This is a genomic window from Mesorhizobium sanjuanii (assembly GCF_002529485.1).
Classification (GTDB): domain Bacteria; phylum Pseudomonadota; class Alphaproteobacteria; order Rhizobiales; family Rhizobiaceae; genus Mesorhizobium; species Mesorhizobium sanjuanii.
The window spans coordinates 1-49,558 of record NZ_NWQG01000114.1 but is presented as its reverse complement, the minus strand read 5'-3'; the positions used below and the strand labels follow the sequence as shown (position 1 = coordinate 49,558).

The following is a 49,558-nucleotide window of genomic DNA, read 5'->3' as shown; positions in this document are numbered from 1 at the left end:
CCTTCGAGATATCGAATTCCGGTCCGCCTGCCGAAAGCTGTCGGGCAGCTGCACGCGCCCGATCTATCCAGGTGTCGGGAGCCTCGCCCTCGGCAACGATGCGATCCTCGACGATCGAAAGCCGAACCGATTTCGGCGGAGCCAGCGACGCCGTCAGCCGCTTCAACACGAACTCTGGCTCAAGGCTCTGATAGAATTGCCACTGTGAATGAACGCGGGCAGGATCGACCTGCGTTCCGGACAACAGCGACTGCGGGTCGGCGGCAAGCGGATCTCTTAGGCCGGAAATGTAGAAATCTCCGCCCCTAGCCGTTTGTTGGCCGACGATGATTCCCGGTTGGGCCTCAAGTCGCGACACATAGGCCTGCCAGCGCTGCCCGGATTGCCAGGAAAGAACGAACCAACTGCCTGCCGGAATCAAAACCAGCAGGACTGCAGCCACCGCCAGCCACGGAAATCCCTGGTTTGATTCCTCCTGCTTCAGTTCAACACAGGTCTGCAACTGCGTCTCTACGCTGGCCAACTGCGAACTGTCGCCGTCAAACTGCTCTAAAGCCTGTGAGGATTCATCATGGATGCGAAGCAATACATCGCGAATTATTTCATGTAATTCCTCTGGCGGATTTCCCCGGATCACGGCAACCAAGGTCGCAAACGGTCCAACTTCCGACCAGAGACGAAGCTCCCCAAAACGAATAGTGTCCAGGCCGCTCTGTTCTTTCTCGTTAAACGAATCCTTTACAAAATCTTGAATTGCACTAAGCATCGAAGAAATTAGTTGAGGGTCTTCGCTTGTTGCATTTTCGGCGGTTACATGGGCAATCAAAAGCCCGGAATTACGATTAATGAGAAAGACGTGCTCTACTCTATAGACGAGAGAATGCTTGAGAACAACTTCTGAAAAGCTTGCGCCGGTTCTCCAGGCTTCAAGTCTCCACTTAAGTCCACGCCAGGTAAATATATGCCTTAAAGATTCATTCAGCGACTGAAAGGTCTGGTCGATCTTTTCGCCGATCGACTTGCGAATAGCCGGCAGAAACACCGGGTACAATATATCCGTCAGCGTGCGGGGGCTCTTCTGAATGGACCGTTGCACGGCCCTCTCGACAGCTGGCGCAAGAGCCTCGCCGAGTTGCGCATGAGGCGCACGTGCGGCTGCACTGGGGAGAACGTCCCCCACCGCGGCCGCAAGCTGCTCAGGTTCGTCGAGCAGGTGCGCAACTCGTGAAAGCTCAGAAATTTCGCGGCCGACCAGCAACTGGCGCAGCGTTTCCATGCGAGGATCGGCGCTTGGAACTCCGTCGAAACGCACCCGATGGTCCGGATCAACGTTCCGGGCAATTTCGACCAAAAGACTAGCCAGAGCCTCGCGATCAATCCCGGTATCGTTCGAAGCTGCTCTTTTAGGAAGGCTGATTGGGTCGACGCTCGACGTCAAGTTCCGATCAACTCACTTTCCAGCTACGTTCCGAGTTGCTCTTGCTGCCGACGGGATCCTGATTTAGACATTTTGCAACCTCGACAAACAGGCCAGCCAAAAGATTCCGGTCGGTCTTGACGTTGCTGAGATCGGAAAACATCTTCTCGATCAGCATCTGAACGCTTTCATTCTTCTGCTTGATTTCCTCACGCAGCAAATGATCGTTTCGATTTATCCGGTCCGCGACTTCGCGCTCAAGCTCGCTCAATTGATCCGACAACGCGCGCACCTGCTTTTCAAGTGCCTGGTTTTGCTCCCGAAGATTCCGGTCAATCTCCTTGTCTGCGTCGGCGCGTGCATCCTTTTCGTTCCGCAATTGCCCCGCAAGCGAATCGACCTGCTTCTTTGCATTTGACTCGTACATTTCAAGATTGCGCTTGGCCTCGGATTCGACATCCTTGAAGCGCTGCAGGACCCGTTCTTCAAGCTTGGAAAAGCGGCGGTCATAGTCCTGCATCTGGTTGCCGAACAGCAGATCACGTATCTTGTCGACACCTACAGCGTCGCCGGAACCCCCGCTCTCGCGAGCCTGGCCCGCCATGAAGTTCAGCCCGTTTCCCTCTGCATTACTTATCAGATTTGCGTCCGCTTTATTTGCTGAAGAAGCGGTACTCGCAGATTCCTTGGCCATCTCTACGCCCCAATTATCATAACCAGAAACATATCAGAATGTCAGCAAATTACCCGGTCCGCAAGCCGGAATCTTATTGAGTTAAGCCGATTCATTCGCTCCTTTTACATCTCTTAGACTAGTAACAAAAGCACGCGTTCCGATCGGCCCAGCTATAGTACCTCTTTGTGATAGCAGCCATGGCGGGATAATCTAATTGACAATTTGACGAAATCTACTATCGGAATGAGTAATACAATGTACGGCTATAGCCATTGGAGGGCAATTAAGTATCGCATATTAATTAGAAACATCTAAATTATCCTGATATGGCGGTGCGCATACTGCCTCGCACCCGGCTGTATACTGCGACGATCAGCTTCCGATGCTGGCCCAACGGTAGAAGTACGGTCTTCTTCCGCACGAAGAATGGCTGTCTGATAATGCCCTCGGAATCGAGGGGTTTCGGTCGATAGGAGGGGAGCAATCGTCCCAAAAACTGCGGTCTTTGCCAAAGCTTCGGTGGACTTGCATTTATTGCGCCCCCGATTGCAAAAGACGTCAGTTTGCCATAGCCATTGCACTCATACAGGGCCAGGGACCGAAGCTTGTGGTCATGGCGCGATTCCGGGGATCAACATGAGTATGCGGCATGCTTGGCTTTAACGTGCATCTGCGACAGCTGGCGCCCAAGCTCGGCGGCACGGATGCGAATGCTGCGCCGGGCTTCCAACATCGATAGCACGACAGGAGCAAGCTCGCTCTACAGCCAAATGGTGGCGTCGCGACGGCTCGGAAGAATTCTGTTTGGACGCAGCGTTCCTGAGGACCGTTTCCTTTGGCGGGAAATCGCCGGCTAAGTTTCGGGACTTTTATTCTACCTTCGAACCAGGCGCGGGTAAGACGGCGTGGTGCATAATCCCTTGGTTTCAATCGTGGTTCCTGCGCACAACGCGGAGGTAACACTGGCGCGCGCACTCGATTGCCTTCTCGCTCAGGAAATAGCGGATTGGGAGGCGATCATCGTCGACGACGCCTCCACGGACCGCACCCCCACGATCATCGCCGGCTACGTGGAGCACGATACCCGGTTTCGGACCATGAGCTCTTGCGCGCATGGCGCCGCCGGCGCGCGCAATAGCGGGATTTCGACAGCGCGCGGCCACTGGCTCATGTTTCTGGATGCGGACGATTGGGTGGATGCCAGTTTCCTTGCGAAAATGCTGGCCGCACTGAAAACCGCTCCCGATGCAGTGGCCGCCTATTGCGGTTCTCGGCGCGTGATGCCCGGTGGCGAACTCACCCCGTCGAGCATTTCAACGGAGGTTGCGATCCAGCCCTTCGAAACGTTCGCCCGCCAGTGTGCCATTCGCACTCACACGCTGCTCGTCGACCGGGAGACAATTGTAGAGTTGGGCGGTTTCGATGTGTCGCTGCGCACCTGCGAAGACTGGGATCTGTGGCAGCGCCTCGCACGTCTAGGCAAAAATTGGGTGATGGTCGACGAGCCGCTCGCTTTCTATCGGATCAGCCCCAACGCGCTCTCCCGCAATTCGACGCAGATGCTGGCAGATGCGGAAATCGTGATCGCCCGCGGCTTTTCTCCTGATCCAAGGCTCAAACACCCGGCTTCGGCTCATGCCAATGGAGCGATCGAGGCGAACGGCGGCACCGCCTCCGAGGCATTGGCGTGGTTCGCGTTGTGGAACGCCGCGTCGGATTGCGGCAGCGGTTCGCGCTCGATCGACCCGCGCTCCCTGCGCGCGCTCCCGGCAGGACGTAAATGGGCGCGTGAGATCGCCAAGGTGGTCTTCGATGGGCTAATGGTCGGAAGCCTGTCGGTCCCAGCGCAATTGGCCGCCAGTTGGGACCGGTTCGGCGGCTCCGTCACTGAGTTGATCCTCGAACTCGGCAAGGTCTGGGACAATCCCGCAACGGGTCGCCGCGTCCAGTATCAGCTTGAGCAAATGCTTCTCGACGTCGATGACCTTACCGCGCCGCGCAGATTGGCGAGGACACTTGGAGTTCGCGTCGACTCTCGAAATCCGACCACGCTCGAACTTCCGCAAGGAATCGATCAAATCTACGCCTACCTGATGACGGACGGCCAGATCGAGTCTGTCGTGCAATTCGGCGTACTCGGGACAGTGACAAGGGATTATTGGATCGAATTGATCCGGAAAGCCGTGCCACCTGAGCGGATTGAACGCCGGTCCGATCCGGATAGTCACCTTGGCAAACTCGCCCAATTGGCAGAGGAAGCGCGGGAACTGGTTCGGTCGAGCGCCGAACCTGCAGCGCCTCCCGCGGCGCCGCGCCGCGCGCGGGCCAGGCACGGCAAGGATCGCACATCGTTCTGGAATGGCTATTTCGCGACCGAGGATCCCTGGAATTACGGCTCGTCCTATGAGCAGGAGAAATATGAGCGGCAGCTCGAAATTCTGCCTGCCGGTCCCATCGGACGGGCGCTTGAGCTGGCCTGTGCGGAAGGCCACTTCACGCGGCAGTTGGCGCCGCGAGTGAGCCATTTGACCGCAACTGACATCTCCGCCATAGCCGTCGAACGGGCCCGCGCGCGATGCGGCGATCAGCCGAATATTGAGTTCGGCGTACTGGATTTTATGGCCGATACGCTGCCGGGTGAGATGGATCTGATCTTCTGTTCGGAAGTGCTCTACTACCTGGATGATCTCGCCGAGTTGCAACGCTTCGCCAAGAAAGTCGTTGAGGCGTTGGCGCCTGGCGGCAGCTTGATCAGCGCGCACGCATTTGTGCTACGTGACAATCCTGAAAGGACGGGCTTCGACTGGAATACATTCGGTGCACAAGCGATCTCGCAGACGCTGGCAGCGACCGAAGGTCTCGTCCTCGAGCAATCGATCCAAACCGAGCTCTATCGCATAGACCGATTCCGCCGCCTGTCACCGGACGACGTGGTGACGGAACCGATGATACAACATATGCCAATCCGCGCGCCCGTCGGAATCGGGGTCGCGCGAAATATCGTCTGGGGCGGGGCGAGGGCCTTGCGCCGCGACGTCGCACGTAGCGAGCGGCGGCAGCGTATCCCTGTCCTCATGTATCACAGCGTCGCCGATGATGGTCCGGCCGCGCTCGCCCGCTTTCGGTGCACGCCCGCCTTATTCGGCAGCCAGATGGCATGGCTGCGGGCCAATGGTTTTCACGCGATTGCGTCCGAGCAGCTGGAAGGATCTATCGCCGACCATCAGCCTTTCGTGGGCCGCCCAGTGCTCATCACCTTCGATGACGGCTTCCAGAACTTTGCCGACCATGCCTGGCCGATCTTGCGCGCGAACGACCTGACCGCGGAAGTGTTCCTGGTAACGGATTTGGTGGGTAAGAGTGCACAGTGGGACGCCCACAGCGGTCCGCCGACGCCGCTTATGGACGCCGGGACGGTGCGGCGCCTGGCCGGCGAAGGTGCGTTCTTCGGAAGCCATCTGGCGACGCATCGCGCAATCGATGGTCTGTCGAGCTCTGAGTTGGCCGCCGAGCTCCTGCGCTCTCGTATGTTCATCGAACGGTGGACCGGTCGGCCAACCACGGCGTTCGCGGCACCGTTCTCTGTCACCGACCGACGGCTTGGCCGGCTGGCCAAGGAGTGCGGCTATCGGATCGGCTTCGGCGGCAGACACGGGCCGGCGACCCTCGATTGCGATCCCATCGACCTTCCGCGCATCGAGATACGCGGGGATCGCTCGCTCGATGACTTTGTTGCCAAAGTCGAGGCCGTGCTCGAAGGGCGGTGAACTTGTCAGCCGCACCTCCCGAAGAACCCTGCTTCAGCAAGGACCATCGGCGTCATTCGCATCCGTCTTGTCGCCGCCATATCGAGAGCGGCTTTGGCATAGCGCGCATCGATGCGGATGGCTGGCCATCCCTCGGCGCGCAGCGCATGATAGAACCACACCGATAGCGGGCCGGTTTCGAATACGACGCGCTTTGCTTGCTGACAGCTCGGCAATGGTCCTGGGATCAGATGTGCACCTCCCGCGCCAGATCCGTTCGCAAGTCTATTGGGCGACTTGGGATACGGCTGACATCAGCTCCTGCGGGTTTGGTGCCCCAAACATGTATCGCCCACCTTCTGGAACCTCCGTGAAGCTCCAGCGGACGATCCCCTGCCGGTCCAGCAGGAACTGACCGACCAGTTGTCCGTGTCCCGTTGCCATCATCTGCTCGTCGGCTGCGGTCAGTTCGTAATGGTCCCTCTTGTTGAGGATTTCGCCGGCCGCAATAGGATCCATAGGACCGGGCAACTCGTTTGGTATGTCGACCCGCATATTAATTGTCGCTGCCATCGAGACCTTGTACGGCCAGTTCGTCTCGTTTTGGGTGAATTCGAGATTGGGCAGTCCAAAAGCACGATGTGAAGCGCGTTCAGGGTCGGAGGCCGCAAGCAGATTCGGCATCGGGTGGTAGCGGAAATAGAGACGCGCCCGTTCGATCGGCGTGTTGACCACCGTCAGGCTCTCCACGCCCTTTTCGCGCAGCTCCGGATCAAGCCGCGCCTGGGCGGCGATATGACGCCGGCAAAACGCACAATGCAGACCTCGAAACAGGCCGACCAGCACCGGTTTTTGTCCGCGAAAGTCGTCAAGCGCGATCTTGCCTTCCTGGGTAATGGCGTCGAGTACCAGGTTGGGCGCACGGTCGCCCGGTTGAAGCGGTACCAAGTCACTAGGCGCGGACATTTCCAACCCCCAATCCCGGCTAGTCGAGAAAAGGCAGCACCACAAGCGCTTCCGGGTCGAGCCCGTGCTGGGCGCATATACCCTGCGCCAGGGAAAAGTAGCGTTCGGCCTCGGCCAGATTGTCGAGGTCGAGATTAAGCGTTGCGAGACCATCATAGCACGGAAACAGCAGTTGGGGCTCGCCCGTTTCGCGGGCTACGTCCAGTGCTTCGTGGAACAAGCCAACCGCCAGTTCCGGACGGCCGTTGCACTGGTGGATCTGCCCAAGCACGATCAATGGCACCGGCAGGTGCTCGCGCTGGTCGAGCGCCCGGTCGATCTCGATGGCCTTCTCGGCAGCAGGCACGCCCTCCGTTGGACAGCGATCCGTGAAAGTACAACAAGCCACCGCCAGATTGGCGAGGAGGCGCGCCTGGAAACCCAGATCACCAATGTGGCGCGCCACTTCAAGACCGCGCCGACAGACCTCCATCGCCTTTGCCGGATCGATGGTCGTGTAAAGCACGCCGAGATTGGTGTAACCGCGGCAGGCCGCGCCTAGTAGACCGGCGGCTTCGGCCAATTCAATGCTGCGCTCAACCTGACCCACGGCTTCACGGTTTCGCCCAAGGCGAGCCAGCGCAACAGCCTTGGTATTGAGTGCCTCGGCGGTCACGAGGGTGGCATCCTCGGAGCCATGTTCCGTTGTCAGAGTGTGTACGCAATCCAGCGCCGCGTCTGCCCATTTTGCCGCGAGAGCGTGATCTCCGCTGCGGAACGCCTGTCGGCCACGTTCTTGCCAGAGATGCGCCTGCTCGATCGGGGCATCCGCTCCATCGAGGAGCGCTGCCGCTTCAGCATAGCGAGATTCTGCGCTGTCCCGCTTGCCGACGTCCCAGAGCAGCCGACCGACCTTACGCAGAACTCGCGCCGAAGCGACACGATCGGCTGACTCGCGATAGGCTTGCAACACCGCCTCGTAGTGGCGGTGCGCGATCTCGCGGCGGCCTGCCGAGCCGCTCAAATCGGCAATGCGCTCTGCAATTGCCAGTTTGAGCGGTGTTTGCCCGATCGCGGCCAACGCAGTCAGTGCTCGCTCGTAGAAACGAAGGGCGTCGTCGTTGGCGTATATCGTGCGAGCGCGATCTCCCGCCGCCTGCAGGTAATGCGCGCCCCTCTCTCGCTCGGCGCTCTGTGCGAAATGATGACCGAGCACGGTCAAATCCTCGAGCCGTTCCGGCTTGTCGCCGCACAGTTGCTCCAAGGCAGCACCGACCCGTCCGTGAATGTCGGTCCGGCGTTGCAGGAGCAGATTCTGGTAGATCACGTCCTGCAGCAATGTTTGCGTAAAGCGGTAGCTTTGCGACGAGACCGAGCCTGATCCGGCAACTTCCTCGATGATTTCCGCATCGCAAAGCAGTTCGCAGCCGGCTTCCAGCCGGCCGGGGTCTGCTGTCACGGTTTTCAGAAGTGTGGCATCGAAGCGCGGGCCGATTACCGCGGCTTCCTGGGCCAACCGGCGCACCTCTTGGGGCAGCCGGTCGACGCGAGCAAGCAACATTGCCTGGATGGTCGCGGGGATGCCGGTTGCGACTTCGCCTGCCGCAGTCCGCCATTGCTGGCCCTCGCGCATCAATACACCGCGATCGATAAGGCCGCGAACGATCTCCTCTACAAAAAGGGGGTTGCCGCCCGCGCGCTCGAGGATCTGGTCGAGAAGCCCGCCTGCGGAGTTTACCCAGCTCTCGCCGAAAAGCGCCGCCAGCAGGCTGCGTCCGTCATCACTGTTGAGCGGAGAAAGCCTGAGCGCAGTATGACTGACCCGACTTGAGTCGAGCTGGCCGCTGTCCGGCGCCGGACGATGCGTGACCAGCACCATCAACCGCGTGCGTTCCAACCTGTCCATTACGAAACGTAGTGCCTCGAGCGACACGGCGTCGGCCCAGTGCAGGTCTTCGACGACAATCAACAGCGGCGACAACGCAAGCCGCCGTTCGATGATTGTGCGGACTGCGTAGAAAATTTGCCGCCGCAGCTGCTCGGGCTCGATATGCTGCAAGGTGGCATCGGGGTCGCCAAGGCCAAGCACATGGTAGAGCAAGGGCATCAGCCGCTTCGCCTCCTCGCCCTGCAGGCCGAGATCGGTAAGCAAGCCTGCGAGCTTCCCCCGCATTTCGTCCCCATTGTCGTTTTGCATCATCCCGGCAGCGCTGCGCACCACTGCGCCCAGGGCGCCAAATGATTGTTCGCCCAGCGGTGAACACGTGGCCTGTCGCACGGCGACGTTGCGAAAACGATCCTCGTCGCCGACGCGGGCGACGAACTCCTTCACCAGCCGAGATTTCCCGATACCGGCTTCTCCGACGAGGCGGACAAGTTGGGCCGAGCCGCCGCACGCCTGGTCAAGGCTCGCCAGCATTCTATGGAGCTCCGCACCACGACCTATCATCGGCGCGCTGAGGCCGATCGCCTCGAGCCCACGCGCTGCACGCGGCGCCGCAAGCGGTGCATCCAGTCGATGGACGAGCACACTGCCAGCCTTGCCGCGAAGCACGACATCACCCAGCGACTCGTAAGAGAAGGCATGCCGGGTCAGCCTGTGAGTGAGTTCGCCTACCAGCACCTCACCCGGTGCGGCCAGCGATTGCAGGCGTTGCGCCGTATTCACTGTGTCGCCGGTCACCGAATAGGATTTGGCGGTGCCGATGCCCAATCCGCCAGTAACGACCGGACCAGTGTTTATGCCGATGTGGAGTAACAGAGGCGAGCCGGAGTGGGGGGTGCTTTCGCCGAGCCGCGCCGTCCGGGCGATCATGTCGAGTGCGGCGCGAAGCGCACGTTCCGGATCGTCCTCATGCGCGACCGGCGCACCGAACAAAGCGAGGAGGGCATCGCCGATGAATTTGTCGACGAAACCACCAAAGTTTCGCACGGCCGCCGTCAATTCCTTGAACAGTTCGTTCTGCAGCGCTTGCATGACCTCGGGGTCGAGCTGCTCGCTGAGTGTCGTGAAGCCGCAAAGGTCGGCGAACAGGACCGTTACCGTCCGGCGATCGGCGTCGGAGACAGGATGCAGCCCATCTTCGCTTTCGATGTTCGCAAGCAGCGACGGCGTTCGAGAAGAGGGCACAATGGTCCGGCTTGGTGTCGGAGCAGGCCGTTCGACGGCGTGTGCGGGCGCACCGACGCTTGCCCCGCATTTCGGACAGAACTCGAAATCAGGTGCGCAGGGGTAGCCGCAACTGGCGCATGGCACGGGCTGGCGCCTGCCACACCTCGGACAGAAAGCGTAACCGCCCTCGACCTCGAAACCGCAGCCCGAGCAGTCCATAGGACCAGACCTCACTAGAGCATGATGCCGAAAAGTGTGTAGCGGTTTTCGGACGACATCATGCTCTATCTCTTTAGAGGCGAATTCAGATTTCAGGTCGAATCGACCTGAAATCATCCGGCTCTAGGGGCCGTGACGCGTGATCTCGCCACGCACTTCACGGCCAGGGTGATAAGCATGAACCGATAGCCGTCGACCGGCAAGCGGCAGTGCAAATGGGCATCGAGCGATCAGTGTGGGTCCGGTGGCAGAGCGCTGCCGATCGAGGCGGAAACCGTCGTCGAAACCCCGAAAGGTATCAGCATCAAGGAAGCGGCCGGATCAGACGCCAGAGGCTCACCGATAGATCGCTGTCGCTTGCCGTTGCTCACTAAAAAATCAACCTGAAACAAGGCCTGAGGCTAGGCTCAGGTCGCCTTGATCTCCGCCTGGCCGATCTTGCGCCATCGGGCGTTTTCGCGAACCAGTTTCAGGTCGTCGGTCGTCTCTGCAAGTGTCCGCAAACGGTATTGCCGGAGCAGGTCCGGGAAGAGCGCCCCTTCCGGCAGGCCGGCAAGCTGCTCACGGACCGGGATCTTTTCATCGATGACCCGCATACCCCAGGCATTTTCCCGAACCTGCAGCTCCGCAGCAAGATCGCGCTCTTCCGGCACGTTTTCGTCTAGCACAGCCAGCAGGATCGAGTGGAAAAGCGCCACATAGCCAATCTGTCTCAGGCCTCCCACAACCCGCACCCGCGGCAATATGGCAAGGACGAGGAACATCAGGAACAAGTTCGGCAGCAGCACGCCGTCCAGCAGCGCCTGCCTGAGATGCGGTCGCTCGAACGGGATGGAAAGACCATGCGGCCTGTCAGGCTCGATCAGGTACCCGTTCTCAAGGACGAGCTTGCGCACGCGCTGCTCGCGGATGCCCCAGAAATAGGCGGTGGCATCGGGCAGGAATCTGCCAAATGGGCCCGATGCGGCCTCCTGCAAGGCACGTTCGAGACGCTGGCGCCTTGCGGGCTCAATGAGCAGCCTGGACAGAAGGCTGCCGTCATATTCCAGATGCCGGGCCATGGCAGCCGCGGCGAGCCGATCATCGATGAAAACCGGCAGGGCCATGCCGGAACAATCCCAATTGGCGACCAGATCCTCGTTGAGGGCTGTCAGCGCATCGGCGGCGGTTCCAAACACCTTGTCCTGGCTGGCAAGCAGTGTGTCCAGCCAGCGGCTGGCATCCGTTTCATCGCCCACCGCCTCGAGCGCGCGCTTGTTGAGGGAGACGGGACCGGCCGCGCAGGCGCTTTTGCGGCACAGTTTGTGACGCCCCATGCCAAACAGGTTGACCTTGTCGTCACCGACATCGAGCCATCCCGGCCCCTCCCGGCCAATTGTCTCCATGGTCATCGTCGTTCCCATGAAGCCGAAGAAGGCCGACAGCCCGTTTTCGACCGCGCCGAGCCAGGCAAGCAGCAGGGCATCGAAGGTGATCCGGTCCATCAGAAGCAGGCAGTGCAGGCCGGACTGAATCACCGGTCTGTGCTCGAACTCATCGAGGGCCTTGCCGATCTCTTCAGGCTGCATGATCGCACCGAGGCGCTGATGCAGGACTTCGCGCAGGATCGAGCGGGCAGCGATCGCCGGGCCGGATGCAGGCCTTGCCACCGGCCGCCACAGATGGCGGGCGTAGTCGGATACCGGTGCATTCCAGCTCTGCTCGATGTCACGCACGACTTCCGGGCAGAGCAGCGACAGCACAGCCACAATTTCCACCGGAGGCGTAGGGGTTGGGTCAAAGACGGCTGTCATCGGTCCCGTCTAGCCGCTTGCGGTGCAAACGCCAAGGGAGACCAGACTTGCTGGATACGGCCGGCCCAGATCGTCAACTGATCAAAGAAATGGTGAAGCGCTCTAACGCCAAACAGCGGATCTTAGAACCGCAGCCGCGCCATGCTCAGGAGGTCGTGGTACTGCCCGTCAGTAAAACCGGCCTTCACATGCCGGCCTTCGACCTCGAAGCCGTGGCTTGTGTAGAGACGGATGGCCGGTTCGTTGTCGGCATAGACGGTCAATTCGACCCGCTTCAGGGCTCGCCAGTTGTCGGCCACGTCAAGCAGCGCGCCAAGTATGGCAGAGCCGATGCCCTTGCCAACAAAGGCATCGTCAAGGCCGATATTGATCTCGCCGATATGCGAACGGCGCGGCGAACCCTGCACGACCAGGCTGCCATGGCCGACGACCTTGCCGTCCAACTCCGCAACGATCCAGGTGGTTTCCTGGCCGGACTTGGCGATGCGCCGCTCCACCTGCTCCACCATCTCGAAGGGCATCCTGAGCGTGCCCCAGCGAAAGCCCGGCATGTTGAAGATAGCGCAAAGCGCCTCCGCATCGCTTGCCCGAACGGCCCGGAGCTGCGGTTGGATTTTCTCGGAGGATAACGAGGTCATGGCTTTCCCGGCAAGGCATCGGTCCGGCACGATGCACCGGACGTCACCTGAAAATCCAGCTGTCTGTGCAACTTATGATGCCGATTGCGGGCTGAAAACCCCGGAGGCGGCGTAGAGTTTGAAGGCGCCGCTGATGCCGATCCAACCGAAAAGGGCGAGCCAGCATAATGTCCCTGTCGCCGTCCAGTCGATCCGGTGCACCACAGCGTCGGTGATGACGAGGCCAAGGATGGCAAGCAGGCCAACCAGAAACTGCGCCAGGCCGAGCACCAGCAGTTCCTCGCGCGGCGCGCTTTTCCAGACGAGATATGTGCCGCCCGCACCGGCGAGGAAGATGGCGCTGTAGATCTGAGCGTGAAAGGCATCGATCGGCCATGGCCAGAAGCTGCTAAATGTCAGGGGCAACAGCAACAGGCCGACGCCGTAGAGCCCGAGGATCGCCGCTTCCACCGGCATATAGCCGCGCCATGCGAGGTTTAAGGTGGCGCCTTTTGCAGAAGGATAGGCCCTGGTCCGCCACAGGAACAGCCCGGATACCGCGACTGAAGCAAGATAGACCAAAAACCAGAGCCAGGGCGCTCTGCGCCCGAAGTTGAAATAGCCGAGGTTGATGAACGAAGCCACCGACACGATGACGGTGAAGATGAAAGCCATGACGAGCACGAGCCTGCCGGGCGACCAGCGATTCCAGACCAGCATCGCCGCCATCACGGCCATTTCGGCGGTGTAGAAACCGCCGAGGAAGCGGGCATTGAACGGCGTGACGGCCCAAGGCCAGCGCGGCTTGACCAGCACCGGCGCGAAAAACAGGCCGGCGCCCACGATCAGCACGATGATGACGACCACCGAGAAAAGGCGCAGGGCCGCGGGAAATGGCGGGTTGTTGGGTGTCGGCATGGGAGAAAGTCCCAAAGATGAATGGCCCATGGACCCATCATAGTGCCGCTTGCGGCCGGTGAAAATCCGCCGAATGGAAATTGACTGTCACCAGGCTTATCTATTCGAATGGCCGTACGATCCGTTTCGAAGTAAGATGGAGCATCTCGGACCAACGACGCCTCCGGGGCGCATTTTTCCGGAGCCTGCACGATGAACGAAGCTCAGGATCTGTTCTCGCTTCTGCGGCAATCGACCGATGTCGATCCGCAGGCAATCGATGCGATCAAGCGAACCATCGCGGAGGGCAAGGACCGCGAACTTTGCCGCATCAATGTGCCAGCCTTCGCCAGCAAGCATGGCCTCGACGAGGAACGCGCCATAAGCGCCTTTCTCCATGCGGCACGGGTGGGGATGTTCGACATTTCCTGGAATGTTCTGTGCCCCGGTTGTGGCGGCGTGCTCGACACCAATGCCACTCTGAAAACCGTGCAGAAGGACGAATACACCTGCGCGCTATGCTCCGAGGGCTATTCGCCGACCCTCGACGAGATGGTCGAGGTGACATTCACCGTCGGTCCCCGCGTGCGCAGGATTGCCGCCCACAATCCACACGAATTGCCGTTGATGGAATATTTCCGGCAGATCTACTGGGCGTCCGGTGTCGATCTGCCGGAAGAGGATTTCGCGAAAGAGATAGAAGCGTTCTCGCTGGAGGATATCGAGCTTGCCCCCGGTGAAAAGGCGGTTCTGCCCATACAGCTTCCGTCCGAATTCGTCATCGTCTTCGAGCCGGTCACCCATTCAGTGCAGTTCATCGACGGGAAGGGCGAACCAACAAAAGAGCGCCGAAGCCTCTCTTTGGTCTTCGACCGCGACCATGTCCAGAACCAGACGCTGGAGATGCAACCCGGCCCGCTGCGCATTTCGCTGGAAAACCGGACCGAGGCCCGCGTGCTGCCGACGGTCTTCATCGCCGGCCAGCTATTGCATGATTTCCTGGGCAGACGCCGGCCCTTCCTGACCGCCAAGCGCCTGCTCACCAACCAGACGTTCCGCGATCTCTATCGCACGGATACGCTCGACATCAACCAGCGCCTGAAGATCACCAGCCTGACCTTCCTGTTCACCGATCTGCGCGGATCGACCGAGCTTTACGAGCGGGTGGGCGATCTTTCAGCCTTCGATCTCGTGCGCGAGCATTTCCAGGTTCTGCATGAGATCGTCGCGGCGGAGGCAGGCGCGGTGGTGAAGACGATCGGCGATGCGGTGATGGCGACCTTCGCGACGCCTGATCGAGCAATTGCCGCGGCGCTCAGGATGCGCGATGCCATGCGTGCGCTCAATGACAAAAGCGGGCGCGAGGATCTGCTGCTCAAGATCGGTGTCCATGCCGGCCCCTGCATCGCCGTGTCGATGAACGAGCGGCAGGACTATTTCGGCCAGACGGTCAACATTGCGTCGCGGGTGCAGAACCTTGCCAAGGCACAGGCGATCTTCGCCACGCGTGCGGTGGTCGAAGACAATCTCACCGCCGATCTGTTGCACAGGAACGCGCTGACGCCGGTGCCTCATGAGGTCTCGCTGCGCGGCATTGAGCGGGAGATAGCAGTCTATACGATCCCCTGAAGACTCGGCCCCGAAGAGAAGGCTTGGGCCCCTGAAGATTTGGGCCGTCTCCGCCCCTTACACGCGCCTGCAGAGGAAATAACGATCGGCGGGCTCCGAAGTCGGCGGCGGGAGGCGTTGCAGCAGCGGGTGATCGAGCGGCGTGCCACTGACCGCGAAGCCGCCGACGCGAAGCAGGCGCGCAATCAGATCAGGCAGCCAGGTAGCGGTCACTGCATCGCGATCGTCATAGCCGGTGCCGATGTCGGCATGAACAAGAGCGGCGTCGATGCCAATGAACTTGCGGGCCGTCTCGCGTATCTCGCCGAGCACGAGGTTCTCAGCGTCGGGAATCGAGCTGGCGTGTGCGCCAACTTCGCGGTCGAACACCACGATACGGCGCCCGGGCAGGCGCTCGCGCAGATGGTGGAACGTCCGGCCATTGCCGAGCCCGAGCTCGAGCACAAGCCCCTCCATCTTCGCCACCTCGGGGCAGATTTGGTTGAGAATGTCGCGCTGTGCGGTCATCCTGCTGATGAAATTATCGAGGCGACTCATATGCGATTGTATGTCCTGAACCAGCAGCCACGATCGAGGCTTGCCGCATATAGAGGCGAACGACGAACCTTGCAACAACGCAACCGGCCGCCGACAAGCATCATACGAGTCGTCGGCAGGCCGCGCGGCGGAATAGCGATCTCATTTGTAGGGGTCCGCGGCGTCCCGCAAGCCGTCGCCGAGAAAGTTGAACGCCAAGATGACGAGAATGACGGGGAGCATCGGCAAAAGCAGCCATGGATAGAACGCGATGACGCTGACGCTGCGCGCCTCGGTGAGCAGGATGCCCCAACTGGTTATCGGCGCCCTCAGCCCGAGCCCGAGGAAGCTCAGCGCCGTCTCGCCCAGGATCATGCCGGGTATGGAGATCGTCGCCGTCGCGATCAGATGCGACATGAAGCCGGGAATGAGATGCCGCCCGATAATGCGGCTGCCTTTTGCGCCCATCAGTTGCGCGGCCAGAACGTAATCCTCCTCGCGCAAGGCTAGAAGCTTTGAACGCACGGCCCGCGCCAGTCCGGTCCAGTCGAGCAGCCCGAGGATGACGGTGATGCCGAAATAGATCAGGATCGGACTCCAGGTTATCGGCATGATCGCCGCCAGAGCCAGCCATAGCGGAATGCTGGGAATCGATTGCAGAACTTCGATTATCCGTTGAACGATCAGGTCGAAGATACCGCCGTGGTAGCCGGCCAGTCCGCCGATGACAATGCCGAGCAGGAAGCTGAAACTGATACCGACGAGGCCGATTGTCAGTGAAATGCGTGCGCCATAGATGATGCGCGAGAGCACATCGCGCCCCAGCCTGTCAGTGCCGGCCAGAAAGAGCTGGCCGTTTTCGGCAGGGCAGACGAAATGCCTGTCGCCTTCGATCAAGCCCCAGAACTGGTAACTGTCGCCCTTGCAGAAGAAACGAATCCGCTGAACATCATCCTGTTGTTCGATGTAGTTCCGCTTGAGCGTGTCCATATCCAGCGTCATCTTGCGGCCATAGACGAACGGACCGACGAGCTGGCCGTTGTGGAACAGGTGCACCCGCTGCGGCGGCGAATAGATGTAGTCCATGTTGCGCGTGTGCAGATTGTACGGCGCCAGGAACTCGCAGATCGCTATTCCGAAATAGAGTGCTGCCAGGAATATGCCGGACACAACGGCAAGCCGGTGATTCCGGAATTTCCACCACATCAGCCGCAACTGCGACGCCTGAAAGACCTTCGACTGCTCCGGCGTCATCGCCTCGACCGACTGCAGGTCAAAGGGCGCGGTGGAAACGTAGTGCTGCAGTGGAGCACCCGGAGCGGGCAGGGGCGAATGCGTGTTCATTTGGTGCTGCCGCCCTGCAAACGAATTCGTGGATCAAGCAGCGCCAGCGCCAGGTCGGAAATCAGGACGCCGATGACTGTCAGGAAGGCTAGGAACATCAGGAACGACCCTGCCAGATACATGTCCTGGCTTTGCAGCGCCTTGATCAGCATCGGCCCGGTCGTTTCCAAGGACAGCACGATCGCCGTGATTTCGGCGCCGGAGATGATGGCCGGCAGGATAGAGCCGATATCGGAAATGAAGAAATTGAGCGCCATGCGCAGCGGATATTTGACCAGCGCCTTGAACGGATGAAGTCCTTTGGCGCGCGCGGTCACGACATATTGCTTGTGTAGCTCGTCGAGAAGATTGGCGCGCAGCCGCCGGATCATGCTTGCCGTGCCTCCGGTGCCGATGATCAAGACCGGAATCCAGAGATGGGCGAGGATCGACTTCGCCTTGGCCCAGCTCATCGGCTCGCCGAGATATTGCTGGTCCATGAGATGGCCGATGGATGTGCCGAACCAGATGTTGGCGAAATACATCAGGATCAGTGCCAGCATGAAATTCGGAATGGCAAGGCCGAGAAGGCCGAAGAAAGTCAGGCCGTAGTCGCCCCAGCTGTATTGATGCGTGGCGGAGTACATGCCGATCGGAAAGGCGATGAGCCAGGTGAAGATGATCGTGACGAAGGAAACCAGCACCGTGAGCCACATTCGGTCCCCGACGACGTCGCGAACCGGCAGCTCATATTCGAAGGAATAGCCGAAATCGCCATGTAGCATCCCGCCGACCCAGTAGAAGTAGCGAATGACCGGTGGCTGGTCGAAACCATATTCCTTGCGCATCATCTCGATGCGATCGGAATCCACCGCTTCGCCCTGGGCCCGAAGCTCGGCGACATAGCTGTCGAAATAGTCGCCCGGTGGAAGTTCGATGATGGTGAACACCAGCGCCGATATGACCGCCAGGGTTGGAACCATCACGGCGATGCGCCAGACAAGATATCGAAGCACGCTCAGCTGTCTCCAAGCCAGAATGTATCCGGCATGTAGACACCGAAATAAGAGGTCGGGTCGTAGCCGTAGAGCGCCTTGTCAGGCAGGTTGCGCAGCCGCGAGGACACCAGAATCGGCTGCAACGTGCCGTTCACCGTGCCGATCGAAAACACCTGATCGGTGTAGATCGACAGCATCGAATTCCAGATTTCGGCGCGCTCGGTGGTTTCGGTCGATGCGTTCCAGCGCTTGAGCAAGGCCATCAACTCGACCACTTCAGGAAGATCGGGCGCCTCACCCATCGTGCCATGAGACAGATAGTGCGCACCCCAGAGCGGCCATTGCAATTGGTCGTCGATGGTGGGGGCCAGCTGGTACGGGTTCATGTCGGCGGTCGCCACGCCATTGTCGATGCCCGACCACATCGACATCATGATCTGGCCGCCAAGCGCGCGGCTGCGGAAGATGTCGCGCTGCGAAGTCCGGATGAACAAAGCGATGCCGATCTTGCGCCAGTGATCGGTGATGAGTTCGAGCGCGTCGGTTTCCAGCGTGCTTTCGCCGGCCGTTTCCACGATGATCTGCGCAGAGCGTCCGTCGGGAAGTATCCGCAGGCCGTCATCGTCACGTGCCTGAAGCCCGACCTCGTCGAGCAGGGCATTGGCCTTGTCGGGATCATGGACGATCCAGGCTTTCGCGAATTCCGGCCGGTAGAGCGGGCTCTCCGGCAAAACCGTATCGGCACTTTCCTGCGCCAATCCGTAGAACACAGCCATGTTGATCTCGCGCCTGTCCACCGCGAGCGATAGGGCGCGGCGCACGCGCACGTCACGAAGAAGGCCACGCCACACCTGGTCGGAACAATTCAGATTGGGCAGCAGCGCCAGCCGCGAACCCTGTGTGCGTTTCCACAGATGCATCTTCACCGGGTAGCGCTTCTCCGCGTCCTTCAGGAAGGAGTAATCGTTGAAGTCGATTCCCATGCATTGCAGGTCGCTCTCGCCCGCACCGGCCTTGGCGGAGATGATCGCCGACGAGCTGACATTCATGACGATCCGGTCAACATAGGGCAGTTGCCTGCCATTCTCGTCTATTCGATGAAAGAACGGGTTTCGCTCGAAGACGAATTGCTCAGCCGGCGGTTTGGTCCGGTTCTGCCAGGGATCGAGTGTCGGCAGTTCCGGATTCTCCGGGCGATACTGCCGCGACATGCGGATATGGAGGAGCGTCCATTTCTTGGCCCGGTTCTCCTTCATCAGGCCGGCGAGCCGGAATGGATCCTGGTATTTCTTGTGGAACTGCTTGAGATAGGTGGCCGGCAGGACAAGCGATAGCGGCGAAGCGGCAGCGAGCTTGGGCAGGAAGTCGGGATTGGGCGCATCCCAGCTATAGCGGACCGTCAACGGATCGATGATCTCGAAGCGTGGCGGCCTGCCGTCCGCCAGCAGGCTCGGGGCAAGCGCGCCCTGAGAAAGCTCATCGTTCAGCCAGACATCTTCCCAGCAATAGCGAAAATCCTCCGGCGTCAGCAGGCTTCCGTCAGACCATTTATGCCCTTCCCGAATCTTGAAAGTGAAGACGCGGTCATCCACTACGTCGAAACTTTCGAGAATGTCGGGCTGCAAGTGAAGCTTTTCGTCATAGCCGACCAGGCGGGCATACCCGTAGATCGTCATCAGCCGGATATCTTTCGGGCTGCCGATGATCGTGCGCAGCGTGCCGCCATACTGGCCGGGCTGCCGGCCCATCGCGGCGAGGTTCAACGCGCGCGGGCGCTTGGGCAGGCGTTCGGCGAGTGCCGGCAGCGCCCTGGCCGTCAGCTGCGGCTGGAGAAATTCCGGCTCCAGGTCGCCGGCGCGCGACGTGCCCGGCAGAAATGCCGAAGCCATGAGTCCAAGGACGGTGCGCCGGCTGATCAATGGCGTAGCTCGCTGACATCGGCCGAACGTCGGGCCAGCACGAGGTGACCGCCGCCAAGGTCAAGCGGCGACAGCATATCCTCGTCGCCTTCGTCGCGGAATTGCGGTCCCCATGCGCTGGTGTCGGAAGCGCCGCCGAGCTTCAGCGTCTTGAAATCCATCGGCCGGTCGAGGTCGGGGAAAGGGACGGCGGCCAGCAGTGAGCGCGTGTAGGGGTGGATCGGTTTCCTGAGCAGAATTTCGCGCGGCGCAAGTTCGACGATACGCCCGCCGCACATCACCGCGATGCGGTCCGCCATGTAGTTCACCACCGCCAGATTGTGGGATATGAACAGGTAGGTCAGACCCAGTTCCTTCTGCAGGTCCTTCAGGAGGTTCAGGATCTGCGCCTGGACAGAGACATCGAGCGCCGAAACCGGCTCGTCGCAGATCAGCAGTTCAGGCCCCAGCGCCAACGCGCGCGCGATGCCGATACGCTGACGCTGCCCGCCGGAGAAACTGTGGGGATAGCGCTTGATGAAGCGCGGATCGAGCCCGATTGCCAGCATCAGGCTCTTGACCGTGGCGAGTCGGGACGCGTCATTGCCACGCTGATGGATTTCCAGCGGCTCGCTCAGGATGTTCTCCACCGTCATGCGAGGTGAGAGCGACGAAACCGGATCCTGGAACACCATCTGGATTTTCGCGCGCAGCAATCGCAGGGCATCTCCCTCGGCTTCCAGCACGTCAATCGGTCCTTCGCGGCCGTTGAAGACCACGGAGCCGCCGCTAGGGGTAACAGCCCGCATGAGGATCTTGCTGACGGTGGTTTTGCCGCAGCCGCTTTCGCCGACCAGACCCAGGCACTCACCCCGCCTGATGTCGAAGCTCACGCCGTCCACGGCGCGAACGGAGGTTTGATGGCTCCCGCCGAACCATCCGGACTTGCGGGTGGTGTAGACTTTTTTCAGATCCCTGACCGACAGCAGGATGTCGTCCGCCCCCTTCGATGCAGGCGCCGTCTGTTTGCCCAGCAGGTTCTCGACATTCACCGGCACCTCGCGAAGCGCCTTTAGCCGTTCGCCAGGCTTCAGGTCGAAATGCGGAACGGCTTCCATCAGGCCCTTCAGGTAGGGGTGGCCTGGCCGGCGGAATATCGCCTCCACAGGTCCCGCTTCCATGATCTCGCCATGGTACATGACCACCACCTCGTCGGCGACATTGGCGACCACGCCAAGGTCGTGCGTGATCAGCAGCATCGCCATGTTCAGCTTGGTCTGAAGCCCGCGCAGCAATTGCAGGATTTGCGCCTGGATGGTGACGTCCAACGCCGTCGTCGGCTCGTCGGCGATCAACAAAGCGGGCCGACAGATGAGCGCCATGGCGATCATGGCGCGTTGACGCAATCCTCCCGAAAGTTCAAAGGGATACATGTCATAGGCGCGCTTGGGGTTGGGAAAGCCGACAAGGCCGAGCATTTCCTCGGTCCGTGCCTTGCGCTCCACCCGAGCCATGGGCGTATGAATCTGCAGGGATTCGCTGACCTGGTTGCCGATCGTGTGCAGCGGCGACAGCGATGTCATCGGCTCCTGAAAGATCTTGCCGATGCGGCTGCCTCTCAACGCCCGGATTTCGGGTCCATCAAGCGGCATCTGCAGGATGTCCTGCGTCGTGCCGGGCTTTTTAGGATCGGAAAACAGGATGCGGCCGCGAACATGGGCTGTGTTCGGCAAAATGCCCATCACTGCCTGGCTGAGAACCGATTTTCCGGAACCTGACTCGCCCACAAGCGCGGTTACTTTGCCAGGCAGGACGCGAAGATTTGCGCGCCTGACGGCATGCAACGGTCCCCCGATAATGGCAAAAGAGATGCCAACATCTTCGATCCGCAGCAGATCAACACTCGAATTCATTCACCAGCCCCACTCTGGCAGGTCCAGAAGGCGAGACTAGCGTATTGCGCGCCTAGAGCAACTTGGATTCGAATCAGTCGCCAGTTCCCTTGGCGGAACCGGCAACCGGATTGCATATCAAAGGCGTTCGGATCGGATCGTGGCGGTTACTGGAGCTTCCTGGGGTCGCCCGCCGCCACCCGCGCGGCATCGCGGTGAAGCAGAATGACCTGCTCGGCGTCCGATCTTCGGCCGTGAATCGGCTCCAGCGCACCCTCGTCATCGAGTGCGAGAGCACCCGACAGATCGGGCGAAAGCACCGTCAGCTTCTGCTTGATGCCCGCCAGTTCCTCGTTGCCGAGCGTCAGCCAGCTGTTGGCGCCGCAATAGCCGGCGAAGTCTTTGCTGGCGAGAACGCTGTGCGGATATTTCTTGGTCAGGGTCTGGAGGCGCTGGACCTCGTTGACAGCCGAGCCGAAGACAGAGAATGTGAGCCGGTCGGTAAGCCCGACATTGCCGAACATCACATTGCCGACATGCAGGCCGATACCGAATTTTATGTCGTTCAGCCCCTGCTCCTTTCTGCGCAGATTGAGCTCCATCATGCGCGCGCTGGCCTTGTGCGCTGCCGCAAGAGCAGCCTGGCAGGCGATCTCGGACTGCGCGCGGTGCCTTTCGCAGGGGTAGACGGCAATGAAGCCATCCCCCAGGAAACTCATGATCTGCCCGCCTTTGCGATTGAAAGGTGCAGCAATGGCATCGAAAAACTGGTTCAGCGTATCGATATAGATTTCGCGGCCGGAGGTTTCGGCAAGCCTCGTCGACCCGCGCATATCGGCCATGACCAGTGCGGCCCGGATTGTGTCGCCCTCGCCGCGCTTGATCTGGCCGTCCAGCACGCGCCTGCCGGCGTCGCCGCCGAGATAAGTGGTCATCATGTTGTCGGCGAGCTTGGTAAGCACCGCCATCTTGGTTGCGATAGCGAGATGGTTCTGGATGCGCAGCAGCGCCGAAATCATGCTGTCGCTGAAGCCTGAAGCACTGTCAGTGGACCAGGACCCTATCATGCCCTGACTGGTGTTGCCGCTGAAGGGATGGACGAAAGCCATGTAGTCGGTGACGCCCATAAGCCTGAGTTCATCGAAAATAGGAAATTCCGACGACCCCGACGGGTCGATCCGGCGCCGCAGATGGTCGAGCTTGTTGCTGAGCAGATGGTAGTATGGGCTGGTCAGGAATCTGTCAGAATGCACGCCGTCCTTTTTGCGGAAGCCTTCCACTTCTATGCCTTGGCCGCGAATCCAGGTGAAGCCAAGCGCGTCATAGAGCGGATGAAGCATCGAAAAGCTCAAATGCACACGCTTCAGCGGCAGGCCGGCGGCAGCCAGCCGTTCACAAAAGCCTTTTACCAATGTTTCCAGGTCGTTGCCCGCCAGCGCCGATTGGTTCAGCCAATCGGCGACCTTATCCATGAGAATGGTGGAAATTTCTGCTTGCGCTGTGCTCATGCTCTCTCCGAAGTCCTGGGGCATTATGTGGCTAGGCTGACGGCGGAGTGCAATCACGATCCTGACAGCGGGTGAAAATTCGCCGGCTCCGACGCCGTCAGGCCTTTACCACCGTCTCTCGGGTCAGCCCGAGGCGGCCAAAAACATTGCGTGTGTCGACGATCAGAAGAGCGTGATCAGCGATCGCCTGATAGTCGATCGCGTCGTGGTCCGTTGCAACGACGACAGCATCGAAATCCTTCAAGGCCGCCTCGGTCAATTCGATCGAGCGGCGCCCCTTGATCGCCATATGCTCCCGTGTGACGGGGACCTCGGTAACATGCGGATCGTGGAATTCCGCCTTGCCGCCCCATTCCTCGATGAGTTCAATGAGCCGCAATGAGGGGCTTTCGCGGATGTCGGGCACATTCTTCTTATAGGCGAGCCCGATGATGAGAATGCGCGAGCGGCTGAGCGCCTTGCCGCAGCGCCGATCCAGCGCCTTCGCCAGTTCATCGACCACATGACGCGGCATGGCCGTGTTGATCTCCGCCGCTAGCTCGATGAAGCGTGTCGGCAGTTCGTACTCGCGCGCCTTCCACGCCAGGTAGAAGGGGTCGATCGGAACGCAGTGTCCGCCAAGTCCAGGGCCGGGATAGAAAGGCATGTAGCCGAAGGGCTTGCTCTTTGCCGCCTCGATCACCTCCCAGATGTCGATGCCCATCGCACCGAGCACGATCTTCAACTCGTTGACGAGGGCTATGTTGACCGAACGGAAGATGTTTTCCGTTAGCTTGACGGCCTCGGCGGTCGCCGTTGTGGAAACTGGAACGACGGTCTTGACCACGCCCTGGTAGAAAGCCTGCACCAGTGTCGCCGCTTCAACGCCGTCGCCCGCCACGACCTTGGGGATCGTCGCGACTTCAAAGCTGCGGTTGCCGGGATCCTCGCGTTCGGGCGAGAAGCCGAGGAAGAAGTCTATCTTCGACCGCAAACCGGTTTCTTCCATTATGGGTTTGATCACGTCGTCGGTGGTACCGGGATACGTGGTCGATTCCAGCACGATCAGCTGGCCGAGACGCAGATGCTTTGCGATGGTGCCAGCGGTGTTCCTGATAAAGGAGAGGTCCGGCTCACGGTGTTTCGTCAGCGGTGTCGGAACGCAGATGATGATGACATCGCAGACTGCCAGTTCGGCAAAATCCGCGGTGGCGTGGAATCGTCCGCTGGCCACCTGGCTGGCAAGGGCTGTCGACGTCACCGCCTCGATGTAGGATTGGCCGTTGTTCAGGCTCTCGACCTTCCGGGCTTCGATGTCGAAGCCGCGGACCGGGAAGCCGGCGCGCGCGACCGCAACCGCCAGTGGCAACCCGACATAGCCCAGTCCGATCACGCCGACTTGTGCGGCGCGCGTCGAAATCCGGTTCAGCAGACGGTCATATGTCGATCGTGAGGCGTCCAAAAATCTGCTTTCCCGTCAATTCGGACAGGCTGTCCGTTCCCATGGCGAGGCTCACTTGGCCCCAAGAAGCATGGCCGAGGCATATTGCGGAAGATCGATTTCCGCAAGCCGTCATCAAACCGGCGCCTTCGCCTTCAGGCTTGCGGCAGCCATCGCATAGCCGCCGGCGGCGCCATCGATGAAATGAATGTGATCGCGCTGCAGCGGCGAGGCGACGAGGCATGTCATCAAGGCCGATTTCTGACGGTGCAGGCCATAGTTGCAGATGCCCGCCTTTTCCGCCTGTTTCAGCCGGTTGTCGATCCGTTGCAGCACATCCGCGTCAACGTCGATGGTCATCTTCAGGCCGTCGTCGAACTTCCGGAAATCCGAATTGCTGGCCACGTCGCGCTTGTAGACCTTCGGATCGAAACTGCCGATCGTCCAGCCAAATCGATCGGTGACAGCCGTAAGCGTCATCAGGAATATGACCCACAGCTTCGTAAGCCACCGCCGGCCTGCAGGCGCGGTGGCCCGCGCCTCGACATCGAGGCCGGCGGGCAGCAAACTGTAGCCCGGCCCGTCCACCGGCACCGGGTGGCCATCGCGTTCCTGCCTGCCGGCAAGGGCGATGATGTCGGAAGCCAGAAACTGAAAACCGCGCAAATCGCGCGACGCCCCCGGTAAGGCTATGATCGAGACGATTTCGCCATGCCGGGTCTCGATCGGGTTCCAGCGGCAGGAGAGGCCGGTCAGATCCGGCCGCACGCCGGCCGGCGCAGGATCGATGCGGTAGCGTCCGGCTTTCATCTCGGCTTCCGCCCAACTGCCGCCACCGCCGGCGAACATGGCATAGAAGACCGCTTCGGAGGCCTGGAACCTCGCCACGCAGACGTCGAGGCCTTGCGCTCTTATATCCTTTATCGGCACGATTGCGGCACGCAAGGTCAGACCCAGTTCGTCCGCCACCCATCTCTGGACAGCTGCCAGCGCGTTGCGGGTGGTCTCCAGCGCCGGGCCGGGAAACGCCACGAGCGCGCCGTCGCCGCCGAAGACGAAGGGAAGATCTTGCCGACCCAGCGCATTGAGCAGCGCCGAAATGACGCTGGCGCCTGCCATATTGACGGTTTTATAGTGCCCAGCCTCGATCGCCTTGGTCGAGCCGACGATGTCGGCGGTGGCCAGCGCCCAACCATCGGGGAGAGGCCGATAGTTATCGATATCGGCAACGCTTTCGAACTTCGCGAAGACCGGCAGAGAAGTGACAAACGGGTCGGGCACGGCAGCTGTTTCCATGAGCATCAGATAGCACATTCCACGGTTTGAAGGTGAAGTCGATCGTGCTTCGAAATTGACTTGCGCCGGCTTTCCGATGATAGGGTCGGCGATGCGAATTGCCTTCTACGCGCCGCTGAAGTCACCCAATCATCCCGTCGCCTCCGGCGACCGCCAGATGGCACGGATGCTGGTCAAGGCGCTGGAGTATGGAGGGCATAGCGTCGAACTGGCATCCGAATTACGCTTCTATCTACGCGAACCGGAGTCGAAAAGTTTCGATGCGCTCAAGATCGGGGCCCGAGAGGAAGCCGCGCGGCTGACAAAGCTTTGGGATCGTGACGGCAAGCCAGATCTCTGGTTCTCGTATCATCTCTATTACAAGGCGCCCGACTTGATCGGGCCTGAGCTGGCGTCGGCCTTTGCTGTCCCCTATGTCACAGCGGAAGCCTCCTATTCGAGGCGGCGCAACGCTGGTTTGTGGGCCGATACCCAGGCTCTGGTGGCGCGAGCCGTCGAACTGGCGGCGCTGAACATCTGCCTCACCCAAAGGGATCGCCAGGGACTGGCAGATGCAATACCCGACGCCGTTCTCGGCATGCTTTCGCCCTTCATCGACACATCGGTATTCCGGAAAACGCCGGCACGGGGCTGTCCGACGCGTCTCGTTACCGTCGCCATGATGCGCCCGGGTGACAAAGCCGACAGCTATCGCATGCTGGCGCAAGCGCTCGGTTCGATCGGCCACCTGCCCTGGACCATGTCGGTCGTCGGGGACGGGCCTGCCCGTGACGAGGTCAAAGCGCAATTCGCCGGCTTGCCCGCCGACCGTATCGAATGGCTTGGCGCGATTGAGCCAGCCGCCGTGTCGGATGTCCTCTACAGAGGGGGAGTTTACGTCTGGCCGGGTTACGGCGAGGCCTATGGTGTTGCCTATCTTGAAGCACAGGCCGCTGGCCTTCCGGTTGTGGCTCAGGACATCGCCGGCGTGCCGGAGGTCGTGCGGGATGGCCAGACCGGGTTTCTCACCCCGCCGGGCGATGTGGCGGCGTTCGCTTCTGCCATTGAAAGGCTTATGACCCGTAACGACGAAAGAACCAGCATGGCCGCAGAAGCCAGACGTTTCATCCTCGAAGAACGTTCCCTCGGTGGTGCAGCGGCGCGTCTGGCCGAACTTCTTGCGAAGATCCCGGTATCATGACATCCGATCAGGTCTGGCAACCCTTGGTCGAAGAACTGGCACGCTGGCAAGGGGCGGACCGTAAGGCAGAGTTCTGGCTGCGCGACGATGACGCCGTGGATCCGACGCCTGCGCTTGATCGGCTGCTCGACCTCACCGGTGAATTCGCGGTTCCGGTCACTCTGGCCGTCATTCCGGCCCTGACTGATGAGAAGCTTGTCGTCCGGCTTGACGAGGCGCCGCATGCCACGGTCGCCATCCATGGCTGGGCGCACCGAAATCATGCGCCCGAGGACCAGAAAAAGCAGGAGCTCGGCCCGCACCGGCCACGCGAGGCGGTGCTCGATGATCTGGCTAGCGGGCTGTCGCACGTAACCGGCTTGCACGGCACACGCGCCGTTCCGATGCTGGTGCCACCCTGGAACCGGATCGACGCCGGCTTGGTATCCGACCTTGGATCGATAGGATTTGCGGCATTGTCGGTCTATGGGCCGCCGAAGCCGGCTTCACTGGCGGTCATCAACAGCAATGTCGACATCATGGATTGGCATGGCACGCGCGGCTGCCGCGATCACCGCCTGTTGGTTCAGGCTATCATCGCGCAACTGCAGCATGCATTCGGCGGCGGCGAACCGGTCGGCCTGCTTACCCACCATCTCGTACATGATGAATCGGCCTGGCTTTTCCTCGAACGGCTGTTCACAGTCACCGCACAGACTGAAGCCTGTGCATGGCTTCCGATCAGGACATTGGTCGCGCGCTATGCCGGCTGGGGAAAATAGCTCAGCGCTCTTTGTGCAATGAGACTGGAAATTTAAGCGTCTGGCCATCCCGCGCGGCAAATGCGCCGGCAAACCTGTCTTTGGCCAGTTTCTCGGTCTCGTCCAGTTCGTCGTCGGTGCGTGTCGGATCGTGGTGAAACAGCGCAAGCCCCCGCGCACCGGCGGCCTCACAGAGCTTGACGCCCTGCTGCCATGTCGAGTGCCCGTCACCGCGGTGGCGTTCCATTTCCTCCTCTGTGTAAGTGCAGTCGTAAATGACGAGGTCAGCATCTGCGATCAGGCCGAGCACCGCCTGATCGAGTTTGTCCGGCTCGTGCTCAGTGTCTGTGATTACTGCCACGACACGGCCGCCCCATTCCACCCGGTAGCCTATGCAGCCGCCTGGGTGGACAAGACTGCCTGTTCGGACCACTACCCCTTCGCGCGGCCGAAGTACGTCTCCGGATACAAAATCGCGGCAGTCGAGGCTGGCCTTGCAGACGTCCAGTTTCACCGGAAACCACGGCGGCCGCATGAACTCGTCGACCATCTGCCGGGTCGTCTTGCGTCCTGCAAGATGCCCGGACCAAAGGGTAATCTTGACGCTCCGATCATAGATCGGCACAAAAAACGGCAGCCCGATGATGTGATCGTAATGGCAATGGGTGAAAAGCAGGTCGAAATCGGTCACGCCCGACGCCCGAAACGCCCGGCCGGCGGACCGTAGGCCAGAGCCCGCATCGAACAGAAGCGTATGCTTACCACATCGCATCTCAATGCAGATTGTGTTGCCGCCATAGCGAACGGATTCTGGCCCCGATACCGGAATACTGCCGCGCACGCCCCAAAACCTGACCAGGAAAACGTCGTCGTCCATGCTACCCCTTCGCAGTCCCTGTCGCCCATCGTAGCCAAACAACTGCTGCTAGGCGAGACAGGTTTTTCTCCAGGTGATGTTGTCAGTAAGAGGCCAGTGCCGTCACGACGGCGAGGATCGAGCGCAAATCATTCGTTATTTGGCGCTTCGTGCGTCGATCAGATCCGCGGTCGTATGATTTAGGCGATCGGCAAGAACCCGCACCATCTCGATGGTCATTTCCGGGAACTCCTTCATAAGCCTCAGGAAATGATCCTTGCGGATCCTCAAGGCTTCCAGCGGAGATGCAGCTCTGACGGTGGCTGTGCGGGAGCTGTTGCACAATATGGCAATCTCGCCAACAATCGAATTTGGCATCAGTTCGGCAACTTTTATCGGCCCGCTGTCGGAATCGACCAGAATATCCGCCCTGCCTGAAAGGATGACGTAGGCGGCGTCTCCCTCGTCGCCCTGCCGGAAAAGGATCTGGCCGGCGCTGTAGCTCACGCGATCGGATGTGAACGCAAGCAGCTTGAGTTTTGTCGGCTCTATGCCAGAGAACAAGGGAACGCGTTGCAGCATTCCAACCTCATCCTTGAGCAGCATTGTCGCAAACCTTCCCAAAATTTCACGTCTGCGAGACTAGAACAACCGACACCCCGATGGAATCAATTCTGTTTCCGAATGGCGAGACGAACCACGCGAAAGGTGGCGAGCCCGATCAGCCGGAAACCTCATCCCTTGACCTTGCAACAAGGTCCCACCGGCAGAATGATCCCATCTGAATGTCCAATGCTCTATGATAGCAGTTCCTTAAAGATACCGCTTCCTGCCAAAAGTGTCTCGTGTGTTCCGTCTTCCACCAATTGACCCGAGTCGAAGACGATAACGCGATCGAACATCATCGCCATTGCCGGATTCGTCACGGCCCATATAATTGCTGGTGAATGGCCGTCGCGTCTGGCTTCCTCGAGAACGTTTCGCAGCACCTTGTCCTGCATGCGCTGGTCGAGCGCCGACAGCGGCCGGTTGAGAATGAGAAAATCGGGACGCTTGAGCAGGGCCCGGGCAACATCGAGCTTCTGTCGCTGTCCGCCCGTCAGCCGCCTGCCGCCTGAGCCAACGTTGAAGTCCAGGCCGACATCCAGAAGTTCGGCATAAAGCCCCAGTTCGTCAAGAATGTCATAGACGATGGAGCGTATGCGGTCCGGCGCGTCGGGATGGTTGTTGCCCACACGCCCGAACAGGACGTTGTCCATGACGGTGGCCGCGGCGATGTATTTGGCAGGATCATACCGTTCGACCGCATTTTTCAGCTCGGGCGGCAGGTTTTCATAGAATCGGTTGCGTGCAGCGACGATCTTGCTCATGAGCTCGTCGCTCAGCAGGCCGAAGCGGTGCCGGGGCTCGATATAGGCAAAGCTCAAGGTGACGATCTTGGCGCGGTCGCTCTCCGAAACCGCCTCGTAGGGACGGTTCTTGAGCCGCTGCAGCAAGCTCTCGTAGGCGGGTATCTCCTCGGGGCTCATGAAGGCCAGCTGCTGGAAGAACTGATGGTCGGGCGGCAGGTCGGCGAACAGCTCGATCGCCTGTTGGGCGATCTCCATGCCCATTTCGTAGAGCGTGCGGTCGAGGCCGGCTTGCTTCAGCACAGAAGCAAAATAGGGATTGGCGGCCAGAGCCCTGTCGGCCAGTTCGGGGCCGGCGGCAGCGCCGAAGAGCAGGTTTTGACCGATAGTTGCTTCCTTGTTGTAGGCACCCGGTTCGAAAGGAGCCACCAGTCCGCTCAGCCCTTCGTGTTCCAGCCGGGTTCGTAGCGCTGCACGCAGTTCGACGATCCGCCTGGCAAGCTCCGTGTGACGCGTGAGGTCGGCCGAAGAGCGCAAGCCAAGATCCAGAATGTCGCGCGACAGAACAACCGCGTCGAGCACCCGGCGCACGGCTTCAAAGAGGTCGTGCGGGCCTGTAGCGCCGGCGGAAGCATAGTTGATCCAGTCGCTGTTGATATCAAGCTCCGGATTGCCCGACCGGCGCGCCTCGTCGATGTTCCAGCGGCGCTGGTCTGCTGCAGCACCGTCATAAGTCACCGATGTCAGCGGCGCATGCTTCAGCCCGTAGAGCAGGTTATCGCGAAGGCTTGCCTGGAACAGGAAAACATCCGACGAGGCATAGGACATGCGCCGGCCGGTCACTGCTTCGGGGAGTTCAAGCAGATCGTCGGCGCCCGAAGCGACCCTTCCGCTGTCCGGCCAGTTCAGCCGCGCGAAGGCTTCTGCAAGCGCCTCCGCTCCACCTGTTGTGGTGCTGACCAGCGCCACCGTCTCACCTGGCTTGATCTGGAGGGAGATACGGTTAAGGAGCATTGCACCGCCATCGTCTATCATGGACAGACTGATGGCCGACAGCGGGTTGGTCATCGGAGCAGGATCGTCGATCGTCAATGCCCCGATTCTCGGCGCAATGAGATCCTCAACGGTAAACTGTTCAACGACCTGCTGATATTTGACCTGGACATCCTGCCGGGCCTGATCCCAATCGATCAGTTCCTTCATCGGTCCGGGCAGGTCCTTGTAGGCGCCGATCACTGCCACGAGCTGGCCGACGTCCAGCCGCCCCCGGATGACCAGATACCCGCCGATCATGTAGAACAGAAAGGGCGTGAGCTGCGCGAGAAAATTGTTGAGGAACTTCACCATGAATTTCCATTGGTAAAGATCGAAGCGGATTTTAAAGATAAGCCCGAGCCGGGCAGCTATGTCGGCGCGCTCGTAGTTTGATGTATCGTGGACGTGAACCGCGCCGATGCCGTCGACGATTTCGCCAACCCGGCCCGAAAGCGCGCGCGCCGTCAACTGCCGCTCGCGCCCGAGCACGATCAGCCGCCGCCGCATTCGCGGGATGAGCACGATCTGGATCCCCACGATCACGGCCGCGATCATTCCGAGCCAGACATTCTGGACCATGATGAACAGCATGGCCGTCAGCGCTTGGCCGCCGAGCAGTACCGGCTGCACGAAGGCATCGCCGATGAAGCCGCCCAGCGGCTCCACCTCGTCCTTCACCATGGTCGCCACTTCGGCAGATTTCACCCGCTTGAAGTAAACCGGCGGAAACCGCAGCACACGATCTACCAGATCGAAACGGATCCGCCGCAGCATGCGCTCGCCGAGGCGGCCCTTGTAGGTGTTGATGTAGAGTTTGAACAGCCCGTTGATGATGACCAGCAAGAGGAACACGACGCTCAGGGCAAACAGCGTCTCTTTGCGGTCGAGCTGAAAACCGGAGAAGAACTGGACCTCTCCAATGAACGGCACGTTATAGTGTAGCCGCATGAATGGCTGGGTCGCGCCCGGTTGCTCGAAGCCGCCACCTTGGATCGGGCCGTTGACGATCAGCTTCGGCAGGTCGAAGGACATGAAATACGGGATCATCGAAAGCACGACGATCATCAATATCCAGAGTTGCTGCTTCTTGGTGTGCCTCCAGATATAGCGGGCTAGGCTGGGTTCCATATGCGGCTGTGGACCCTTCAGTTGGAAAGATGCAGGCGGCCAAACAGTCCGCGGCTTCCGGAGAGTTTTGGCGAATAGCCGAGCAACACGACGCCGCAGCTGCGCGGCTGGTGTAGGCGGACGGACGCCGATGCTCCGGACAGATGCAACAGGTTCTCTCCGGCACCGGGCAATGGCGAAGCGGCTTGCAGCATAATCACGTCCGCGAATCAAACAGTTTGCGCGAGGCAAGATTGCGTTGTGTCGCCCGAAATCCCAACATACAAGGCGAATATGATGGATGTCACGCAACCACGCAATGCCGGCACGGACTCGCACGAGCAAGCCTTGGACCTCACGCGGGGAATTGCTGCCTATGTCAACTGCCCTCTCGTGGCAGGGCTGGCGCGCGTCATCGCCAAGCATCCGAAGGCCGATATCGCCAACGCCTTCAACCACAAGCAGGTCGCCTGCAAGATGTGGGCGCTCGATCGGCTGTTCGAAAGCTGCGGCGGCCGGTTCGGGCGCATATGGATTCTGGGTGGATGGTACGGCGTATTGCCGGCAATGCTATTCAACGACGCCCGCTTCGACATCGCGGCAGTCGATAGCATCGACATCGATCCCGAAGTCGCGCCGGTCGCCCGGACCCTCAACCGGGAAGCCGGCGACCGGTTCCGGGCGCTGACGGCAGATATGTACGCACTCGACTATGCGGCCGGGCGGCCCGACCTTGTGGTCAATACGAGCTGCGAGCACATAGCCGACCTGCGCGCCTGGCTTGCTCTGCTTCCGAGTGGCACGAATGTACTGCTGCAATCGAACGACTATTTCAGCGAGCCGACGCACATCAACTGCGTGGCTTCACTTGCAGCCTTCGAGGCAATGGCGGCGCTACCGGAGGTGCGCTTCTCCGGCGAACTGCCGACAAAGAATTATACGCGCTTCATGCTGATTGGAACTGTTTAACGCATTTTCGCCCAAAAGTGCGTAGCGGTTTGGGACAACGACATGCATAAAAACAAGGACTTGAGGCGCGTCGCATGAATCTCACCAGACGCGACGCGCGTCAGGATCTATCGTCTGTTTGATCATGAACCTTTCCGAAACCGCGCCCCACCTTTTAGGGACCATGTTCTATACCGCTCGCGCAGGATTTGCGCCGACCGCCGTGCGCCGTCCAGATCGAGACGATGCGCGGAAGGCGGCGGTCCTGCCAGCGCCTGTTCGATCGCTTGCGCCAAACCTTCAGGCGTCAGGTTCTTTTCCATCAGCACCGTTGCAAGACCGAGTTCTTCGAGCATCAGGGCGCGAAACGTCTGCTCGGTTTCCCCGCCGGCTGCAAATGGAACGAGCAGGGAGCGACAGCCCGCGCGCAGGACATCGCAGACCGTGTTGTAACCCGCCTGCGAGACTGACAGGCGGGCGCCGGTCAGCAGGCTGGCGAAATCCTCGCGGAACCGGAAGATGGACAGGCCCGGCGCAGCATCGCATGCGATCGCGTCAAACTCGTCCTTCGGCAGGTTTGGTCCGGTGATCAAACACCATTTCCAAGCGTTGTTGGCATTCCGTGCCGCTGCGATGGTGGAACTGACAAGGCTCTTTCCGGCAGCCCCGCCGCCAACCGACACCAGAACGTCGAAGCGCTCGGAGGCCGGGGCTGGTGGCGGCGCGGCAACCAGCCCTGTGTAGGTGACCTCGGCCCTGATCGCCGCAGCCAGTGGGAATGTTTTGTCGATGGTTGCGAAAGACGGATCGCCGTGGACCATAACAAGGTCGAAATGCCGGTTGATCAGATCGATCGTTTCCTCGTTTCGGCCCGGCTTGACGCGTTCCTGGAGGATATCACGCACGGACGTCGCCAGCAGCGGTCTGGGCGACGTCGCGTCGATGGCCTCGATCAGCGGTAAGAGTTCGAAACGCATCTGCCGGCGCCCAAATGGAAACGCCTCGACAATGACGATATCAGGCCTGCAATCCCGGAATGCGTGCAGCAGCATCTCTGAACGCGATTTCTTGAAATCATCGTCGATGGGTTTGCCCTGCAGGTCGACAAGTCCGGAAAATCCTTCATCACCGGAGGTGACGGGGGGCAGGGTTACAGATTTTACACTCGGTCCCGGAAACCCCGCGATGGGCGCTCCGCCGGTCACGACGGTTACGTCAAACCCGTCATCGACTAGAGCCGCCGCAATGCGGCTGGCGCGCGCGAGATGGCCGATACCGAGCAGGTGCTGGACATAGAAGAAAGCGCGCAGCCGCTTCATTCGGCGGCCCGCCACTCCCGCTCGAACAGTTCCTTGAGCTGTCCAATGCTTGCCATATGATCGAAATTGCCGCGCACGCGCCGCTCTGCGGCGTCTCCGAGGCGGGCGCGTAGCACGGGATCACGGATCAGGCGCTCCAGCGCTTGTGCCAGGGCAATTGGGTCTTCCGTCGGAACCAGCAGCCCGGTTTCATCCGGCGATAAAAGCTCCGGCACACCGGAAATATCGGTCGACACGCAGGCAAGCCGCTGGCTAGCCGCCTCCACCAGAACATTCGGCAGACCGTCCCGGTCCCCATTTGCAGTGATCCTGCAGGCCAGGGCGAAAATGTCGGCGCCTCGGTAGTGCGCAAGCACCTCCTCCTGCGCAAGCGCGCCTTCCCAAGAGACGCGACCATCCAGTCCGAGCTTTTGCGCCAGCGCCTTGAGCCGTTCCAGTTCTTCGCCGCCGCCGATGTGCTCGAAACGCCACGCCAGATCACCAGGCAAGAGGGCAAGGGCCTCCAGCAAGGTATCGTAACCTTTCTTTTCAACGGCGCGCCCAACACTCACAACGATAACCGGTTCGTCCGGCGCCGAGCCGTCATGCTGCTTTCGCGCCTCGCCGAAACTGCCGAAGCGATCAAGGTCGAGCCCATGATAGCTCAGATGCACAGACGAGTTGCCGTTAGCGAGTTCTTTCAGACGGTCGAAGCCGGTTTTCGTGCAAGTGACCGTCCAGCGCGCCGAGGCAAGCTTGCCAGCCAGATCCCAGTCCGCCGAAGTCCAGATGTCTTTGGCATGGGCCGAGCAGCTCCAGGGCAGGCCACGAAGCTGGCTGGCATAGCGCGTCACCGATGCCGGCGTGTGCGCGAAATGTGCATGCAACCAGCCCGCGTCTTCCGGCCATTCGGCCGCCAGCACAAGCGCTTGCCCGAAGCGGCGCGCGCGATTGCGCGTAAAGTCGCGGGGGATATCGGCCGCCAGTGATCCGAGAGCGCGCCAGAAGCCCGGCCGCAGCAGATAAGCGAACAGCGAGCGGGCCACGCGCAGCGGCTCTTCATGCAGATATTCCGGCAGATAATGGACGGGCGCTTTGATCTCGTCATGCACGGGGTGGCGTTTTGCGTCGGTCGGCCGCCTGAGCGCGACGAGTACCAGGTCGAAACCCGCACGCTCCAGGCCGAGCAGTTCCTGCGCGATGAAGGTTTCCGACAGCCGTGGATAGCCCTTCAGAACCACGACGATCTTGCGACGTTGCAATTCAGTTCATGCCTTCGATGACCGAAAGGTGATGGCCGGCCCGCCGTTCGAGCAGTTCCGCGACGATCTCGGATATATGAGGCAGCCCTTCCAGCGTCAGATGCGGATTGCTCTGCGATGGGCGGGGCCGGTCCGGCAGCGCCTCCAGGGCATCGGCAAACCGCTGGGTATCCTCGGCTTCTTCCGGCAAAAGCATCTCGACGAGGCCGAGTTCGGCCGCGCGCCGCGCGCGGATCAGTTGTTCCTCGCGGGGCTTGACGCGCGGCACGATCAGCGCCGGCTTGTCGAAAGACAGTATCTCGCAATAGGTGTTGTAACCCCCCATCGCCACCACCGCCTTGGCGCCGGCAATAAGCTCTTCCATGCGGTTATCGAACTCGATCATCTTGATATAGGGGATCTTGGACCCCTTCTTGAGCAACTTGTTGCGCTTGCGCGCCGGCATGTAAGGCCCAAGCACGATCAGCGCCCTATGCCGCAAGTGCGGATCCTGCTGATAGGCATCGATGACGTTGTGGATCAAGTCCCCGCCGTCACCGCCACCACCGGTGGTAACGAGGATATAGTCGCCCTCGGGCCGGTGGCCGGGCAACTCGTTCTTCTGCAGGCTCCGTTGCAGGAAACCGACGAACTTCATCTTTGCCCTGACAGCGGGCGGGACATCCAAGCCGGTCAACGGGTCGTAGAAATCCGGCGGACCATAGGCCCAGACCTTGTCGTAGAACAGGCCTATCTTGCGCATAACATCCCTGCGTGCCCACTCAGCTTCGAGCAGATGCGGCGCGTCCATCACCTCGCGCAAGCCTAGCACGAGCGTGGTGCCCCGCGTCTTGAGGTAGGACAGAGTGTCTTCGATTTCACCACGCAGGCCGAGCGGTTCCTTGTCGACGATGAAGATATCCGGCCGGAAGGTCTCGGCTGTGTGGCGGATGATCGACTGGCGCATCCTCAGCGTCTCATGAAGATCGATATCCTTCTCCAGCGAGGTGTATTCGCCGTTGCGCAACTTGATGACGCTGGGGATCTTCACGAAGTCGACACGGGCGCGGTAGTCGAAGGCGCCAGCGATAGTCGCACCCGAAATGATGAGAACCTGAAGTCCGCGGAAATCCTCGACCAGCGAATGCGCGATCGTCCGGCAGCGCTGCAAGTGGCCGAGCCCGAACGTGTCGTGGCTGTACATGAGAATTCGAGCGTTTTGTACGTGCTGGGTCATTGTTGAACGTCTTTTAGAATTCTCGCCTTGAGGACCATGGGCGACCCCGCACGAAACCATCCTCGCGGGCTATCGGCCTGTTTTGAAACATGGGGGCGCAATTTACAATCCGTATTACCCAAGAGTGTCCAAGGATGACGCTCTTCTTAATAGTGCCTTCAAGCTGATCGTCATTCGCTATGGAAGCCATCCCTCTTGATTTCCAATAAGCTCCGGTCTCTCCGAGCTCCTTTGGCTTTGGAGCGGTGAAGGCGAATGCCATACACCTAATTGCTTTATCGGCATACGAAAGGACAAGGTCGCCGGACGGCGCATATTGCTATAGAACTCACTTCACTCCCCATTGCTCTCGGTCTGGAGGACCAAAGGTGCTGCTCATCAATATCTTGAGAGGCGGTCTGATTATGATTCACCCCCAGAACTGAGCCATCTATCGCCAGGCTAGCCGGAAATTCGGCAGGAATCGAGTGGATACGAGCGCTCACAACACGCAACCTGCAATAGGGTGTGTGCAACACCGGCTGCTTGTCGATCGCTGACTGCTGGCTCCTGGAATGCCAGGATCGATTCCATTTCTCATAGTGAGCGCTCCGGTGCCGAGGCCAGCGGAATCCGGACCAGTTCCCTGGATTAGTGTTCCCCCGTTGGTACATGAGCCTATCGACCGGATCAATTCCGACGCGGCCGCTTCCCTCTCGCGCGTGGCTTTTTGCGACAGCGCCGCGTTCGACGAGGTATTTCGCCGCGATTTGCATCTGGAGCATGAGATCGGCGACACTTTCTGGGTCGCTCGTTGTGAAGGCGCCCGACAGCGACGCCGTCCACGATAATCGTTGTCAGGATTGGGCGCATTCGCTTGGCCCACGCCTCTTCAATCCGCGAACTCCGAGAGTTCCCGGTTAAAGCGGTCTGGATCCTCGATGAATGGAGTGCCCCACGCCCTCGTGGGCCGCGAAATCCTTGAAACCATGTCCGGTCACAATGCAGACCACGGTATCAGTTGATCCAATCGTGCCGTTCATGAACAGATCCCGGGCCGCGGCAAGAGAGGCCGCCGCCGTCGGCTCGCAGAACAAACCGGCCTTGCGCGCCAGGTCGATCATCGCCTCGCGAATGCGCTCATCGCCGACGGCATACGCAACGCCCTTGCTTGCGCGGACAAGCGAAAGCGTCAGACTGCCTTCCTCGGGATAGGCCTGCAACGGGTCCGAAATGCCGGAAGCGATCGTGTTGGGGTTCTCCCAGCCGGCAACGTCGATCTTTCCGTCCTTGAAGGCCCTCGCTATTGGAGCACAGCCTTCGGACTGCGCGGCGATCAGACGCGGCACTTCGCCAGCCCTGTCCATGAAGCCCTGAAAGACGCCTTTGACCAGCGGCCCGGAACTTGTCGGGATGGCGATCCAGTCGGGCACGATGCGTCCCATCTGCTCATGGAGTTCCTGCCCGACCAGCCGCAAGGCATCCACGCCATAAGGATTGAGATAGGTCGCGGTCAGATTTGCATAGCCGGTCTCGGCGCAGAGTCGCTTGGCGTGCTCAAACGAGTTTCCGTAATGGCCGGGCACCTGCTCAAGCCCGGCGCCATAGGCGGCAATCTGCGCCAGCTTGCCACGCGGGGTCGCGTCCGGGCAGACGATGATAGCGGGAATTCCCGCATTCGCGGCATAGCAGGCGGCGGCAGCGCCGGCGTTGCCGCTCGACGCGCTGACGATACCCGTCGCGCCAAGCGCGATCGCCCGGCTCAACGACGCCGCCACGAGGCGATCCTTGAAGGAGCCGGATGGATTGCGGGTTTCGTCCTTCACCAAAAGCCGCCCTTTGAAGCCGGCATGGAGGAGATCGGATCTCAGTTCCCGAAGCGGCGTGCCGCCCTCTCCAAGCGTAATGTCATCCGCGACGAAGTCGGCCCTGAGCCAGCCGCGGCTCTCCGGTTTTTGACGTACAACCTCCAATATGCCGCCGCAGTCGGGGCAGCGGTAGACCAGTGTTGGCGCCAGGGTGGCATCGCAGGCGATGCAGCGCAGGCCCAGGTCCTGGGGCTTCGTTTCGGTTCTCAGAGGAGCAGCAAGCGTCATTGCATCATTCCGCGCGCCGCAACAGGAAAGACGCATTCGACCCGCTTGCCGCGCATGCCGACATACCAGTCGTAGCGGTCGACCGTTGGGTCGCAATGTCCCGGAATGAGGCGCAGCGTTTCGCCGATGGCAAGGCTGCCGGGATCCGAACGCAGGACGAGCGAACCGTGCTCATCGGATGCGCCGACATAGTCGATATCCTGTCTGGCGTGGATAAGAGGAAGCCCGCTGTCGACGGCAATCCCCTTGTGGCCGCAATCCAGAACCGCGATGCCGTGACGGGCGGCACTCATCACAGTGCTCAACACAAACAACGATTGTTCGAAATCGGGAGCGGGACGATTTCGTGCATAGTCGGCATCCATGAACACATAGGAGCCGGTCTGCAACTCGTTGTAGACGCCGCTGGCTGCCTCGTGGGCAAAGGTGCCCGTGCCTGCGCCGCCAACGACAGCGCATTCAAGCTTTTGCTTCCTGATTGCGGCGACCGTATCCGCCGTTCGCGCCGCAGCCTGGCCGATCGCGTCGCGCCGTTCCTGTTCGGTGCGCAGGTGCTGGGCGCGCCCTTGATAGGATTGCAGGCCGCCGAACACCAGATGGCGGCTTCTCGCTATGCGTACCGCCAGTGCCGTGGCCGGCTCGCCGGGCTCCACGCCGCAGCGGCCGCCGCTGACGTCGATCTCGACCAGCACGGTCAACCGCGTGGCGAAGGATTCGGCAACGGCCTCGATCTCGTCGACCACAGCCGCGCTATCGGCACAAAGCGAAATCTTCGACATCCTGGTCAGCGCGGCCAGACGCGCCAGCTTGCGGGAAGAAACGACCTCGTTCGAAACGAGGATGTCGCTGACGCCGCCCCAGGCAAGAACCTCGGCTTCCGCAGTTTTTTGCACGCACTGGCCGATGGCCCCCCTGGCGATCTGCCAATGCGCGATGATGGGGGACTTGTGGGTTTTCGCGTGAGCGCGCAACCGCACCCCCGCATCGCGGCAGAATGCGGCCATGCGGTCGAGATTGCCTTCCATTGCATCGAGGTCGATGATGAGGGCAGGGGTATCGATATCGGCTTCGCTCATTCCGGGCTCGGCAGGGGGGCGTTGGAGCATTTTGTCTTTCTCTGATCCGCACGACCCCGGTTACGGCCATTTTCGGCGGGGGCCTCGATGGCTTTACCGGGCTTGCGATGGACTACCCGCGTCGTCCGCGTCAGGCGGCTATCGACGACCGCGTCTGCTGTGACAGGGTTTCGAAATTGTCGCGGATATAGGCCGCGGCACGCAAGGCGAGCGCCGAGATGGTCGCCGTCGGATTGACGACACCGCCGGTCGCCAGCACGCTCCCATCGACGATGAAAAGGTTGGGAACCTCCCAGGTCTGATTCCACCGGTTGACGACGGATGTCGCCGGGTCGCTGCCCATGCGGCAGGTGCCGATCATATGCCAGGCGGGTGTACGATAAACGCCGTCCTTGTCGCGATAGTCATGCAGCCGATATTCGAAAGCGCCGCAGGCCTTTGCAAGCTCCTCGAGGCGATCGAGCATGTAGTTCATCATGCGCTTGTCGTTTTCACCTGGCGCATAATGGGTCTTCGCCGCTGGCACGCCGTCGGTATCCTTCAGCACAGGATCCAGCGTCACGCGATTTTCCGGATTGGGCAGATCGTCGCCAATGGCGAAAACGCCGATGGAATGGCCGAAGTGACGCTCGAACCATGAATGATGGTCGCGGCCCCATGGCGCGCGGGCCGGCGTGAACCAGCCGGCCGCAAGCTCTCCCGCCGAGGGCGTGGAGGTGATGCAGTTGAAATTGAAACCGTTGACGAAACCGCGCGACACGTCGGTTTCGGCGAACTGCCGCGACAGCAGGGATGCGACGTATCCGATATGACCATCGACCGGCTCGTCGACCCACATTTCGCAGGCAACCAGCGTGTGGTGCAGGAGATAGCGTCCGACCTGATCGTTGGCGTTGGCAAGATTGTCGGACGCAAGAAGGAGCCGTGGCGTTCCGATGCCGTTCGCAGCCACGATAACCAGTTTCGCTTTCTGGAAATGCTGCTTCCCGGTGTTGCGGTCGACATAGAGAGCGCCGCTTGCGCGACCGCCCGGGTCTTTCTCGATTTTCAGCACACGGGCGTTGATGCGCAGTTCGCAGCCTGCATTCAATGCCTTCGGCCAGATGGACAGCGAATATTTGCTCATCGATCCGCGCGGGCAGCCGTTGCAGGTGCCGCAATTGTTGCAGGCCGGTCGGCCGTCATAATCCTCCGAGATCGCCGCGGCCTCGACGGGCCACCAGTGCCAGTCAAGCGCATCGAAACCGGCAGCAAGGCGCTTCGCCACCTTGGACACAGGCATTGGCGGGGTCGGGCAGCGGTCTCGTGGAGGCATGGCCGGATCGCCGGCAAGTCCCGACACGCCGACGAGCTTGTCGGCCTGCTCGTAGAAGGGCGCGATATCCTCATAGGTGAGCGGCCAGTCCGGCTGAAGACCATGCTCCGTGCCCTTGCGGAAATCGGAGGGACGGTAGCGTGGCCAGATTGCACCATAGACGTTGGTCGACCCGCCGACGGCGTTCCACATCAGGATTTGCGAGGAGTCCGAATTGACGGGGAAATCGTCCGGATGGCTGCGCTTGTTGACGTCCGGGCTCCAGTTGGTCCGGCGCTGCCACGACCAGTCGGCATGGAGATGCGGGTGATCTTGCGCTTCCACCCAGGAACCCTGTTCCAGGCAGACGACATCGAGACCGGCTTCCGCCAATGTCAGCGCCGCCAGGGATCCCGTTGCGCCGGCACCCACGATCAACACATCACAGATGCGCTCTGTCGTCATTTTTTCACTCCCCAGCGATCTGTCTTTACCGTATCCAGCCCGAGCGACGACGTATCGACGGGCCTGACGTTTTCAGTTTTCAGGTAATGGCCGCGCCGATGGGCAGGCGGATCCCGGTTGAAATCGAAGGGCGCCATGTCATAGCCGGTCACATGCGGCCGGTATGAGTACGGACGCCCCGTGTTTCGAATGGCTTCAATGACGAAGGGCGTTTCGTAATACGCAAGCGTCACCGCCGCGTAGATCTTGTCGAAAAGCTCCGTGTCGGCTTCTTCGAAGGCCTTGACGGCGGCGATGCGGGTTTCGCCATCGGCGCTTGAAAGGCCGTCCTTTTCCCAGCCGAGCAGATCGGCCAGTGCCGTAATCCGCTCATCGCTCCAGTCCGCGAAGAGGCGCATCGCGACGATGCCGTGCACACCGGCCTCGGATGCGGAGGGCCATCCCTCGTCGCCGGGGATCAGTTCATCGACAAGAGCGCGGATCAATCGTGTTCTCTCGGGTGGAGAAAGCGGCGAATTGCGTTCGCCGGCAAAGGCAAGCGATTGGGGGCTCATGCCGCACCTGCCTTTTTATCCATCGTGACCGTTATCATCTTCAGTTCCGTCATGGCTTCCATCGTGTGCACGCCGCCGAGCCGGCCGATGCCGCTCCTGGTGCCGGTCCCGCCGCCGAAGGGCAGGTGAATTTCCCACCAGGTGCTGCCGGCATTGACGTTGACGATCCCGGCGGGGATCGCCTTGGCGATCGAAACACCTCGCGCCACATCCGCCGTGAAGACGCCGACCGACAGGCCATAGTCGCTGTCGAGCGCCAGATCGAGCGCTTCGGCCTCGTCCTTGAACGCGAGAACGGGCACGACAGGACCGAAAGTCTCCTCCCGGTTGATTTTCATCTCGCGTGTGACGCCGGCGATGATCGTCGGTTCAAAAAAAAGTCCGCTGCCGAGATCGGGGCGCGGCTTGCCGCCATAAAGCACCTTGGCGCCTTGAGCGACGGCGTCATCGACATGCTCCTTGACCTTGGCCGCGACCTTGGCGTTGTTCAGCGGCCCCATGGTGGTTCCCTGATGGAAGGGATCGCCGAGCACATGTTTTTTGGCATGGGCGACAAGTTTCTGGCACAGGCTTTCGGCAATCGACTGATGCGCGAGAACACGCCCCGTCGCGGCGCAGACCTGACCGGCATTGAAGAATGCGCCTCCGGCCGCGGCAGCGGCGGCCGCGTCAAGATCGGCATCCTCGAAAACGATCACGGGGCCATTGCCGCCCAGTTCCAGGAGCAGCGGCTTGCCGGCGCCGCGCTCGGCGATTTTCCTGCCGGTCGCCGCACTCCCGGTAAAGCCGATGGCCGCCACGTCGGGATGAACCACGACGGCGTCGCCCGCGGTTGCGCCCTCGCCGATGACCAGATTGATGACGCCGGCTGGAAGACCGGCGCTGTCGATTGCCTCCATCAAGGCACAGGCGACCAGCGAGGTGGAAGGAGCGGGGACCCAGACGATGGTGTTGCCGCTTGCAATGCCCGGAGCCAGATATTCCACGGGGATGTTGACCGGAAAATTCCACGGGGTGATGACGCCATAAACGCCACGCGGCTGGCGGATCGTCATGACGAGCTTCGTCGGATCCTCGGCGGGCAGGGTCTGGCCGCCCATTTGCTTGACGAGTTCGGATGCCAGCCGGAAGCCGTCGGCGGCCTTGCCGACCTCACCCATGGCCTCTGCAAGAACCTTGCCTTGCTCGGCCGAGAGGATACGCGCGATCTTTTCCTGAGCGGCGTCGATTGCCGAGGCGATGGCAACGCAGATCGCTGCGCGCTTGAAAACCGGCATGTCGGCCCATGCCGGCGCGGCGGTTTTTGCCGCGGCGACAGCCCGTTGTGCCGTCTCGCGGCTTGATCGCGGGAGCTGGGCAATGGTCTCTCCGGTTGCCGGATTGACCGCCGCCATGGTCTCCGGCTCCGTCTGCCATTCGCCGCCTATGAAATTCGCCGGCGCGTCTTTCATTGCGTAGCCACTGTCCATTTTCAGATCTCCCTATTCAGCCGCTGCTGCGAGCGTTTGATCGTCGGTACCGATATCCTGGCCGGCAATGACCAGACCGGCGGCAAAGATACGTTCAGGCGCGACGACGATCTCGCCACGCGTGTCTTCAAGGGAAAACGCGCCGCTGCGCAATTCGAGGATGCTCGCATCCCCGGCCGAGCCGATCTTGAACGTTCCAAGCTCAGGGCGCCGCAATGCCTTGGCCGCATTGACGGTCGAGGCTGCGATGATGTCGTTGATCGACATGCCGAGCGTCAGGAATTTCGAAAGCGTCGTGACCTGGTCGTAGGCCGGGCCTTCGATGCACAGCGCATGGACATCGGAGGAGATGGTGTCCGGCTGGAAACCTTGCGCCATCATTGCGCGCGCGGACTTCCACGAGAAGGAGCCCATCCCGTGGCCGATATCGAAAAGAACGCCGCGTTGCCTTGCCTCGAGGATTTCCGGCTTGATCTTGCCCCTGCCGTCGACGGGTGCATTGGGGAAGGGTCGGAAACAATGGGTCAGCACGTCACCGGCGCGCAGGCGCGAGACAACGGCCTCGTAAGATGGCGGCGGCTCATCGATATGGGCCATCAGCGGCAGGCCCGTCTCATCCGCGACCTGCAGGGCGACATCGAGAGGCTGGATACCGGCGGGCCCGGAAGCATGGCGCCCGATGCGCACCTTCACGCCGATGATGACGTCGCGGTTGGCGTTGATGATCTCGACCGCTTCACGGCCCGCAAGAAGCCGCATGTCATGGCTTTCGCCGATCATGAAATTCTTTGCGAACCCATAGATGCCGGCGAAGGAGATATGCAGATAGACGAGGATGCGGGCGGTGCTGCGCTCGATCACATGCTTGCGAAATCCCGGAAAATTTCCCGGTCCCGCACTTCCTGTATCGACGCAGGTCGAAACCGCGCTCTTTCGGGCAAACGCGTCGGGGTCCACGCCAAGCGACGTCCCGCCCCAGTAGACATGCGTGTGCAGATCGATCAGGCCAGGCGTCACGATCAAGCCGGAGACGTTTCGTTCTTGCGTGCCGGAAAGACCGTCCCCAAGCGCGGCGATCTTTCCGCCGGCGAAGGCGACGTCGGTGATGCGGTCGATGCCCTGGGAAGGATCGATCACACGGCCATTTTTTAAAACGAGCTCATACGGCATGAATTCGGCTTTCGGTTTCCAAGAATTGCTGGTTGATACGGGTGCCGCCGTCCGCGGCGAAATAACGAACGGCGTCCGCTCGCGCGCTAAGGATGACGCTTTGGCCGGCAGACAGGCCGGATGCGTCGCTACAGGTTGCCCGGACGACGTGCCCGGCGATCGAAACGTCGAGGAACTGGAAGGGCCCGGCCGGCTCGATGAGCACAAGCTCGCCGGACAGCGTCAGGCCGCCATTGCCGCGAGCCGCGGGCTTCAGGTCATGTGGACGCACGCCGAGGATCTGATCGGAACTGCCGCCACACAGATTGGCAGGCAAGAAATTCATTTGCGGGCTGCCGATGAACCCGGCAACGAACTGGTTGGCGGGAGCCGAATAGACCTCCATCGGTGGCGCGAACTGCTGCACGACGCCGTCCTTCATCACGGCGATCCGGTCGGACAGCACCATGGCCTCCTCCTGATCGTGGGTGACGAAGATGACGGTAATGCCGAGCGCTTTCTGGAGGCGTCGGATCTCGGTGCGCATGCGCACGCGCAGCGAGGCATCGAGATTGGAAAGAGGCTCGTCCATTAGAAGGACCGAGGGGTTTCTGACGATCGCGCGGCCAACGGCGACGCGCTGGCGCTGGCCGCCGGAGAGCGCTGCCGGCGGTCTGTCGAGAAGGGCCTCGATGCCCAGAACATCGGCGGCCCAGGCAACCTGCTTGCCCACGGTCGCTTCGTCCAGCTTCTGCTGGCGCAATGGAAAGGCGATATTCTCGCGCACCGTCATGTGCGGATAGAGCGCGTAATCCTGGAAGACCAGGGCGATGTTGCGTTCGCGCGGTCCGAGATCCGAAATCTCCCTGTTGTCGAAGCGGATGGATCCCTCGTCGATATCTTCCAGGCCGGCGATGCAAAACAGCAAAGTCGATTTCCCGCATCCCGACGGTCCGAGGAAGGAGATGAACTCGCCATCGTTGATCGAGAGATCGAGCCCTTTCAAAACAGCCATCGTCCCGAACCGCTTGTTGAGGCCGGCAATTTCGATCGATGCCATGCTCGAAGCTCCTTTCAGCCCTTGACCGCGCCGGAAAGCGCACCCTGGACGAGGTAACGTTGGAAGAAGAAGGCGACCGCCACGGGCGGCAGGATGGCAAGCACGCTGGCCGCAAAAAGCGGCCCATACTCATAGAAGCGTGCCTGGTTGAGAAAGCCCGCGATGACGACCGGGATTGTCTGCGTCTTGGGGGTCGAGGTCAGGATCATGGCAAAGAGAAACTCGTTCCAGGATACCAGGAAGCAGAAGATCAGCGCCGCGACGATAGCCGGCCGCACCACAGGCACCAGAACCTTGAGGAACATCGTCCAGCGGCTGCAGCCATCGATCTGTGCCGCGCGCTCCAGGCTGAGGGGCACGGTCTCGAAACTGGTCTTCATCATCCAGGCGGCAAGCGGCATCAGGATCGTCGAATATGCGATCGCCAGACCGAGATGGGTGTCGATGAGTCCGAGCGTCCGGAAGATGACAAAGAACGGCAGAACCAGCGTCAGCGCAGGAACCATACGCGTCAGAAGAAGCGCCCAGAGGCTGACGGCAAAGAAACGATGTCCGGCGTAGCGGGCAAAACCGTAGCCGGCCAAGGTGCCGAGCGCGACATTGACGACGGAGACGACGATGCCGATGCCGAAACTGTTGAGCAGGGACAACGGCACGCGTGCGGCCTGCACGCTGGTTGTGCCCTGGGCCATGAGCACGGACCGATAGTTCTCGAAGGTGAGCGTCGAGGGCACGACGGAAGGAGGCGTTCGGATCAGGTCGGTGGCTGGCGACAGGCTGATCAGGATCAGCGCGGCGACAGGCAGGAAAGACCAGACAAAGATGGCAGCAACGGCAAGCGCGAACAGAAACTTGCCCGTGTTGCGCGTGGCAATCGGGCCCATCAGCCTCTTCGGCTTCCACTCCGGCAAGACGACCATCGGGGGCCGCGGGCGGCTGGCCGTCTGCGGTCCTGGAGCGGCCATCGCCGGCGCCGTCATTCTGGCTTTCCTCGGGCTGAGGAAGGCGAAATAGGCGATCGCGAATGCAAGGCTGAGAAACGTCAGCACGTAAAGAAGGGCGGCCCCTTCGCCGAACTTCAGGAACTGGAAGGATTGCATATAGCCGAGCCAGGACAGCGTGGTTGTCGCCGCGCCCGGACCGCCGCGCGTCATGATCCAGATGATGTCGAAGGCCAGGAACGCATTGATGGTGGAGATGATGGTGGAGAAAAGCAGCGTCGGCTTGAGCCAGGGCAGCGTGATCGAGAAGAAGCGCTTGACCGGTCCCGCGCCGTCGAGAATGGCTGCGCGATGCAGGTTGCCCGGCATGGATTGCAGGCTGGAAAGGAGCATCAGCGTCGTCAGCGGCGTCTGGTTCCAGACCTGGGTCAACGCCACGAGGTTGAGGGCGCGGAAGCCCTCTCCGAACCATGCCCGTCCCCATGAACCCAGGCCTATGTCGTTGAGAAAGCCGTTCAACAGGCCGAAATTGCCGGCATAGATGAAGGACCACAGAACCCCTATCGACACCGGCGCCATGGCCCAGGGAATGAGGACCACACTGCGCAGGAAGCCGCGGCCGGCAAATCGCTGGTTTAAAACGAGTGCGATCAGTGTTCCCAGTACGGTCGTCCCGACGACCGCAATCGCCGAGAAATAAAGCGTGCGGCCGAGCGCATACCAGAAGTCCTGGTTCTGGAAGATCTTCGTATAATTGGCGAAGCCAACGAAAATCCATCGCTTGGTGATCGGATTGGTGATGTTGAAGGACAAATAGAGACTGTAGAGGAGCGGCAGGCCGACGATCAGGACCATCAGGGTCAGTGTCGGGGCGACGGAGACATAAGCAAAGGCCGGAAGGCTGATCCTGCGGCGGCGCTGGTGTGCCCGTGGCTCGATCCTCTGCGTCGGCAGCAGCGTCGTTGTCATGGCGTCCTCGCACATCATCCGGGCCAGATCGCTGGCAATGCAGCCTCTGGCGATGTCGTTGGAGGTTGATACGGACGGGGCAGCCGGCCCCGACGACCGGCTGCCCCGAATGCCTTACTGATACTGGGCCTTCAGCTCGGAAGCCTTGGCCGCAAGCGACGCCACCAGCTGGTCGGTCGAGCTGCCCGAACGGATGTATTCCTGGACCTGCTGCATCATGAACATATCCCATTCCGGGAACCAGATCGCCTTGCCGATGGCGCGTGACGTCGCCATGCCGAGCTGTTTGGCCGAAATATCGAGGTCGCGCCATTTCGAGAAACTGGCGACGATCTCGGGATCCTGCATGACCTCCTTGTAGCCCGAGCCGAGGCCGAACTCGAGCGCCCAGCGCTTGATCACATGGTACTGGCCATCCTTGGCTTTGCCGCCGAAGAACTGGAGCAGATTCCACACGCGTTCCTCATCGACGGGTTGCGAGCCCATGAGATAGGCCGCCGTCCAGGCCATGGTCGAGCGGGTCGCCCCCGGCATGATCGCGTTGCGCACTTTTCCCGCGATCTTGGAAACGGCGGGATCATTGGCAACCTTGTGGTTGTAATCATGCACGACCATGAATGTGTGGCGGCCGGAGGCATAGCTGGGCACGCCTTCGCCGGGCAAAGTCATGATGTCCTCGACGACCAGCTTTTCCTTGTAGAAAGTCTGGTTGATCTCGAGGATCTTGCGCAAGGCCGGCTCGTCGACGAAGTTCCCATCGGCGTCGAAGACCTTGGCGCCTTCGGAATACCATGCCGCGAACATATACCAGGACATATCAGGCCATTGTTGCTGCCACATCGCGTGGAAGGGCGCCTCGGATACACCATCCTTCTTGAGCTTGCGGCAGACCTCAAGGACGGCGTCCCAGGTTTCCGGCGCCTGAACCCCGGCCTTTGCGAGATGCTCCTCATTGTAGAGGAAGGTGTTGTAGCCGGCGTAATAGGGGAGCCCGCATAGCGGCCCGCCATTTGGCAGCGAAAGCGACTCCACGCTGACCGGGAACATGCCGGCCTTGATATCGGCAACGCCCGGCAGGCTCTCGATGTCGCGGATCCAGTTAGCCGCGTGCCAGCGGGCGATGTAATTCTCCTCGGAATACAGCATGTCGATATGCTGACCGCCGGTGAGTTTCGTCTCCGCCACGGGGTGGTAGTCGCCTGATACGAGTTCGTAATTCACGTTCTCGTCGTAGAGTTTCATGAACGACTTGACATTCTCTTCGACGATCTGCGGCTGGTACTGCCAGCCAACGAAGCTGATCGGTGTGGAGGGCGCCGCGAAAGCGCGTGATCCCATCATCGCCGCAGCGGATAACCCCGCAGCGCCTTGCAGTATCTGTCTTCTGGACAGCAGGTGTCGTTCCAGCGAAGAAATCATGCTAGTTCCCCAATTGTTATAGCTTTTTTGATTTCGGCCAACCGGCTGTGCCGGCAGATAACTTTCGGTATCTCCGGCCTCGAAGACGAAGTGTAAGGCCGGTTAAGCTCGTGCTGTGGGGTAACTATGCAAAATTTTTTGGAGCTGTCCAACAAAATTTTTATTTTCGGATCATTTATCCGCCATTTTTGAGC

The 49,558-nt window shown here is 60.7% G+C and carries 35 protein-coding genes and 2 pseudogenes; 5 read left to right on the top strand and 32 right to left on the bottom strand.

The genetic code is table 11. From position 1 onward, the window contains the following. Both CN311_RS18310 and CN311_RS18305 read right to left on the bottom strand, forming a co-directional pair. A pseudogene (locus CN311_RS18310) lies at nt 1–1,438 on the bottom strand (OmpA family protein); the annotation flags it as partial. 7 nt (nt 1,439–1,445) lie between these two features. After that, on the bottom strand, nt 1,446–2,111 hold the full coding sequence (locus tag CN311_RS18305) for a coiled-coil domain-containing protein (protein ID WP_097575151.1): 666 nt from the start codon (nt 2,109–2,111) through the stop codon (nt 1,446–1,448). Between the two features lie 887 nt (nt 2,112–2,998). On the opposite strand from CN311_RS18305, the gene CN311_RS18295 reads away from it, so the two are divergent. After that, complete coding sequence (locus tag CN311_RS18295; RefSeq protein WP_097575150.1) at nt 2,999–5,860, top strand: trifunctional glycosyltransferase/class I SAM-dependent methyltransferase/polysaccharide deacetylase; 2,862 nt, start codon at nt 2,999–3,001, stop codon at nt 5,858–5,860. Nucleotides 5,861–5,902: 42 nt separating this feature from the next. Here the strand turns inward: CN311_RS18295 and CN311_RS18290 are convergent. The 6 genes and pseudogenes from CN311_RS18290 to CN311_RS18265 all read right to left on the bottom strand — a co-directional run. Next, nucleotides 5,903–6,118, bottom strand: a pseudogene (locus CN311_RS18290) (IS110 family transposase); the annotation flags it as partial. 6 nt (nt 6,119–6,124) lie between these two features. Continuing rightward, nucleotides 6,125–6,805, bottom strand: a complete 681-nt coding sequence (locus tag CN311_RS18285) for a peroxiredoxin-like family protein (protein ID WP_097575149.1) — start codon at nt 6,803–6,805, stop codon at nt 6,125–6,127. Between the two features lie 19 nt (nt 6,806–6,824). Beyond that, nucleotides 6,825–10,115 carry an ATP-binding protein gene (locus CN311_RS18280; protein WP_115504258.1) on the bottom strand — a complete coding sequence of 1,097 codons (3,291 nt, stop codon included), beginning with the start codon at nt 10,113–10,115 and terminating at the stop codon, nt 6,825–6,827. 407 nt (nt 10,116–10,522) lie between these two features. After that, nucleotides 10,523–11,908, bottom strand: coding sequence for a hypothetical protein (locus tag CN311_RS18275; RefSeq protein ID WP_097575147.1), 1,386 nt, complete (start codon nt 11,906–11,908; stop codon nt 10,523–10,525). Between the two features lie 122 nt (nt 11,909–12,030). Further along, on the bottom strand, nt 12,031–12,546 hold the full coding sequence (locus CN311_RS18270; protein WP_097575146.1) for a GNAT family N-acetyltransferase: 516 nt from the start codon (nt 12,544–12,546) through the stop codon (nt 12,031–12,033). A 72-nt stretch (nt 12,547–12,618) separates the two neighbouring features. Then, nucleotides 12,619–13,443 (bottom strand): hypothetical protein, encoded by an 825-nt coding sequence (locus CN311_RS18265; RefSeq protein WP_097575145.1) that lies wholly within the window; start codon nt 13,441–13,443, stop codon nt 12,619–12,621. A 192-nt stretch (nt 13,444–13,635) separates the two neighbouring features. Here CN311_RS18265 and CN311_RS18260 point away from each other — a divergent pair, with 192 nt between their 5' ends. Next, complete coding sequence (locus tag CN311_RS18260) at nt 13,636–15,051, top strand: adenylate/guanylate cyclase domain-containing protein (protein WP_097575144.1); 1,416 nt, start codon at nt 13,636–13,638, stop codon at nt 15,049–15,051. 57 nt (nt 15,052–15,108) lie between these two features. Here CN311_RS18260 and CN311_RS18255 read toward each other — a convergent pair whose 3' ends face one another. From CN311_RS18255 to CN311_RS18220, 8 genes are all read right to left on the bottom strand, one after another. Then, nucleotides 15,109–15,588, bottom strand: coding sequence for a class I SAM-dependent methyltransferase (locus tag CN311_RS18255; protein ID WP_097575143.1), 480 nt, complete (start codon nt 15,586–15,588; stop codon nt 15,109–15,111). Nucleotides 15,589–15,729: 141 nt separating this feature from the next. After that, nucleotides 15,730–16,911 carry an ABC transporter permease gene (locus tag CN311_RS18250; protein ID WP_097575142.1) on the bottom strand — a complete coding sequence of 394 codons (1,182 nt, stop codon included), beginning with the start codon at nt 16,909–16,911 and terminating at the stop codon, nt 15,730–15,732. Further along, on the bottom strand, nt 16,908–17,906 hold the full coding sequence (locus CN311_RS18245) for an ABC transporter permease (protein ID WP_097575141.1): 999 nt from the start codon (nt 17,904–17,906) through the stop codon (nt 16,908–16,910). The genes CN311_RS18250 and CN311_RS18245 overlap by 4 nt, the downstream gene beginning before the upstream one ends. 2 nt (nt 17,907–17,908) lie before the next feature. Continuing rightward, complete coding sequence (locus tag CN311_RS18240) at nt 17,909–19,777, bottom strand: ABC transporter substrate-binding protein (RefSeq protein ID WP_425351082.1); 1,869 nt, start codon at nt 19,775–19,777, stop codon at nt 17,909–17,911. 26 nt (nt 19,778–19,803) lie between these two features. After that, complete coding sequence (locus CN311_RS18235) at nt 19,804–21,699, bottom strand: ABC transporter ATP-binding protein (protein ID WP_097575139.1); 1,896 nt, start codon at nt 21,697–21,699, stop codon at nt 19,804–19,806. Between the two features lie 146 nt (nt 21,700–21,845). Continuing rightward, nucleotides 21,846–23,186, bottom strand: a complete 1,341-nt coding sequence (locus CN311_RS18230) for an adenylate/guanylate cyclase domain-containing protein (protein WP_097575138.1) — start codon at nt 23,184–23,186, stop codon at nt 21,846–21,848. A 97-nt stretch (nt 23,187–23,283) separates the two neighbouring features. Then, nucleotides 23,284–24,627 (bottom strand): nucleotide sugar dehydrogenase, encoded by a 1,344-nt coding sequence (locus CN311_RS18225; protein ID WP_097575137.1) that lies wholly within the window; start codon nt 24,625–24,627, stop codon nt 23,284–23,286. Nucleotides 24,628–24,741: 114 nt separating this feature from the next. Continuing rightward, complete coding sequence (locus tag CN311_RS18220) at nt 24,742–25,920, bottom strand: DUF3095 domain-containing protein (protein ID WP_097575136.1); 1,179 nt, start codon at nt 25,918–25,920, stop codon at nt 24,742–24,744. Between the two features lie 73 nt (nt 25,921–25,993). Between CN311_RS18220 and CN311_RS18215 the strand changes: the two genes are divergently transcribed. Beyond that, the gene (locus tag CN311_RS18215; RefSeq protein WP_097575135.1) at nt 25,994–27,082 is read left to right on the top strand and encodes a glycosyltransferase family 4 protein; all 1,089 of its coding nucleotides are present in this window, start codon (nt 25,994–25,996) and stop codon (nt 27,080–27,082) included. After that, nucleotides 27,079–27,843 carry a polysaccharide deacetylase family protein gene (locus CN311_RS18210; protein WP_097575134.1) on the top strand — a complete coding sequence of 255 codons (765 nt, stop codon included), beginning with the start codon at nt 27,079–27,081 and terminating at the stop codon, nt 27,841–27,843. Before CN311_RS18215 ends, CN311_RS18210 begins: the two co-directional genes overlap by 4 nt. Nucleotide 27,844: 1 nt before the next feature. Here CN311_RS18210 and CN311_RS18205 read toward each other — a convergent pair whose 3' ends face one another. From CN311_RS18205 to CN311_RS18195, 3 genes are all read right to left on the bottom strand, one after another. Beyond that, complete coding sequence (locus tag CN311_RS18205) at nt 27,845–28,699, bottom strand: MBL fold metallo-hydrolase (RefSeq protein ID WP_097575133.1); 855 nt, start codon at nt 28,697–28,699, stop codon at nt 27,845–27,847. Nucleotides 28,700–28,834: 135 nt separating this feature from the next. Continuing rightward, the gene (locus CN311_RS18200) at nt 28,835–29,284 is read right to left on the bottom strand and encodes a cyclic nucleotide-binding domain-containing protein (RefSeq protein WP_097575132.1); all 450 of its coding nucleotides are present in this window, start codon (nt 29,282–29,284) and stop codon (nt 28,835–28,837) included. 191 nt (nt 29,285–29,475) lie between these two features. Next, nucleotides 29,476–32,190 (bottom strand): ABC transporter transmembrane domain-containing protein, encoded by a 2,715-nt coding sequence (locus CN311_RS18195; RefSeq protein ID WP_097575131.1) that lies wholly within the window; start codon nt 32,188–32,190, stop codon nt 29,476–29,478. Between the two features lie 276 nt (nt 32,191–32,466). Here CN311_RS18195 and CN311_RS18185 point away from each other — a divergent pair, with 276 nt between their 5' ends. Next, nucleotides 32,467–33,138 carry a class I SAM-dependent methyltransferase gene (locus tag CN311_RS18185; protein WP_097575154.1) on the top strand — a complete coding sequence of 224 codons (672 nt, stop codon included), beginning with the start codon at nt 32,467–32,469 and terminating at the stop codon, nt 33,136–33,138. A gap of 122 nt (nt 33,139–33,260) precedes the next feature. On the opposite strand, the gene CN311_RS18180 is transcribed toward CN311_RS18185, so the two are convergent. From CN311_RS18180 to CN311_RS33000, 13 genes are all read right to left on the bottom strand, one after another. Further along, nucleotides 33,261–34,436, bottom strand: a complete 1,176-nt coding sequence (locus tag CN311_RS18180; protein ID WP_097575153.1) for a glycosyltransferase family protein — start codon at nt 34,434–34,436, stop codon at nt 33,261–33,263. After that, nucleotides 34,433–35,677, bottom strand: a complete 1,245-nt coding sequence (locus tag CN311_RS18175) for a glycosyltransferase family 4 protein (RefSeq protein ID WP_097575129.1) — start codon at nt 35,675–35,677, stop codon at nt 34,433–34,435. Before CN311_RS18175 ends, CN311_RS18180 begins: the two co-directional genes overlap by 4 nt. A 1-nt stretch (nt 35,678) precedes the next feature. Beyond that, nucleotides 35,679–36,893: a glycosyltransferase family protein gene (locus CN311_RS18170; RefSeq protein ID WP_097575128.1), complete on the bottom strand. Its 1,215-nt coding sequence runs from the start codon at nt 36,891–36,893 to the stop codon at nt 35,679–35,681. Nucleotides 36,894–37,792: 899 nt separating this feature from the next. Next, nucleotides 37,793–38,968 carry a pyridoxal-phosphate dependent enzyme gene (locus tag CN311_RS18165; protein WP_097575127.1) on the bottom strand — a complete coding sequence of 392 codons (1,176 nt, stop codon included), beginning with the start codon at nt 38,966–38,968 and terminating at the stop codon, nt 37,793–37,795. After that, the gene (locus tag CN311_RS18160; protein ID WP_097575126.1) at nt 38,965–40,074 is read right to left on the bottom strand and encodes a DSD1 family PLP-dependent enzyme; all 1,110 of its coding nucleotides are present in this window, start codon (nt 40,072–40,074) and stop codon (nt 38,965–38,967) included. Before CN311_RS18160 ends, CN311_RS18165 begins: the two co-directional genes overlap by 4 nt. 100 nt (nt 40,075–40,174) lie before the next feature. Beyond that, the gene (locus tag CN311_RS18155; RefSeq protein WP_097575125.1) at nt 40,175–41,803 is read right to left on the bottom strand and encodes a GMC family oxidoreductase; all 1,629 of its coding nucleotides are present in this window, start codon (nt 41,801–41,803) and stop codon (nt 40,175–40,177) included. Then, nucleotides 41,800–42,219 (bottom strand): hypothetical protein, encoded by a 420-nt coding sequence (locus CN311_RS18150; RefSeq protein WP_133117212.1) that lies wholly within the window; start codon nt 42,217–42,219, stop codon nt 41,800–41,802. Before CN311_RS18150 ends, CN311_RS18155 begins: the two co-directional genes overlap by 4 nt. A 134-nt stretch (nt 42,220–42,353) precedes the next feature. Beyond that, entirely contained in the window at nt 42,354–43,826 is a 1,473-nt protein-coding gene (locus CN311_RS18145; protein WP_097575123.1) for an aldehyde dehydrogenase family protein, read from the bottom strand. Between the two features lie 12 nt (nt 43,827–43,838). After that, nucleotides 43,839–44,996 (bottom strand): amidohydrolase/deacetylase family metallohydrolase, encoded by a 1,158-nt coding sequence (locus CN311_RS18140; protein ID WP_097575122.1) that lies wholly within the window; start codon nt 44,994–44,996, stop codon nt 43,839–43,841. After that, on the bottom strand, nt 44,986–46,035 hold the full coding sequence (locus CN311_RS18135) for an ABC transporter ATP-binding protein (RefSeq protein ID WP_097575121.1): 1,050 nt from the start codon (nt 46,033–46,035) through the stop codon (nt 44,986–44,988). The genes CN311_RS18140 and CN311_RS18135 overlap by 11 nt, the downstream gene beginning before the upstream one ends. A 14-nt stretch (nt 46,036–46,049) precedes the next feature. Continuing rightward, a complete protein-coding gene (locus tag CN311_RS18130) occupies nt 46,050–47,945 on the bottom strand; it encodes an ABC transporter permease (protein ID WP_097575152.1) in 1,896 nt (631 codons plus the stop codon). Nucleotides 47,946–48,059: 114 nt separating this feature from the next. After that, on the bottom strand, nt 48,060–49,364 hold the full coding sequence (locus CN311_RS18125; protein WP_097575120.1) for an ABC transporter substrate-binding protein: 1,305 nt from the start codon (nt 49,362–49,364) through the stop codon (nt 48,060–48,062). After that, nucleotides 49,361–49,558, bottom strand: a 198-nt coding sequence (locus tag CN311_RS33000) for a hypothetical protein (protein ID WP_208866526.1), incomplete at its 5' end; no start/stop codon positions are given. The genes CN311_RS18125 and CN311_RS33000, both read right to left, overlap by 4 nt.

Bases quoted from the DNA above. Each gene is read 5' to 3' on its own strand.
- CN311_RS18210 (WP_097575134.1), top strand. From the start codon at position 27,079: ATGACATCCGATCAGGTCTGGCAACCCTTGGTCGAAGAACTGGCACGC.
- CN311_RS18265 (WP_097575145.1), bottom strand. From the start codon at position 13,443: ATGCCGACACCCAACAACCCGCCATTTCCCGCGGCCCTGCGCCTTTTC.
- CN311_RS18180 (WP_097575153.1), bottom strand. From the start codon at position 34,436: ATGAAGCGGCTGCGCGCTTTCTTCTATGTCCAGCACCTGCTCGGTATC.
- CN311_RS18155 (WP_097575125.1), bottom strand. From the start codon at position 41,803: ATGACGACAGAGCGCATCTGTGATGTGTTGATCGTGGGTGCCGGCGCA.
- CN311_RS18200 (WP_097575132.1), bottom strand. From the start codon at position 29,284: ATGCTGCTCAAGGATGAGGTTGGAATGCTGCAACGCGTTCCCTTGTTC.
- CN311_RS18285 (WP_097575149.1), bottom strand. From the start codon at position 6,805: ATGTCCGCGCCTAGTGACTTGGTACCGCTTCAACCGGGCGACCGTGCG.
- CN311_RS18240 (WP_425351082.1), bottom strand. From the start codon at position 19,777: ATGGCTTCGGCATTTCTGCCGGGCACGTCGCGCGCCGGCGACCTGGAG.
- CN311_RS18275 (WP_097575147.1), bottom strand. From the start codon at position 11,908: ATGACAGCCGTCTTTGACCCAACCCCTACGCCTCCGGTGGAAATTGTG.
- CN311_RS18280 (WP_115504258.1), bottom strand. From the start codon at position 10,115: ATGGACTGCTCGGGCTGCGGTTTCGAGGTCGAGGGCGGTTACGCTTTC.
- CN311_RS18215 (WP_097575135.1), top strand. From the start codon at position 25,994: ATGCGAATTGCCTTCTACGCGCCGCTGAAGTCACCCAATCATCCCGTC.
- CN311_RS18305 (WP_097575151.1), bottom strand. From the start codon at position 2,111: ATGGCCAAGGAATCTGCGAGTACCGCTTCTTCAGCAAATAAAGCGGAC.
- CN311_RS18250 (WP_097575142.1), bottom strand. From the start codon at position 16,911: ATGAACACGCATTCGCCCCTGCCCGCTCCGGGTGCTCCACTGCAGCAC.
- CN311_RS18160 (WP_097575126.1), bottom strand. From the start codon at position 40,074: ATGCTCCAACGCCCCCCTGCCGAGCCCGGAATGAGCGAAGCCGATATC.
- CN311_RS18185 (WP_097575154.1), top strand. From the start codon at position 32,467: ATGGATGTCACGCAACCACGCAATGCCGGCACGGACTCGCACGAGCAA.
- CN311_RS18220 (WP_097575136.1), bottom strand. From the start codon at position 25,920: ATGTGCTATCTGATGCTCATGGAAACAGCTGCCGTGCCCGACCCGTTT.
- CN311_RS18260 (WP_097575144.1), top strand. From the start codon at position 13,636: ATGAACGAAGCTCAGGATCTGTTCTCGCTTCTGCGGCAATCGACCGAT.
- CN311_RS18125 (WP_097575120.1), bottom strand. From the start codon at position 49,364: ATGATTTCTTCGCTGGAACGACACCTGCTGTCCAGAAGACAGATACTG.
- CN311_RS18255 (WP_097575143.1), bottom strand. From the start codon at position 15,588: ATGAGTCGCCTCGATAATTTCATCAGCAGGATGACCGCACAGCGCGAC.
- CN311_RS18135 (WP_097575121.1), bottom strand. From the start codon at position 46,035: ATGGCATCGATCGAAATTGCCGGCCTCAACAAGCGGTTCGGGACGATG.
- CN311_RS18145 (WP_097575123.1), bottom strand. From the start codon at position 43,826: ATGGACAGTGGCTACGCAATGAAAGACGCGCCGGCGAATTTCATAGGC.
- CN311_RS18195 (WP_097575131.1), bottom strand. From the start codon at position 32,190: ATGGAACCCAGCCTAGCCCGCTATATCTGGAGGCACACCAAGAAGCAG.
- CN311_RS18140 (WP_097575122.1), bottom strand. From the start codon at position 44,996: ATGCCGTATGAGCTCGTTTTAAAAAATGGCCGTGTGATCGATCCTTCC.
- CN311_RS18235 (WP_097575139.1), bottom strand. From the start codon at position 21,699: ATGAATTCGAGTGTTGATCTGCTGCGGATCGAAGATGTTGGCATCTCT.
- CN311_RS18205 (WP_097575133.1), bottom strand. From the start codon at position 28,699: ATGGACGACGACGTTTTCCTGGTCAGGTTTTGGGGCGTGCGCGGCAGT.
- CN311_RS18130 (WP_097575152.1), bottom strand. From the start codon at position 47,945: ATGACAACGACGCTGCTGCCGACGCAGAGGATCGAGCCACGGGCACAC.
- CN311_RS18230 (WP_097575138.1), bottom strand. From the start codon at position 23,186: ATGAGCACAGCGCAAGCAGAAATTTCCACCATTCTCATGGATAAGGTC.
- CN311_RS18165 (WP_097575127.1), bottom strand. From the start codon at position 38,968: ATGACGCTTGCTGCTCCTCTGAGAACCGAAACGAAGCCCCAGGACCTG.
- CN311_RS18270 (WP_097575146.1), bottom strand. From the start codon at position 12,546: ATGACCTCGTTATCCTCCGAGAAAATCCAACCGCAGCTCCGGGCCGTT.
- CN311_RS18170 (WP_097575128.1), bottom strand. From the start codon at position 36,893: ATGACCCAGCACGTACAAAACGCTCGAATTCTCATGTACAGCCACGAC.